This window comes from Massilia sp. 01N410 (assembly GCF_056399665.1).
This window is the reverse complement of the sequence record NZ_JBFTRV010000007.1, coordinates 112175-168347: the sequence shown is the minus strand read 5'-3', so window position 1 is coordinate 168347 and position 56173 is coordinate 112175. Positions and strand designations below refer to the sequence as shown.

General features: G+C 66.2%; 51 protein-coding genes (2 of these 51 cut by a window edge). 20 read left to right on the top strand and 31 right to left on the bottom strand.

Translation table 11 applies throughout. The annotated features are described in order from the left end of the window. Together AC1DOP_RS12030 and AC1DOP_RS12025 are read right to left on the bottom strand one after the other, a co-directional pair. Window positions 1-205: the 5' portion of a cation:proton antiporter gene (locus AC1DOP_RS12030; RefSeq protein ID WP_477251340.1), read on the bottom strand. Its footprint begins 977 nt before the window's first position; 205 of the gene's 1182 nt are visible here — the first part of the coding sequence; the start codon lies at window positions 203-205; its stop codon lies off the left edge, out of view. 213 nt (window positions 206-418) lie between these two features. Then, a complete protein-coding gene (locus tag AC1DOP_RS12025) occupies window positions 419-1834 on the bottom strand; it encodes a metallophosphoesterase (RefSeq protein WP_477251338.1) in 1416 nt (471 codons plus the stop codon). 187 nt (window positions 1835-2021) lie between these two features. Here AC1DOP_RS12025 and AC1DOP_RS12020 point away from each other — a divergent pair, with 187 nt between their 5' ends. The 6 genes from AC1DOP_RS12020 (at window position 2022) to AC1DOP_RS11995 (ending at window position 7661) form a co-directional block, all read left to right on the top strand. Further along, complete coding sequence (locus AC1DOP_RS12020) at window positions 2022-4469, top strand: TonB-dependent receptor plug domain-containing protein (RefSeq protein ID WP_477251336.1); 2448 nt, start codon at window positions 2022-2024, stop codon at window positions 4467-4469. A 123-nt stretch (window positions 4470-4592) separates the two neighbouring features. After that, window positions 4593-5135 (top strand): gamma carbonic anhydrase family protein, encoded by a 543-nt coding sequence (locus tag AC1DOP_RS12015; protein ID WP_477251334.1) that lies wholly within the window; start codon window positions 4593-4595, stop codon window positions 5133-5135. Between the two features lies 1 nt (window position 5136). Then, the gene (locus AC1DOP_RS12010) at window positions 5137-5769 is read left to right on the top strand and encodes a helix-turn-helix transcriptional regulator (protein WP_442121432.1); all 633 of its coding nucleotides are present in this window, start codon (window positions 5137-5139) and stop codon (window positions 5767-5769) included. Further along, window positions 5766-6326 (top strand): HAD family hydrolase, encoded by a 561-nt coding sequence (locus tag AC1DOP_RS12005; RefSeq protein WP_477251331.1) that lies wholly within the window; start codon window positions 5766-5768, stop codon window positions 6324-6326. The genes AC1DOP_RS12010 and AC1DOP_RS12005 overlap by 4 nt, the downstream gene beginning before the upstream one ends. Then, complete coding sequence (locus AC1DOP_RS12000) at window positions 6319-6837, top strand: YbaK/prolyl-tRNA synthetase associated domain-containing protein (RefSeq protein ID WP_477251329.1); 519 nt, start codon at window positions 6319-6321, stop codon at window positions 6835-6837. The genes AC1DOP_RS12005 and AC1DOP_RS12000 overlap by 8 nt, the downstream gene beginning before the upstream one ends. A 107-nt stretch (window positions 6838-6944) precedes the next feature. Continuing rightward, on the top strand, window positions 6945-7661 hold the full coding sequence (locus tag AC1DOP_RS11995; protein WP_477251327.1) for a hypothetical protein: 717 nt from the start codon (window positions 6945-6947) through the stop codon (window positions 7659-7661). A 60-nt stretch (window positions 7662-7721) separates the two neighbouring features. Here AC1DOP_RS11995 and AC1DOP_RS11990 read toward each other — a convergent pair whose 3' ends face one another. From AC1DOP_RS11990 to cyoA, 7 genes are read right to left on the bottom strand one after another with little or no spacing between them, the layout of a single operon-like run. Continuing rightward, the gene (locus AC1DOP_RS11990) at window positions 7722-8282 is read right to left on the bottom strand and encodes a response regulator transcription factor (protein ID WP_442121436.1); all 561 of its coding nucleotides are present in this window, start codon (window positions 8280-8282) and stop codon (window positions 7722-7724) included. A gap of 19 nt (window positions 8283-8301) precedes the next feature. Then, complete coding sequence (locus AC1DOP_RS11985; protein WP_477251325.1) at window positions 8302-9609, bottom strand: ATP-binding protein; 1308 nt, start codon at window positions 9607-9609, stop codon at window positions 8302-8304. Next, a complete protein-coding gene (locus AC1DOP_RS11980) occupies window positions 9593-10444 on the bottom strand; it encodes an SURF1 family protein (protein WP_477251323.1) in 852 nt (283 codons plus the stop codon). Before AC1DOP_RS11980 ends, AC1DOP_RS11985 begins: the two co-directional genes overlap by 17 nt. Window positions 10445-10451: 7 nt before the next feature. Next, the gene (gene cyoD / locus AC1DOP_RS11975) at window positions 10452-10877 is read right to left on the bottom strand and encodes a cytochrome o ubiquinol oxidase subunit IV (RefSeq protein ID WP_442121439.1); all 426 of its coding nucleotides are present in this window, start codon (window positions 10875-10877) and stop codon (window positions 10452-10454) included. Next, window positions 10874-11509: a cytochrome o ubiquinol oxidase subunit III gene (gene cyoC, locus AC1DOP_RS11970; RefSeq protein ID WP_442121440.1), complete on the bottom strand. Its 636-nt coding sequence runs from the start codon at window positions 11507-11509 to the stop codon at window positions 10874-10876. The genes cyoD and cyoC overlap by 4 nt, the downstream gene beginning before the upstream one ends. After that, window positions 11502-13505 (bottom strand): cytochrome o ubiquinol oxidase subunit I, encoded by a 2004-nt coding sequence (gene cyoB / locus AC1DOP_RS11965; protein ID WP_442121441.1) that lies wholly within the window; start codon window positions 13503-13505, stop codon window positions 11502-11504. The genes cyoC and cyoB overlap by 8 nt, the downstream gene beginning before the upstream one ends. 3 nt (window positions 13506-13508) lie before the next feature. Further along, window positions 13509-14534: a ubiquinol oxidase subunit II gene (gene cyoA, locus AC1DOP_RS11960; RefSeq protein WP_442121442.1), complete on the bottom strand. Its 1026-nt coding sequence runs from the start codon at window positions 14532-14534 to the stop codon at window positions 13509-13511. A 165-nt stretch (window positions 14535-14699) separates the two neighbouring features. On the opposite strand from cyoA, the gene AC1DOP_RS11955 reads away from it, so the two are divergent. Beyond that, entirely contained in the window at window positions 14700-16046 is a 1347-nt protein-coding gene (locus AC1DOP_RS11955) for an MFS transporter (RefSeq protein ID WP_442121443.1), read from the top strand. 162 nt (window positions 16047-16208) lie between these two features. After that, window positions 16209-17804, top strand: a complete 1596-nt coding sequence (locus AC1DOP_RS11950) for an EAL domain-containing protein (protein WP_477251320.1) — start codon at window positions 16209-16211, stop codon at window positions 17802-17804. A gap of 15 nt (window positions 17805-17819) precedes the next feature. Here AC1DOP_RS11950 and AC1DOP_RS11945 read toward each other — a convergent pair whose 3' ends face one another. After that, the gene (locus AC1DOP_RS11945) at window positions 17820-18707 is read right to left on the bottom strand and encodes a ZIP family metal transporter (RefSeq protein WP_477251318.1); all 888 of its coding nucleotides are present in this window, start codon (window positions 18705-18707) and stop codon (window positions 17820-17822) included. A gap of 76 nt (window positions 18708-18783) precedes the next feature. Continuing rightward, window positions 18784-18972 (bottom strand): hypothetical protein, encoded by a 189-nt coding sequence (locus AC1DOP_RS11940; protein ID WP_442121446.1) that lies wholly within the window; start codon window positions 18970-18972, stop codon window positions 18784-18786. Window positions 18973-19192: 220 nt separating this feature from the next. Here AC1DOP_RS11940 and AC1DOP_RS11935 point away from each other — a divergent pair, with 220 nt between their 5' ends. Together AC1DOP_RS11935 and AC1DOP_RS11930 are read left to right on the top strand one after the other, a co-directional pair. Continuing rightward, window positions 19193-19693 carry an arsinothricin resistance N-acetyltransferase ArsN1 family B gene (locus tag AC1DOP_RS11935; RefSeq protein ID WP_477251315.1) on the top strand — a complete coding sequence of 167 codons (501 nt, stop codon included), beginning with the start codon at window positions 19193-19195 and terminating at the stop codon, window positions 19691-19693. A gap of 150 nt (window positions 19694-19843) precedes the next feature. Continuing rightward, the gene (locus AC1DOP_RS11930) at window positions 19844-20422 is read left to right on the top strand and encodes a hemerythrin domain-containing protein (RefSeq protein WP_442121448.1); all 579 of its coding nucleotides are present in this window, start codon (window positions 19844-19846) and stop codon (window positions 20420-20422) included. A 147-nt stretch (window positions 20423-20569) separates the two neighbouring features. Here the strand turns inward: AC1DOP_RS11930 and AC1DOP_RS11925 are convergent, their stop codons facing one another. The 7 genes from AC1DOP_RS11925 to AC1DOP_RS11895 all read right to left on the bottom strand — a co-directional run bounded on the left by AC1DOP_RS11925 (window position 20570) and on the right by AC1DOP_RS11895 (window position 29196). Continuing rightward, window positions 20570-22954, bottom strand: a complete 2385-nt coding sequence (locus AC1DOP_RS11925) for a sensor domain-containing protein (RefSeq protein ID WP_477251313.1) — start codon at window positions 22952-22954, stop codon at window positions 20570-20572. A gap of 84 nt (window positions 22955-23038) precedes the next feature. Then, window positions 23039-23779, bottom strand: a complete 741-nt coding sequence (locus tag AC1DOP_RS11920) for an LrgB family protein (protein ID WP_477251311.1) — start codon at window positions 23777-23779, stop codon at window positions 23039-23041. After that, a complete protein-coding gene (locus tag AC1DOP_RS11915; protein WP_442121451.1) occupies window positions 23772-24131 on the bottom strand; it encodes a CidA/LrgA family protein in 360 nt (119 codons plus the stop codon). Before AC1DOP_RS11915 ends, AC1DOP_RS11920 begins: the two co-directional genes overlap by 8 nt. Window positions 24132-24181: 50 nt before the next feature. Further along, window positions 24182-26125: a methyl-accepting chemotaxis protein gene (locus tag AC1DOP_RS11910; RefSeq protein ID WP_477251308.1), complete on the bottom strand. Its 1944-nt coding sequence runs from the start codon at window positions 26123-26125 to the stop codon at window positions 24182-24184. Between the two features lie 9 nt (window positions 26126-26134). After that, window positions 26135-26926, bottom strand: coding sequence for a TorF family putative porin (locus AC1DOP_RS11905; RefSeq protein ID WP_442121453.1), 792 nt, complete (start codon window positions 26924-26926; stop codon window positions 26135-26137). A gap of 247 nt (window positions 26927-27173) precedes the next feature. After that, entirely contained in the window at window positions 27174-28253 is a 1080-nt protein-coding gene (gene hppD / locus AC1DOP_RS11900; RefSeq protein WP_442121454.1) for a 4-hydroxyphenylpyruvate dioxygenase, read from the bottom strand. A 37-nt stretch (window positions 28254-28290) separates the two neighbouring features. Then, a complete protein-coding gene (locus AC1DOP_RS11895) occupies window positions 28291-29196 on the bottom strand; it encodes a LysR family transcriptional regulator (protein ID WP_477251306.1) in 906 nt (301 codons plus the stop codon). Between the two features lie 142 nt (window positions 29197-29338). Here AC1DOP_RS11895 and hmgA point away from each other — a divergent pair, with 142 nt between their 5' ends. Then, a complete protein-coding gene (gene hmgA / locus AC1DOP_RS11890) occupies window positions 29339-30619 on the top strand; it encodes a homogentisate 1,2-dioxygenase (RefSeq protein WP_477251518.1) in 1281 nt (426 codons plus the stop codon). A 27-nt stretch (window positions 30620-30646) separates the two neighbouring features. Here the strand turns inward: hmgA and AC1DOP_RS11885 are convergent, their stop codons facing one another. Next, window positions 30647-31180, bottom strand: coding sequence for a hypothetical protein (locus AC1DOP_RS11885; RefSeq protein WP_477251304.1), 534 nt, complete (start codon window positions 31178-31180; stop codon window positions 30647-30649). 166 nt (window positions 31181-31346) lie between these two features. On the opposite strand from AC1DOP_RS11885, the gene AC1DOP_RS11880 reads away from it, so the two are divergent. The 5 genes from AC1DOP_RS11880 to AC1DOP_RS11860 all read left to right on the top strand — a co-directional run bounded on the left by AC1DOP_RS11880 (window position 31347) and on the right by AC1DOP_RS11860 (window position 35898). Further along, complete coding sequence (locus tag AC1DOP_RS11880; protein ID WP_442121457.1) at window positions 31347-32654, top strand: hemolysin family protein; 1308 nt, start codon at window positions 31347-31349, stop codon at window positions 32652-32654. Window positions 32655-32699: 45 nt separating this feature from the next. Next, window positions 32700-33131: a YeeE/YedE family protein gene (locus AC1DOP_RS11875; RefSeq protein ID WP_442121458.1), complete on the top strand. Its 432-nt coding sequence runs from the start codon at window positions 32700-32702 to the stop codon at window positions 33129-33131. 2 nt (window positions 33132-33133) lie between these two features. Next, complete coding sequence (locus AC1DOP_RS11870) at window positions 33134-33595, top strand: DUF6691 family protein (RefSeq protein WP_477251301.1); 462 nt, start codon at window positions 33134-33136, stop codon at window positions 33593-33595. Next, entirely contained in the window at window positions 33592-35121 is a 1530-nt protein-coding gene (locus AC1DOP_RS11865; RefSeq protein ID WP_477251299.1) for an FAD-dependent monooxygenase, read from the top strand. Before AC1DOP_RS11870 ends, AC1DOP_RS11865 begins: the two co-directional genes overlap by 4 nt. 81 nt (window positions 35122-35202) lie before the next feature. Further along, a complete protein-coding gene (locus AC1DOP_RS11860) occupies window positions 35203-35898 on the top strand; it encodes an MBL fold metallo-hydrolase (RefSeq protein ID WP_442121461.1) in 696 nt (231 codons plus the stop codon). Between the two features lies 1 nt (window position 35899). On the opposite strand, the gene AC1DOP_RS11855 is transcribed toward AC1DOP_RS11860, so the two are convergent. Next, complete coding sequence (locus AC1DOP_RS11855) at window positions 35900-38257, bottom strand: TonB-dependent receptor domain-containing protein (RefSeq protein ID WP_477251296.1); 2358 nt, start codon at window positions 38255-38257, stop codon at window positions 35900-35902. A 230-nt stretch (window positions 38258-38487) separates the two neighbouring features. Here AC1DOP_RS11855 and AC1DOP_RS11850 point away from each other — a divergent pair, with 230 nt between their 5' ends. Beyond that, entirely contained in the window at window positions 38488-39849 is a 1362-nt protein-coding gene (locus AC1DOP_RS11850; protein WP_477251294.1) for an amino acid permease, read from the top strand. 114 nt (window positions 39850-39963) lie between these two features. On the opposite strand, the gene AC1DOP_RS11845 is transcribed toward AC1DOP_RS11850, so the two are convergent. The 5 genes from AC1DOP_RS11845 to AC1DOP_RS11825 all read right to left on the bottom strand — a co-directional run bounded on the left by AC1DOP_RS11845 (window position 39964) and on the right by AC1DOP_RS11825 (window position 45991). Beyond that, on the bottom strand, window positions 39964-41031 hold the full coding sequence (locus tag AC1DOP_RS11845) for a porin (RefSeq protein ID WP_442121464.1): 1068 nt from the start codon (window positions 41029-41031) through the stop codon (window positions 39964-39966). A gap of 25 nt (window positions 41032-41056) precedes the next feature. Continuing rightward, window positions 41057-42367, bottom strand: a complete 1311-nt coding sequence (locus AC1DOP_RS11840) for an MFS transporter (RefSeq protein WP_442121465.1) — start codon at window positions 42365-42367, stop codon at window positions 41057-41059. A gap of 154 nt (window positions 42368-42521) precedes the next feature. Continuing rightward, window positions 42522-43385, bottom strand: coding sequence for a class II aldolase/adducin family protein (locus AC1DOP_RS11835; protein WP_442121466.1), 864 nt, complete (start codon window positions 43383-43385; stop codon window positions 42522-42524). Between the two features lie 56 nt (window positions 43386-43441). Beyond that, window positions 43442-44437: a PDR/VanB family oxidoreductase gene (locus AC1DOP_RS11830; RefSeq protein WP_442121467.1), complete on the bottom strand. Its 996-nt coding sequence runs from the start codon at window positions 44435-44437 to the stop codon at window positions 43442-43444. An 18-nt stretch (window positions 44438-44455) separates the two neighbouring features. After that, entirely contained in the window at window positions 44456-45991 is a 1536-nt protein-coding gene (locus AC1DOP_RS11825; RefSeq protein WP_477251291.1) for a Rieske 2Fe-2S domain-containing protein, read from the bottom strand. 288 nt (window positions 45992-46279) lie between these two features. Here AC1DOP_RS11825 and AC1DOP_RS11820 point away from each other — a divergent pair, with 288 nt between their 5' ends. Both AC1DOP_RS11820 and AC1DOP_RS11815 read left to right on the top strand, forming a co-directional pair. Then, complete coding sequence (locus AC1DOP_RS11820; RefSeq protein WP_442121469.1) at window positions 46280-46954, top strand: GntR family transcriptional regulator; 675 nt, start codon at window positions 46280-46282, stop codon at window positions 46952-46954. Beyond that, window positions 46951-47988, top strand: coding sequence for a lysozyme inhibitor LprI family protein (locus AC1DOP_RS11815; protein WP_477251289.1), 1038 nt, complete (start codon window positions 46951-46953; stop codon window positions 47986-47988). The genes AC1DOP_RS11820 and AC1DOP_RS11815 overlap by 4 nt, the downstream gene beginning before the upstream one ends. A 119-nt stretch (window positions 47989-48107) precedes the next feature. On the opposite strand, the gene AC1DOP_RS11810 is transcribed toward AC1DOP_RS11815, so the two are convergent. The 5 genes from AC1DOP_RS11810 to AC1DOP_RS11790 all read right to left on the bottom strand — a co-directional run bounded on the left by AC1DOP_RS11810 (window position 48108) and on the right by AC1DOP_RS11790 (window position 54846). After that, complete coding sequence (locus AC1DOP_RS11810) at window positions 48108-48776, bottom strand: TonB family protein (protein WP_477251287.1); 669 nt, start codon at window positions 48774-48776, stop codon at window positions 48108-48110. Between the two features lie 86 nt (window positions 48777-48862). Beyond that, a complete protein-coding gene (locus AC1DOP_RS11805) occupies window positions 48863-49435 on the bottom strand; it encodes a flavin reductase family protein (protein WP_477251285.1) in 573 nt (190 codons plus the stop codon). A 34-nt stretch (window positions 49436-49469) separates the two neighbouring features. After that, window positions 49470-51428, bottom strand: a complete 1959-nt coding sequence (locus AC1DOP_RS11800) for a CocE/NonD family hydrolase (RefSeq protein WP_477251283.1) — start codon at window positions 51426-51428, stop codon at window positions 49470-49472. A gap of 72 nt (window positions 51429-51500) precedes the next feature. Further along, complete coding sequence (locus AC1DOP_RS11795; RefSeq protein ID WP_477251281.1) at window positions 51501-52397, bottom strand: PLP-dependent cysteine synthase family protein; 897 nt, start codon at window positions 52395-52397, stop codon at window positions 51501-51503. A gap of 103 nt (window positions 52398-52500) precedes the next feature. After that, window positions 52501-54846, bottom strand: a complete 2346-nt coding sequence (locus tag AC1DOP_RS11790) for a hybrid sensor histidine kinase/response regulator (protein ID WP_477251279.1) — start codon at window positions 54844-54846, stop codon at window positions 52501-52503. 144 nt (window positions 54847-54990) lie between these two features. Here AC1DOP_RS11790 and AC1DOP_RS11785 point away from each other — a divergent pair, with 144 nt between their 5' ends. Then, on the top strand, window positions 54991-55380 hold the full coding sequence (locus AC1DOP_RS11785; protein ID WP_477251277.1) for a cupin domain-containing protein: 390 nt from the start codon (window positions 54991-54993) through the stop codon (window positions 55378-55380). Between the two features lie 24 nt (window positions 55381-55404). Here AC1DOP_RS11785 and AC1DOP_RS11780 read toward each other — a convergent pair whose 3' ends face one another. Next, window positions 55405-56173: the 3' portion of a hypothetical protein gene (locus AC1DOP_RS11780; RefSeq protein WP_477251275.1), read on the bottom strand. It continues 137 nt past the right edge of the window; the window shows 769 of its 906 coding nt (coding positions 138-906); its start codon lies beyond the right edge, outside the window; it ends in the stop codon at window positions 55405-55407.

Below are 56173 nucleotides of genomic sequence, written 5' to 3'. Positions count from 1 at the left end.
CCAGGCTGGCGAACAGCAGATAGGGAGAATGGTCGATCGGACCTTGTACTTCGAGCGCCAGGTTACCGGCAAGGAAACCGGCCAGGCCGTAGATGCTGATGCGGGGGATGCCGGTCCAGCGGTGCGCCAGTTCGCCCGCCATCCAGGACACCACCAGGGCCAGGGGCCAGGCCAGCTGGGCGGCGGCGGAAATCAACTCGTTCATATACCCTCCTCCGTCGGTACGGTGGAGCGGGCAACCAGGGAAAAAAAGCTCCCGGACCAGCCGGGAGCTGAAGAGATACAAAGTATCCTCATCGCTGATCACGAAGACGGGCCGGCTCAGCGCCGACCGCCCCGCTCACACTCCAATTGTGACATAAATTATGTGTTGCAGGCAATCACATTTGAGCAAATACATCTTGCATTACAGAAAAGCTCAGTGTTGTACCATGCGCGGCACCTGCGGCAGCGCACAGTGCGAACGGCGTCCCTCGACGCTGCAGGTATTCCGTTCCTTGCCGTCGCGGTCGTGGATCACCACCGACCAGCGCGCCGGGCCCGTCCTTTCCATGGTCATGAAGCCGAAGCCGTCGATCCAGGAACTCATGGACTCGACGATGGCCCCCGGCGCCGGGGTGGTGCCCGGCGCGACCCTGACCGGCAGCGGCACGATGTCCTCGGCGGTGCCGGCGAAGCCGCTGACGAACTGGGTTGGATGATCGGACGAGAAGCTGACCTGCTCCCACAGGTGGACGTGGCCCGACAGCAGGACGTCGACATTGGCCGGCAAGAGCCGCGGCTGGACGGCGCCGAAGGCCTGGATCAGGCCGGCGTCGCCGCCGAACAGGCTGATCGCGCCGGTCTTCTTGTCCTCGGTGGCGCCGAAGCCGTACAGCGGGTGGTGGTCGACCGCGATGGTGTGGCGGGCTTTCGACGACAGCGCCTCGATCTTGCGGTAGGTGTCGGAATATTTCTCGATCCGGACGTCGCCGGGCTTGAAGCCTTTATAGCTCGTATTCGCGCTGTCGAACACCAGCAGCTGGGCGTCGCCGCCGAGCGGCACGGTGTAGGGGTCGGTATAGTCGCCGGTCTCGTCCCTGGCCGGGTCGTCGCAGCTCGATTCCGGGCGCAGTGGGCGCGGATCGAGGAAGCGCCACCAGCCCTGGCCGCCACGCGCACAGTTCTCGTGGTTGCCGCGCGCGACCACCCAGGGCGCCGCCTTCAGCAGGGTCGTCGCCGGGGCGAAGAAGTCGGCCTTCCACGCATCCCAGCCATAGCCGAAGGGACTGCCGGCGCAGCCCGGGCGGTCGGCCGGACAAGGATCTTCGCGGTAATGAAAATCGCCGACGTGGATCACCAGGTCCGGCTTCCAGGCGGCCGCGCTGGCGGCGACCCTGGCGAAGGGGAAGGCTTCCGGATCGTTACAGTCCTGGAACTCCTTGCCCTTCAGGCGGCAGCCGGTGTCGCCGATCACCACGATGCGTTTCGGTTCAGGCACCGGCAGCGGCAGCGCGCGGCCGGCCACCAGCACGCTGCGTGCACCCGCCGGCAGCGGCGTTTCGCAGCTCTGCACCGGCGACGACACGGCCACAGGGCGATCCTTCGCCTCGCCGGCCTGGGGCCGCGGCGGAACCGGCGACAGGGGCGAGCGCACCGCCATCGGTGCGGATTTGCCGTCGATCTCGATGGCCGGGCAGCTGGCCGCCGTGGTGATGGCGCGGGCCGTCGCCATGCCCTCGTCGCCGAGGATCACGAAGGCGGATTCCACTCGTTCGCCGGCCGGCTGCATGCCGGCGCAACCGGCCAGTATGGCCGCACTCAGGGCAGCCAGGGGAAAGCGTTGAAATGACATGGGCGTTCGGTAAACGGAAAATTGACAATTTACCACACCCACCATGCATAAGATTTCCTAATGCAACCTGGCGCTTATCCCATCTGAGTATAAGCATAATCCGAAACGTTATTGGTCAGCCAATTTTCAGCCTGTTAAGCTCCCCACCCTCCCAGCCTTTGTGCTGTGCAACATTAATGAGAAGAACATGAGCGTCAAATATTCCCGTTCGAACCCCGCGCGCGCCCTGCTCGCCCTGGGCCTGATCGCCTCCGCCCTGCCCGCCGCCCGCGCCCAGGACGGCGCCGCCGCCAATACCGGCAACACCGCCGCCGATGCCGGCGGCCAGATGCAATCGGTGGTCGTCACCGGCACCCGCTCGCTGAACCGCCGCACGCTCGAGACCGAATCGCCGGTCGACGTCATCGGCAGCAAGGAACTCTTGAGCACCGGCTCGAGCGAGCTGGCCACCGTGCTGTCGCGCCTGCTGCCGTCGATGAACTTCCCCCACCCGACCGGCGCCGACGCCAGCGACGCCGTGCGCCCGGCCCAGCTGCGCGGCCTGTCACCGGACCAGACCCTGGTGCTGGTGAACGGCAAGCGCCGGCATACCTCGGCCGTTGTGAACGTCAACGGCACCCTGGGCCGCGGCTCGGCCCCGGTCGACCTGAACGCCATCCCGCTGGCCGCGATCGACCACATCGAAGTGCTGCGCGACGGCGCCGCCGCGCAATACGGCTCGGACGCCATCGCCGGCGTCGTCAACATCATCCTCAAGAAGGGCGCCGACGGCGGCGATGCCGAGATCCAGTACGGCGAATACGACAAGGGCGACGGCGAACAGACCACGGTGCGCGGCTCGACCGGCTTCAGGCTGGGCGACAAAGGCTGGGTGCGCGTAGCCCTGGAAGCCGCCAACCGCAACCCGACCAACCGCGCTTTCGCCGACCCGCGCCCCGAGGCCGGTCCGCGCCAGGGCACCATCACCCAGCGCTACGGCGATCCGGACAGCCGTCCGCGCACCCTGTTCGTCAACAGCCAGTACGCCATCAACGACGACATCGACTGGTACGCCTTCGCCAACTACGGCGAGCGCAAGACCTCGTCGGCCGCCACCTGGCGCACCGCCTACACCACGCCGTTCAACGCCGCCAGACCGGTGCAGCGTTCGGCGCTCTACCCGGAAGGCTTCCTGCCGCTGGAAGACAGCAAGTCGACCGACTCCTCGGTCGTGACCGGCCTGCGCGGCGAGCTGGCAGGCTGGCGCTGGGATGCGAGCCTGAACTACGGCCGCAACCGCTTCAGCCTGGACGTCGACAACACCACCAACCTGAGCGCCGGCTTCCCGAATCCCTCGCAGACCAGCTTCTACGCCGGCAAACTGAGCTCGACCCAGGAACTGTTCAACCTGGACGTCGCGCGCGACATTCCGGTATCAATGATGACCGGTCCGCTGACCGTGGCGCTGGGCCTTGAAGCCCGCCACGAATCGTATGAGATCGGCGCCGGCGAGCCGAATTCCTACTTCGGCGGCGGCGCCCAGGGCTTCTCCGGTTTCCGCCCCGAGAACGCCGGCAAGAACAGCCGCAACAACCAGTCGCTCTACCTGAACCTGGAAGGCGACATCACCAAGAAGCTGTCCGGCTCCCTGGCCGTACGCCACGAGCGCTACAGCGACTTCGGCAACACGACCTCGGGCAAGGCCTCGGCGCGTTACGCCTTCACGCCGGCATTCGCGCTGCGCGGCACGGTGTCGAACGGCTTCCGCGCACCCTCGCTGGCCCAGGAGTACTACACCATCACGACCACCAACTTCCTGGTGATCAACGGCCAGAACACGCCGATCGAAACCGGCACCTTCCCGGTCAACAGCGCCGCCGCCCAGGCCCTCGGCGCCCAGCCGCTGAAGCCCGAGCGCGCCCGCAACCTGAGCTTCGGCGCCCAGTGGCAGCCGATTCGCAACTGGACCACCACCGTCGACCTCTACCGCATCGACATCGACGACCGCATCATCTTCTCGTCGAACCTGCAGCTTTCCAGCGCCGCGGCCGCCGGCCTCAACACGGCGCTGCAGAACCGCGGCATCTTCGTCGGCGCGGCGCGCTATTTCACCAACGCCGTCGACACCCGCACCAAGGGCGTGGACCTGGTCAGCACCTACCGCATGAACCTGGCCCAGGGCGCGCGCGCCGACTTCACCCTGGCCTACAACCACAACGACAACGAAGTCCGCCACGTGGCCGCCACCCCGGCCGTGCTGGCCAACGCCAACCTGGTGCTGGCCGACCGCCAGACCGTGAATCGTCTCACGGTGGGTTCGCCGAAGGACAAGCTGACCCTGGCGGGCGATTACACCCGCGGCCAATGGAGCGGCCACGCCAACGTGACGCGTTACGGAAAATTCACCGTCCCGCAGAACAATGTGGCGCTGGACCAGACCTACGATCCGCAATGGGTGCTGGACGTCTCGGCTTCCGTGCGCGTGGCCAGCAACTGGCGCGTGACTCTGGGCATCGACAACCTGACCAACCGCTATCCGGCGCAAGTGACGGCTAGCGGCAACCTGAACGTGAACGGCACCCAGCCCTACAGCGTGTGGGCGCCGAACGGTTTCAATGGCCGCTTCTTCTACGGCAAGGTGGGATATACCTGGTAAGGTTTGCTGGTTTCAGCTTGCGAACGGCGGACTCCGGTCTGCCGTTTTTCATTCCGGCTTGCGGTATAAGGCGACATTTGGCAAAATGTCCGGACTTAGACATTTATTCCAGCCAGCCCGGACATGCCACTCTCGAACTACCTCGACGCCTTCCCCGCCCTCGACGAGCGCGCCTACGTCCACCCATCCGCCCAGGTGATCGGCAATGTCCGGCTCGGCGCGGATTCCTCGGTATGGTGCAACACCGTGCTGCGGGGCGACGTCAACGACATCGTGATCGGCCGCTGCAGCAACGTCCAGGACTTCGCGATGGGCCACGTGTCGCACCGGTCGACCATGAAGCCTGACGGCTCGCCGCTCGTCATCGGCGACTACGTCACCGTGGGCCACTCGGTGATCCTGCACGGCTGCCGGATCGGCAACGAATGCCTGATCGGCATGGGCAGCATCGTGATGGACGACGTGGTGGTGCAGGACCATGTGATGATCGGCGCCGGCAGCCTGGTGGCGCCGAACAAAATACTGGAAAGTGGATTCCTGTATATTGGACGACCGGCCGTCAAGGTCCGCGCCCTGACCGAGGCCGAGATCGCCTACCTGCGCTACTCGGCCGAGCATTATGTGCGCGTCAAGGACAACTACCTCAACGGCCCGGACCGTGCCTGAGATGCCCAAGCCATCCGAGACCCAGGCCTCGCTGATCGAACAGGTCCGGCAGATTGCCGCCGGCCTCGCCCAGACCTTCGCGCCCTTCTGCGAGGTGGTCGTGCACGACCTGCGCGATCCCCAGCATGCCGTGCTCGCCATCCACAACAACCTGTCCGGCCGCGCCGCCAGCGACCCCGCCACGGAGCTGGGCCTGGCGCGCATTGCCGACCCGGACTATCCGCAGATCCTGGCGAATTACACCAACCAGTTCGCCGACGGCCGCCCCGCCAAGAGCACCTCGATCGGCATCAGGGACGCCGATGGCCGCTACGTTGCGGCCCTCTGCCTGAACGTCGACCTGACCCTGTTCCGCTCGATGCGGAACGCGCTCGAACAGTTCACCGCCACCGATGCCTCGCCGCTGCAGGAATCCCTCGACCCGGCCAACGCCGAGGCGATCCGGCGCCGCATCGACCAGTACGCGGCCAGCCTGGCATCGTCGCCTCAGCTCCTGAAGGCCGACGAGCGCCGCGCGCTGATGCGCGAGCTGAAGGCCGGCGGCTTCCTCGAGATCCGGCGCGCCATGGAGATCGCCGCTACCCACCTGGGCATCTCGCGCGCCACCGCCTACAACGACATCAGCAGGCAATGATCAAGGCAATCCTGTGGGACAACGACGGCGTCCTGTGCGACACCGAGCGCCTGTTCTTCGAAGCGAACCGCCGCGTCCTCGAGGCCCACGGCCTGGCCCTCACCCACGCGCAATACGTGGCCTGGTACCTCGAACAGAACCACGGCGCCTGGCACGTGCTGCGCGCCCGCGGCTACGACGACAGAAGGATCGCGGAAGTCCGCACCGCCCGCGACGACTGCTACGCGCAACTGCTGTCGGATGCGCCGGGCCTGTGCTTCGAGGGCGTCGAAGCGATGCTGGCGCGCCTGGCGCGGCGCGTACCGATGTGCATCGTGACCGCCTCGTTTGCAGAACACGTCGAACTCGCCCACCGCGCCGGCAAGGCCCTCGACCACATCGGCCACATCGTCGCCCGCGCGGACGGCCAGCGGCCCAAGCCGCATCCGGACGCCTACCTGCATGCGCTGGACAAGCTTGGCCTGGCTCGCATCGCGAACTCGAGGCCGAACTGGCGCGTGAACTCGATGCGCTCCTCCCCTCCGAACCACTCTTTCAAACGGCATCCGCATGACTGAATTATCGACACCGCCCGGCGTCGGCCCCACGCCCGTCTTCCTCAAACTGGTCGCGCTGCTCGACGCCGGCGCGGCCGGCTACCGGGTCATCGAGCACCCGGCCGCCGGCAAGTCCGAAGAAGTCGCCCGCATCCGCGGCACGGAGGTCGGCCAGGGCGCCAAGGCCATGGCCTGCAAGCTGCAGATACCGGATGCGCCGGCGAAGCACGTGCTGGCGGTGCTGGCCGCCGACCGCCAGCTCGACCTGGCCGCCCTCGCCGCGCACTTCGGCGCCAGGCGCGCCAGCCTGATGAGCCCGAGGGAAATCGCCGCCATGACCGGCTGCGTCCTCGGCGCGATTCCGCCCTTCTCCTTCCACTCCGAGCTGCAGCTGGTGGCGGATCCCGATCTGTTCGAACGCTATCGCGAGATCGCCTTCAACGCCGGCCGGCTGGATGCCTCGATGGTCCTCGACGCCGGCGATTACCTGCGCATCGCGCGGCCGGAGCTGGTGCGGATCCGCCAGCTCTGAGCCCGGCAACAAGCGGCCCCACGCGTGGGGGAAGCGGCGTCCGGTGCATTGTCATGCGTACCGACGGGCGATATCGTGCAGCCATCGCAGCTCCCGAATATCGGACAATGAACGAGGACACCATGACCCGCACCGCTTCCCGGATCGCCGCAATGCTTACCGCAGGCGCCTGCCTGCTCTCGATGAACGCCGCCCACGCCCAGCTGTCCGCCCTCGGCGGCCTGGCCGGCAGCATCGGCGGCATGCTGGCCGGCGGCGCGAATCCGCTGGCCGGCGCCGACGCCTACGACGTCGACGGCTTCGTGCGCAAGAGCGCCGAATTGTCGGAGATCGCCGGCCGTTCGGTCACCGCGATCAACGCCGCCTTCGCCAGCGAAGAACAACTGAGCGCCAAGCGCGCCGCCCTGGCCGCGATAGCGCAGCTGGCCGACCCGAAGGAACGCGCGGCCCGCTACAGCGCCCTGTACGATGCGGAAGCCAGCGAGACCAAGCGCCTGATCGATTCCGGCGACATGGAAAAGCGCATGGCCGCGCTGGACGGCGAAAAAAAGAAACTGATCGGCCAGGCCCTGCTGAATTTCGCGATCGGCGCCCTGCAGGCCGCCGACCTGGGCCGCCAGGGCAAGGCGATGGCGTCCCAGGCCGGCATGAACCCGATGGAGCTGGTGCGGATGGCGCCGGTGAAGGATGCGATTCCGATGCTGGCCAAGGTGGCCTTCGACGTGTCCGGCTTCATGGGGACGGTGGTAAAGCTGGCGCGCGGTGCGGATATCGCGGTGCCCAAGGTAGGGGCGGATAGCAAGGCGGTGGTGTTGAACGTCTAGTTCGTCGCGCCGGGCATTGCCCGACCCGACTTCCCGCGAAAGCGGGAACGACGGGACACACTATTTGACCCGCTGCTTCTCCAGCTTCCGCGCCAGCGTCCGCCGGTGCATCCCCAGCCGCCGGGCCGCCTCGGAGATATTGAAATCGGTCTCGGCCAGCACCGCGTGAATGTGCTCCCACTCCAGGGTCTTGATCGAGGTCGAGCGCTTGGTCAGCTCCAGCTCCGTATTCCCGGCCACGTGGCCGAAGGCCGCTTCGATGTCGTCCGTATTGGACGGCTTGGCCAGGTACTGGCTGGCCCCAAGCTTGATCGCCTCGACCGCGGTACCGATGCTGGCGAAGCCGGTCAGGACCACGATCAGCATCTCGTCGTCATGGGCATGCAGCATCTGCACACAGGCCAGGCCGGAGCTGTTGCCCTTCAGCTTCAGGTCAACCACCGCATAGCCGGGGCTGTGCTCCTTCAGCAGCGCCTCGGCCTCCTCCAGGCCCGGCGCGTGCAGCACCCGGTAGCCGCGCCGCTCGAAGGAGCGGCCGAGGGTGCGCGCGAAGGCGTCGTCGTCCTCGATGATCAGCAGCAGGCGGTCTTCGATATCTTCAAGTTCTTCGATACTGGACATGTTCGTGTTCTTGTCGTCTTCACTCGTTGGCGAGGGCGATCGCCTTCAACGGCAGCGTCAGCGTAACCTTGGCCCCGCCCTCCGTCCGGTTGGTCACCGCCACCGTGCCGCCCAGGGTACGCGCCACGTTCACCACCAGGAACAGGCCCAGGCCGCCGCCCGGCCGGCCCTTGGTGGAATGATAGGGCTTGCCGTAGTTGACCAGCATGGCCGGCGTGAAGCCCGGCCCCCGGTCCAGCACCGACAGCACCAGGATGCCGTTCTCGACCTCGGCTTCCAGCTGCACCCAGTCGGGCGAGGCTTCCAGCGCGTTGTCGAGCACATTGTCGATCATCTGCTTGAGGGCTTCGTCGAAGGCCACCGGCAGGTCCTGCTCGATGCGGTTCACGTAGTCGAAGGCGCGTACCGGGCGGCTGTCCTGCCAGTCCTCGACCAGGTCGTCGAGGAAGTCGCGGATCGTGGTGCGGATCGCCGATTCGCCGCGCGCTTCCCCTGCCGACAATAATATCCCGCTGACGATGGATTTGCAGCGCTTGAGCTGGGTTTGCATCTCGTCGATCTCGGCCAGCAGGTCCGGATTCGACTTGAACTCGCGCATGCGCTTCCAGTCGCCGAGGATCACCGACAGGGTCGCCAGCGGGGTGCCGAGTTCGTGGGCCGCGCCCGAGGCCAGCAGACCCATGCGCACGATGTGCTCTTCCTCGGCGGCGCGCTGGTTCAGCGCCGCCAGCTGGGCCGCCTTGCCGCGCAGGGTGTTGCTGATGCGCGAGATGAAGACCACCAGCAGCGCGGCGTTCAGCACGAAGCAGATCAGCATGCCCTGTACGTACAGGCTGGAGATGCCGCGGGCGTGGTCGAAGGGCAGCGCCAGCGGCTTGGCGAAGATGGATAGTCCGGCCAGGCACAGCAACGTGATGCCGACGATGGTCCAGGTCGACCAGGCTTCCAGCAGCACCGCCGACAGGATCACCTGCAGCAGGTACAGGAAGGCGAAGGGATTGGTGGTGCCGCCCGACAGGTAGAGCTGCATGGTCAGGCTGGCGACGTCGACCAGCAGGGCCAGGAACAGCTCGTTGTTGGTGACGGGACGGTGTTCGTGCCAGCGCAGGTGGCTGGCGACGTTGAAGGCGATCAGGCAGGCCAGCACTTCGAGCATCTGCACCAGCGGCAGCTTGACGTCGAAGATCAGGATCGCGCCCGCGATCGTGGTGATCTGGCCGATGACGGCGATCCAGCGCAGCTCGATCAGCTGCAGCATGTTCTTGTGGCCGGCGACGTATTCGACGTCGGCGGCGGTGTTCTTCAGTAGCTCAGTGGTCGTCGTCATCATTCCCGGTCTTGCCCGATCGCGATCCGGCGCCGCGCGTGGTGTACCACCATGCGCCCGCCACCATCAAGGCCAGAGCATACCAAGTGAGGGCATAGACCAGGTGGCTGTTGTGGAAACCGACGACCGTGAGGCCGCCCTGCGGCTGGTCGGGCGAGCCGGGCGGGTTCTGGCCGGCGGCGGCGTCGATGAAGAACGGCGCCGTGAGCGAGCTGGGAAGGCCGCGGGCGGCCGCGATCCGGGCCACGTCGCGCGAGTACCAGCGGTTGGCGGCGGCATCGTTGGAGCGGGTGAAGGCACCGCCCTTCTCGCTGATGCGCAGCAGGCCGACCAGCTGGACCGCGCCGCCGGCATTGGTGGCGCAGGGATAGCCCTCGGATTTGCGCGGCGCGTAGCGGGTGCGCGCGCCGGGTTCGGCGGGAATGAAGCCGCGGTTGACGAGGATGACGTGGCCGTCCGCGGTGCACAGAGGCGTCAGCAGCCAATAGCCGCTGCCCTGCTCGGTGAGCGCCTGGACCGGCGTCGTGTATTCGTAGAGATAGGTGCCGGCGACCTGTACCCGGCGGTATTCGTCGGAGCCGGCGGTGATGCCTTCCCAGCGCGCGCTTGGCGGCGGCGCCACCGGGGCGGCGTGCACGCGTGCGTTCACGCGGGCGATCAGGTCCAGTTTCCATTGCAGGCGGTAGACCTGCCAGGTGCCCAGACCTGCAAACAGCACGATCAGCAGCAGCGCCAGGATTCCCAGGATGATGCGCGGGGCCTTCCGGGCGGTACCGGCCGCCGGAGCGCCAGGCGCCGGATGGCCGGACCCCGCTGACTGATCGTTTACTTGCATCTACTGCTTATTGCATGTCGTGCATGCCGTGCACGGCGGAGCCATCGTTGCCCATGTTCGGCATCATGTTGGCGTTCATGTGGTACATGACCCAGATCGAACCGGTCAGCACGATGAACAGCAGGATGACGGTGAGCAGCATCGCCATCATGTTCCAGCCGCCCTCGGACTTCGAGTTCATGTGCAGGAAGTAGATCATGTGCACGACCAGCTGGACCCCGGCGAAGGCCAGGATCACGGCCTTGGTGGTGCCGGGCGCCAGCTGGTGGGTCATCACCAGCCAGAACGGGATCGCGGTCAGGATCACCGACAGGATGAAACCGATCGAGTAATCCTTCAGGCTGCCGTGGGCTTCCATGTGGTCGTGGTGGTCGATGCCGTGGCCGTGCGCGTGGTCGTCATGGCCGTGAGCGTGGGTGTGGTGATCGCTCATGGCAGAACTCCCATCAGGTAGACAAAGGTGAATACGCCGATCCAGACGACGTCCAGGAAGTGCCAGAACATCGACAGGCAGGCGAGACGGCGGTAGTTGGCACCGGTGATGCCGTGCTTGCCGACCTGGACCATCAGCGTGACCAGCCACACGATACCGAAGGTCACGTGCAGGCCGTGGGTGCCGACCAGCGAGAAGAACGCGGTCAGGAAGCCCGAACGCCACGGGCCGAAGCCCTCGTGGATCAGGTGCGAGAACTCGTACAGTTCCAGGCCCAGGAAGCAGGCGCCCAGCACGCCGGTGATGGCCAGCCAGAGCTGGGTCTTGCCCAGGTCTTTCTTCTGCGCGGCCAGCATCGCGAAGCCGTAGGTGATCGACGAGAACAGCAGGAAGGCCGTGTTGATGGCCACCAGCGGCAGCTCGAAGATCTCGGCGCCCGACGGGCCGCCCGCGTAGTTGCGGCCCAGGACTGCATAGGTCGCGAACAGGCAGGCGAAGATGAGGCAGTCGCTCATCAGGTAGATCCAGAAACCGAGCAGGGTGCCGTTTTCCGGGTGATGCTCGCGCACGTAGTAGCGCGAGCTGATGTCGGCGCCGGTGGCGCTGACGGTGTTGGTATTAATGTCAGACATGGGCTTCCAGCAGTCGGGTATGGGCTTCTTCCGTACGTGCCACTTCTTCCGCGGGGATGTAGTAGTCACGCTTGTAGTTGAACGTGTGGTAGATGGTCACGGCGATCGTCGCAACGAAGGACAGTGCCACCAGCAGCCACATGTGCCAGATGATGCCGAAACCGAGCACGAAGGTGATCATCGGGATCACCGGACCTGCCCAGGTGTTGGCCGGCATGTGGATCGGCACGAAGCCGTTCAGCGGGCGCTTGTAGCCGGCTTTCTTCATGTCGGCCCAGGTGTCGTTGTCATGCACGACCGGGGTGAACGCGAAGTTGTAGGCCGGCGGCGGCGACGAGGTGGCCCATTCCAGGGTACGGCCGTCCCACGGGTCGCCGGTCACGTCGCGCAGCTTCTTGCGGTCGCGGACCGAAACGAAGACTTGCATCAGCAGGCAGGCGATACCGGCGGCGATCATCAGGGTGCCCAGCAGCGAAACCTGGAACAGCCAGTGGATCGACGGATCGTCGAAGTGGCTCACGCGGCGGGTCACGCCCATGAAGCCCAGGATGTACGGCGGGGTGAAGGCGACCCAGAAGCCGATCGACCACAGCCAGAAGGAGCGCACGCCCCAGGTACGGTCCAGCTTGTAGCCGAACATCTTCGGCCACCAGTAGTTCACGCCGGCGAACAGGCCGAACAGCACACCGCCGATGATGACGTTGTGGAAGTGGGCGATCAGGAACAGCGAGTTGTGCAGCACGAAGTCGGCCGGCGGGACCGCCAGCATCACGCCGGTCATGCCGCCGATGGTGAAGGTGATCATGAAGGACACGGTCCACATCATCGGCAGTTCATAGCGGATGCGGCCCTTGTACATGGTGAACAGCCAGTTGAACAGCTTGGCGCCGGTCGGGATCGAGATGATCATCGTGGTGATGCCGAAGAACGAGTTCACGCTCGCGCCCGAGCCCATCGTGAAGAAGTGGTGCAGCCACACGAGGTAGGACAGGACCATGATCACGCAGGTCGCGTACACCATCGAGGTGTAGCCGAACAGGCGCTTGTTGCAGAAGGTCGCGACGACTTCCGAGAAGATGCCGAAGGCCGGCAGGATCAGGATGTACACCTCCGGGTGGCCCCAGATCCAGATCAGGTTCACGTACATCATGGCGTTGCCGCCCAGTTCGTTCGTGAAGAAGTGGGTGTCGAACAGACGGTCCAGGCCCAGCATCGCCAGGGTGGCGGTCAGGATCGGGAAGGCCATCACGATCAGGATGTTGGTGCACAGTGCGGTCCAGGTGAACACCGGCATCTTCATCAGTTCCATGCCGGGGGCGCGCATCTTGACGATGGTGACCACCAGGTTGATACCGGACAGCAGCGTACCCACACCCGCGATCTGCAGGGACCAGATGTAGTAGTCGACCCCGACGTCGGGGCTGGCCAGGATGCCGGACAGCGGCGGATAGGCCAGCCAGCCGGTGCGGGCGAATTCGCCGACGAACAGCGAGGCCATCACCAGCACGGCGCCCATGGTGGTCATCCAGAACGAGAAGTTGTTCAGGAACGGGAAGGCGACGTCGCGCGCGCCGATCTGCAGCGGCACCACGTAGTTCATCAGGCCCGTCACCAGCGGCATCGCCACGAAGAAGATCATGATCACGCCGTGGGCGGTGAAGACCTGGTCGTAGTGGTGCGGCGGCAGGAAGCCGTGCGAATCGCCGAACGAGAACGCCTGCTGGGCGCGCATCATCAGCGCGTCGGCAAAGCCGCGCAGGAACATGATCAGACCGAGGATCATGTACATGATGCCGATCTTCTTGTGGTCGATACTGGTGAACCACTCGCTCCAGAGATAGCCCCACAGCTTGAATTTGGTGATCGCTCCCAGGACGACGATGCCGCCCAGGATCACCGCGATAAAGGTAGCGATCAGGATCGGCTCGTGGTAGGGAATCGCTTCCCAGCTGAGCCGACCGAAGATCAACTTCGCTAAGTCAAATTGCTCGTGCATGATTTACTTCTTCTTCACAGATTCATCGGGCGTGGTGCAGACTTCGCCGTTGTTGGCCTGGGCCAGGCGGGTCGCTGCCGCGTGTTGGGGCATCCGGTTCATCGCCATCTCGCGCGCCTTGCGGGCGTCGTCCATCATCATCTTGTCCATGCAGACGGCGCCGTCGGCGACGCAGCGGTTCAGGATGCGATAGTAGAGGTCGTCATCGACGCCGCCATAGTGGCGGACCGGATCCTTGATGCTCGGCTTCTCCAGCACCAGGTAGTTGGTGCGGTCGAGCTTGGCGGTGCCGGTGCTCTTGACCTGCTGGACCCAGGCGTCGAAATCGGCCTGCGGCACGCCGCGGTAGCCGAACTTCATGTCCGAATAGCCGGCGCCGCTGTAGTTGGACGAGATGCCGACCGACTGCACCGGCTTGTTCTGCACCGCATTCAGCGCGGTCTCCATGCCCGGCATCGCGTAGATCATGCCGGCCAGTTCGGGAACGTAGAACGCATTCATGACCGAGGTCGCGCTGATCTTGAAGCGCACCGGCACGTCGACAGGGACCACCAGTTCGTTCACGGTGGCGATGCCCTGCTCCGGATAGATGAACAGCCACTTCCAGTCCATGGCGACGGCCTGCACCACGAGCGGCTTGGCGGTTGCGGGGATCGGGCGGCCTTCGGCAAGGCGGTCGAGCGGACGGTAGGGGTCGAGCTTGTGGGTGTAGATCCAGGTCACCAGGCCCAGCACGATGATGATCAGGAGCGGTGCGCCCCAGATCACCAGTTCGAGCTTGGTCGAGTGGTCCCAGTCCGGCAGGTACTCGGCTTCGGTATTGCTGGCGCGGTATTTACGGGCGAACCAGACAACGAGGATCAGCACCGGTACGATAATCAACAACATCAGGACCACCGAGACGATGATCAGATGCGCCTGCTGCTTTGCTATGTCACCGGACGGGTTCATCACCACCGTATTGCAGCCGGCAAGGGCCGCCAGCAGTGGTGTGAGAAGCAATCCGCGACTTACGGTCTTAGGAATCATGCTTGTGTTTTACGTTACATGGGAAAGATAACATGCTAATGTAACGCCAACGGTGCACGTTTGGCGATTGGACGTTTTGTCCCACCCTTCGCGCTTTTGTTGTCGACGTTTCATCCTGAAGGGGCCCAGGCCCAAAAGTGTCATCGAGACCAAAGGAGACGAAATATGCAGCAGAACACCACGACGTACGGCGACGCAGCCGCCGCTCCGATCACCGCGCCAAACAGCGGTGCCCGTAACATCAATTCCCGCGATACGGCCATCGCCCCGGGTGACATCGCCGTCGGCGTGGTCATCGGGCGAGCCTCGGAATACTTCGACTTCTTCGTCTACGCGATCGCTTCCGCGCTCGTATTCCCGGCGGTGTTCTTCCCGTTTGCCGACCGCCTCGAGGGAACCCTGTACTCCTTCGCCATCTTCGCCCTTGCGTATATTGCGAGGCCGATCGGCACCGTCATCTTCATGGCCATCCAGCGCCACTTCAGCCGCGAAATCAAACTGACCATCGCCCTGTTCATGCTCGGTACGGCCACCGTCGCCGTCTCCGCCCTGCCGACCTACTCGCGCTGGGGCGAATGGGCCATCATTTCGCTCGCCATCCTGCGCCTGGGCCAGGGTTTCGCGCTCGGCGGGACCTGGGACGGCCTGCCTTCGCTGCTCGCGCTGAACGCTCCTGAACACAAGCGTGGATGGTACGCGATGTTGGGACAACTTGGCGCACCGGTCGGATTCATCATCGCAGCCGGCATATTTTCCTACCTGATGGCCGAGCTGTCGCAGGACGATTTCCTGGTCTGGGGCTGGCGCTTTCCCTTCTATGTAGCCTTCGCGATCAACGTGGTCGCGCTGTTCGCCCGCCTGCGCCTGGTCTCGACCCCGGACTACACCCACCTGCTGGACGAGCACCAGCTGGACCCGGTGCCGGTGCGCGAAGTGGTCGGCAAGCAGGGCGGCACCATCGTGCTGGGCGCCCTCGCCGCCCTGGCCAGCTATGCGCTGTTCCATGTGGTGACCGTGTTCCCGCTGTCCTGGCTCCAGCTCTACGACACCCGCTCGATGGCGGAATTCCTGCAGATCCAGATGTGGGGCGGCGGACTGGCCATCGTCGGCGTGCTGGCCTCGGGCCTGATCGCCGATAAATTCGGGCGCCGCAATACCCTGGGCACCCTGGCCGCGCTGATCGCCCTGTTCGCCGGTTTCGTGCCGACCCTGATGGACGGCGGCGTGGCCGGCCAGAACACCTTCATCCTGATCGGTTTCCTGCTGCTGGGCATGTCCTACGGCCAGGCCGCCGGCGCCGTCACCTCCAACTTCCTGGCCGAGTACCGCTACACCGGCGCCGCCCTGACCTCCGACCTCGCCTGGCTGGTGGGCGCCGCCTTCGCGCCGCTGGTCGCACTGGGCCTGGCCGCCAACTACGGCCTCGGCTTCGTCAGCCTCTACCTGCTGTCGGGCGCGGTCGCATCGCTGGCGGCGCTGAGCGTGAACCGCGCGCTGGAGATCCGGAACTGAAGCTAGAGTAAACAGCAGCAGAGCTTCTGCCCCGGCGCCGACCGGGGCATTTTTTTGCGCGCTGCGGATTTTCTCTCCCCGCTATAATCGGACGGTACGGGCCTCTCCAGCCCGGCAGCGCCGGTACCGGTGCCAGCGCCGCACCCCGGGGAGGGGATGATCATGCGCAGACGGTTCACGTTCGCTCTCACGCTGCTGCTGGCGCTGGCGGTGATGTTCCTGCCGCCCTGGCTGGCCCTGCAGGAGGCGCAGCGCCAGGCCTTCGATGCCGAATCCTCCCTCACCCTCGCCTACGCCCACGACGTCCTGCACCGCACCGACGAGACCGCGCGCCAGGCGCTGGCCGCCATCAAGGTGCTGGTCAACTCCGGCCTCGATCCCTGCTCCAGCGGCGCACGCGCCCTGATGCGCGAGATCGACCTGACCTCGACCTACCTGCAGGCGATCGGCTACGTGCGCAACGGCGAGCTGGCCTGCTCGTCCATGACCGGGCCGCCGGTCCCGCTCGGCCCCGTGGCCTTCCAGACCTCCACCGGGTTCGACCTCTATCTCGACATCCCGATCCGCACCACCTACGGCCACCCGCTGATGGCGATTTCGCGCGACCACTACGCCGCCCTCATCCACCGCGACCTGCCGCTCGACATCTGGACCAACACGCCCGGGGTGTCGCTGGCCTCGGTTCACCTCGAACGCCGCCGCGCCAGCCTGCAGCACGGCTACATCGATCCGGCCTGGATCGACCGTCTCGGCAACAACGGCAGCGTGACCTTCAACGACGGCCACCACCTCGTGACCATCGCCCGCTCGCACAGCTTCCTCACCGCCGCCATCGTCGCCATCCCCATCGCCAACATGCAGGCCCGCTACGCCGAGATCGCCGGGCGCCTGGTGCCGGCCGGCGTGTTCGTCGGCCTGGCCGGCGCCGCCGCGGTGCTGCTGCTGGCGCGCCAGCAGATGTCGCTGATCGCCGCCCTCCGCACCGGCCTGCGGCGCGGCCAGTTCTATATGGAGTACCAGCCGCTGATCGAATTGCGCAGCGGCGCCTGCGTGGGCGTCGAGGCGCTGCTGCGCTGGCGCGACGGCGCCGGCGAGCTGGTGCCGCCCGAGGTCTTCATCCCGGTGGCCGAATCGGCGGGCGTGATCGGCAAGCTGACCGAGCGCGTGCTGGAACTGGTCTGCCACGACGCCGGGCAGTTCCTGGCCGGCCATCCGGGCTTCCACGTGGCGATCAACCTGTCGCCGGCGGATCTGCAGTCGACCGTCATCGTCGGCCTGCTGGACAAGCTGATGTCGCGCTGCGGCGCCGGGCCGAGCAACCTGATCGTCGAGATCACCGAACGCGGATTCGTGCACCGGGATTCGGCGCGCGAAGTGATCGCCGCCCTGCACGCGCGCGGAATCGAGGTGGCGATCGACGATTTCGGCACCGGCTATTCGAGCCTGTCCTACCTGGAGTCGCTCGACCTCGACTTCCTGAAGATCGACCGCTCCTTCATCGAATCGATCGGCACCGCGGCGCCGACCAGCCAGGTGGTCAGCCACATCATCGGGATGGCGCACAACCTTGAGCTGAGGATGATCGCCGAAGGGGTCGAGAACCACGAGCAGGCCACCTTCCTGCGCGTGCGCGGCGTGAACTTCGCGCAGGGCTGGCTGTTCGGCCGGCCCGGCAGCTTCGAGCATGCGGCCGACCTGCACCGCGCGGCGCTGGCGGCGCGGCAGTTGCGAACCTTGCCGCAGCCGGACGACGCCTGAGCCGAGTCCTTGCGCTCAGCCCAGCGCCGTATCCAGCACCGTCATCAGGATGAAGCCGAGGATCAGCGCCACGCTGGCCCAGGTGCCGTGGCCGTTCCGGTGCGACTCCGGCACCACGTCGTTGGCGATCACGAACAGCATCGCGCCGGCCGCCGCCGCCAGGGCGAAGGGCAGCAGCCCGGCCGCGACGCCGATCAGGGCCACGCCGGCCACCGCCGCCACCGGCTCGATCAGGCCGGAGGCCACGCCCAGCGCGGTGGAAAGCCCGCGGCCGTAGCCGACGGTGCGCAGGGCCAGTGCCACCACCAGGCCTTCGGGCACGTCCTGGATCGAGATGCCGGTGGCGAGCGAATTCGCCTTGCCGATGTCGACGCCGCCATAGGCCACGCCGATCGCCAGCCCTTCCGGCATATTGTGCAGGGCCACCGCCCAGACGAAGAGCCAGGCGCGCTTGAGGGAGTGGGCGCTGCGGTCGCCGGCCGGCTGCAGGATGTTGTCGGTGGTGATCACGCGGTCCAGCACCAGCAGCAGGCCGGCGCCCATCAGCACGCCGGCGCCGACGCTCAGGCTGGCGCCCCAGTTGCCGGCGCCGCCGGCCTTGGCCGCGGCCAGTGCCGGGATCATCAGGGAAAACGAGGTGGCGCCGAGCATCACGCCGGCGCCGAAACCGAGGAAGCAGTCGTAGGTCCGCTTCGAAAAATTCTGCGACAGCAGCACCGGCAGGGTGCCGAGCGCGGTCGCGGCAGCCGCCGTTCCGCCGCCGATCAACGCCGCCCGCAGGTTCGGGGTGGACTCGAGCATCTGCCGCAACAGGTTCGAGAACAGCAGCACGCAGCCCAGGCTGCAGATCAGGAAGCCAAGCGCTTTGCGCGGCTTCAGGGCGCGTACGACATGCGTATTCATGGAGGTCCTTGATACCGCAAGACGACGCACGGTGCCAGCCGTGCGGCGCCGGATTCCCCTTGGGAGCCGGGAAGACTTACTTGCCCTTCACCGTCTTGCCGTCGGCCAGGGTCTGCTTGCCCATGCCCAGTTCGGCGCCGGTCGGCGGATCGATGGCCGGATCCGACCTGGTGCGCTCGGTCATCGCCTTGAGGATGTCGATGTCCTTGGCCGACAGCTTGACCTCGGCCTCGCCGCTGCAGCCGTCCGATTGGGTTGGTGGCATGATCCATGATCGCAGGCTTGCAGTAACCGGGAATCGGCGTGTCCGCCGTGCTTGTGTAGGACTCGGAGCGACAAGCTGTTGATGTAATCCAATAGCAATGTAATAATTCAATTTATCCAGGCAATAGTTTAGATCTATCGCCGCGATCGCTTTCTTTGCTAGGACTCCTTGGCACCCTATAGAAAAACCCAATCCGCTTCATAGGCTTCGACTATCCACCATGCATACGACAAGCACCCTGCGCGACGCCCTCCCCGCCGATGCCGCCGCCATCGCGGCCATCTACAACCATTACGTCGAAACCACCGTCATTTCGATGGAGAACGATCCGATCGACACGGCCGAGATGGCGCGCCGCATCGCCGCGATCCAGGACGCCGCCCTCCCCTGGATCGTGCTGGTCGAAGACGGCCGCGTGTGCGCCTACGCCTACGCGAGCATGTGGCGGGCCCGGCCCGGCTACCGGCACGCGGTGGAGTCCAGCGTGTATGTCGATCCCGAGCTGCGCGGGCGCGGCCACGGCCGGGCCCTCTACCGCGCCCTGCTGGCGCGCCTGCAGGGACGCTTCCACACCGTCATCGGCGGCATCGCCCTGCCGAACGCCGCCAGCATCGCCCTGCACGAGCGCATGGGTTTCCGCCAGGTCGCCTGCTTCCATGAAGTCGGCCACAAGTTCGGGGCCTGGGTCGACGTCGGCTACTGGCAGTTGAGCCTGCAGTAATATTGCAGCGCCGAGTGACGGCCTGGACGGGCCGGAACCTGCGCCCTGCGCTGACATCCGCCCGCGTCGCGCTCCTACGCGGCAGCCATGGCGCGCACTCTAAGATTCATCCATCCGACGACAAATCGCATCTCAATCGAGGAGAAGATGATGTTTTCTCTGAACAAACTCAGCCCTTCCATCACCGACATGATCCGTTTCGATCACTCGCACGTGATGGTGACCTTCCACCAGTACACCAGGGACAAGCGCCCGAGCGTCAAGAAGGCGCTGGCCGAAACCATCTGCGACGCCCTTGAGATCCACGCCACCCTGGAAGAGGAAATCTTCTACCCGGTGATGCGCGCGCGCGCCGCCGACCAGAAAGTCATGGAAAAGAGCGAGCCGGAGCATATGGAAATGCGCCGCATCATCGATGAGCTGCGCCGCACCGATCCGCGCGACACCCGCCACGACGAGCTGCTGTTCGAGCTGATGCGCGACGTCCAGCACCACGTGGCCGACGAGGAAACCGTGCTGCTGCCGGAAGCCGAACAGACCCTCAGCAAGGAACGCCTGTCGGAACTGGGCAGCGAGATGACCAAGCGGCGCCTGCAGCTGGTCACGCCGAAGGCCGGCAGGATCGCCAGGAACACCGCGGTCGGCTTCTCCGGCAGCACCGCCGCCATCGTCATGGGCGTGGCCGGAGCCCTGTTCGCGGCCCGCGCCATCACCCGCAAGCCGGCCTGAGGGCAGGCCAGGTACACCGCCCCACCTGGCGGACTCTCCGTTTTTCGCAGCGGCAACGCCGTTGCGCTCCCCCGGCAGCGGCCTGACCGCTGCTGCCAAGCCCGCCGCCCGTCAACGCGGCGGGCGCCCGCTCCCCTCGAATTCCCATCACGCGTGCAAGCGAACGCCGCGGCTCAGCATGTCCGCCAGCGCCGCCTGCGACAGCGCCGGGCTGAAATAGAAGCCCTGCATCTGGTCGCAATCGTGGTCGCGCAGGAAGGCCAGCTGTTCGCGGGTCTCGACGCCTTCGGCGATCACCTTCAGTTGTAGGCTGTGGCCCAGCGCGATGATGGCGCGCGTGATCACGCCGTGGCCGTCGTCGATGCCGCCGCCGAGGAAGGAGCGGTCGATCTTGATGTGGTCGACGGGGAAGGCCTGCAGCTGGCTCAGGCTCGAATAGCCGGTGCCGAAATCGTCGATCGACAGCCGCACGCCGAGCGCCTTCAGCCGCGCCAGCACTTCCTTCGCCTCGTCGGGACGGTCCATCAGCAGGCTTTCCGTCACCTCCAGCTCCAGGCAGGACGGCGACACCTGGTGCCGCTCCAGGCTTTCCATCACGCGCTCGATGAACTGGCGGTGGCGCAGCTGGCGCAGCGACAGGTTCACGGAGATGACGAAATCGTGTTCGCCCAGGTCGCCGATGGCCCGCAGCGCGCCGCAGGCTTCCTCGATCACCCATTCGCCCAGCGGCACGATCAGCCCGGTCTGCTCGGCCACGGGGATGAAGCTGTCCGGTCCGATCAGCCCGCGCTCCGGATGGTTCCAGCGCAACAGCGCCTCGGCGCCCACCATGCGGCCGCTGCGCAGGTCGACCTTGGGCTGGTAGCCCAGCACCATTTCGTGGTTGCCGATCGCGCGGCCCAGGCTGGCCTCCAGCAGCAGGTGCTGGTGCACCAGGCGGTTCAATTCGGCCGAATAAAACTGGCAGTTGTTCTTGCCCAGGCTCTTGGCGTGGTACATGGCGGCGTCGGCGGCGCGCATCACCTTGTCGACCGTGCTGCCGTCGCGCGGGAACAGGGCCACGCCGATGCTGGTGCTGGGCACGATCTCCTTGCCGCCCACCAGCACCGGGCTGCCGACGCTGCGGCGGATCCGCTCCACCAGGTCGGCCACCTGCTCCGCGCCGCCCTGGTCGTTGATCACGAGGACGAACTCGTCGCCGCCGACCCGCGCCACCGTGTCCTCCTCGCGCATATTGGCGCGCAGGCGCCCGGCGGTCTCGATCAGGACGGCGTCGCCGATGTCGTGGCCGAGGTTGTCGTTGATGTACTTGAAGTTGTCGAGGTCGAGAAAGGCCAGCGCGCCGACCATGCGGTTGCGCGCGGCGAACTGGATCGCCAGCTTCAGCCGCTCCTGCAGCAGGGTTCGGTTGGCCAGGCCGGTCAGCGGATCGTGGTGGGCCAGGTGGTGCAGGCGGCGTTCGTAGTGGCGCGCCTCGGTGATGTCGTTGATGACGGCGACGAAGTGGGTGACCTCGCCGTCGGCATTGCGCACCGGGTCGATGCGCAGCTCGTTCCAGAACAGCTGGCCGTTCTTCCTGGCGTTGCGCAGCACCGCGTGCACACTTTCGCGACGCTGCAGGGCTTCGTGGATGCGCCGGTGCTCGTCGACGTCGCAGCCCTCGATGCGCATGAAGCGCGGATCGCGGCCCTTGATCTCGCCCAGCGTATAGCCGGTAACGCGCTCGAAGGCCGGGTTGACGTACTCGATGCGGTTCTCGCTGCCTTCGCAGCAAGTGATGCAGATGGCGTTCACGCTGGCGTAGATGGCGCGCTCGCGCACCTTCAGCACGTGCTCGGCGCGCTTGCGCGCGGTGATGTCCAGGCCGGTGCCAAACACGCAGGGCAGGCTGCCCAGGCTGGTACGGCAGCACTGGAACAGGAAACTGGTACGCTTGCCGTGCTTGCCGATCAGTTCCGCCTCATGCCAGGAACTCCCGGCGTCGAAGGCGTCCAGGATCTTCTGCACGATCTCGGCGCGGCAGGCCGGCTCGAAAAAGTACTTGACCTCGACCGTCGGCAGCTCCTCGCTCTCCATTTCCAGGGCCTGCTCGAGCTGGTGGTTCCACAGCAGCAGGCGACCGCTCTGGTCGATCACGTAGAACACACAGGGCAGGCCTTCGATGATGTCGTTGACCGGCAGGTCCTGGATCAGGGAGTAGCGCGACGGCGCGGTGGCGCCGCGCGGCACCACGATGATGCTGTAGCTGCCCGGTTGTTCGGGATCGAGGGATTGCGGCGCCACCGTCACGCGCACCGGCAGGCGGCGGCCGTCGGCGCAGACGAGATTGCCGACACTGTCGATATCGACGCGGGCCTGGACCGACAATGCGTGGCCGCCGGCATCGTCGAACTCGATCAGCTGGTCGAGGGTACGGCCATGCATCTCCACGGCCGAATAACCGGCCAGCTTTTCGCAAGCCCGGTTCCAGCTCATGATCGTGCCGTGTACATCGGCGACGAAGACGGCAAGCGGCAATGGTGAGAGGTTCAATATGTCCTCCTGGAACAGCCAGGCTGGAATCATCATACGCCGCCGCAGCGCCGGCGGCGCGCGATACACGTTCAGGATCCAGGCTCAATGCCCCATCCAGCCCAGCAGCGCCGGCACCAGCCAGGGCGCCACCAGCGCGGTCAGCACGCCGTTCAGTCCCATGCCCAGGCCCGCATAGGCGCCCATCTCGGGGCTGACCTGGAAGGCGCGCGCGGTACCGATGCCGTGCGCCGCCACGCCCAGCGCCAGGCCGCGCGCCGCATGCGATTCGACCCGCAGGGCGTTCATCAGGAAGCGCCCGCTGATGGCGCCGAAGATCCCGGTGCCGATCACCAGCACCGCGGTCAGCGCGGGAATGCCGCCCAGGCGTTCCGACACCGCCATCGCGATCGGCGTGGTGGCCGACTTGGGCGCGATGGTGCGCGCCAGCTCTGGCGAAGCGCCCAGCAGCAGCGCCACCAGCACCGCGCTGGCGATTGCCGTGACGCAGCCGCACAGCAGCGCGCACACCAGCGGCAGCAGGCTGCGGCGCAGCCGCGGCACCTGGCGCGCCAGCGGCACCGCCAGCGCCACCGTGGCCGGGCCGAGCAGGAAGTGCACGAACTGGGCGCCGGCAAAGTAGCGCTGGTAGGACATGCCGCTGGCCACCAGCAGCAGGCTGATGATGGCGATCGAGATCGCCACCGGATTCGCCAGCGGAGAGAAACCGCAGCGCGCGAACACCCATTGCGCGAACACGTAGGCGCACAGGGTCAGGGTGAGGCCCAGCAGCGGCGAGGCGGACAGGTAGACCCAGAAGTGGGTCAGTTCCTCGAAATTAAACATCGGCGCCGTCCTCCTTCGGGCGCGGCATCAGGACCTTCAGCACCAGCGCCGTCACCGCCAGCGTGGCCAGGGTGCTGACCACCACCGAGGCGCCGATCGCCAGCCACTGCCCGCTCCCGCTCGACGCCGCGACCACGATACCGACCCCGGCCGGCACGAACAGCAGCGACAGGTGGCGCAGCAGCTCGTTGGCGCCGGCCTCCACCACGTCCTGCAGACGGGGCAAGGCGACCAGGGCGGCCAGCAGCAGCAGCATGCCGGTCACCGGCCCGGGGACGGGCCAGCCGAACAGGAACACCAGGCCTTCGCCCAGGCATTGGAACACCAGCAGAACGGCAAATGCGGACAGCAAGGCTTCCTCCCGAATCTCATCGATTCGGCGAGGATAGCAGTTATCGGCGCTCAGGCGCGGGCTTCGATCCGGAACTTGCCGACCAGTCCGACCAGCAGCGATGCCTGGTCCTGCAAGCTGGCCGCAGCGGCGGCGGCCTGCTCGACCAGGGCGGCGTTCTGCTGGGTCGCGCCGTCCATCTGCACGATCGCCGCATTGACCTGGGCAATGCCGTTGCTCTGTTCCGCGCTGGCGGCGCTGATCTCGGCGACGATCGCGCTGACCCGGCGCACGCTGTCCACCACCTGCTCCATGGTCATGCCGGCTTCGCCCACCAGGGTGGCGCCGGTGCCGACCTTGGCCGCCGAATCCCCGATCAGGCCCTTGATTTCCTTCGCCGCCGCGGCCGAGCGCTGGGCCAGGTTGCGCACTTCGGAGGCCACCACGGCAAAGCCGCGGCCCTGCTCGCCGGCGCGCGCCGCTTCGACGGCGGCGTTGAGCGCCAGGATATTGGTCTGGAAGGCGATGCCGTCGATCACCGAGATGATCTCGACGATGCGTCCGGAGGCCGCGCTGATCGCATCCATGGTCTCGACCACGCGCGCGACCGCCGCGCCCCCGCTGGCGGCGGTGTCGGCGGCGGCCTGGGCCAGCCGGCGCGCTTCCTGGGCGTTGTCGGCGTTCTGCTTCACGGTCGAGGTCAGCTCCTCCATCGAGGCCGCGGTTTCCTCCAGAGCGCTGGCCTGTTGTTCGGTCCTGTCCGACAGGTCGGCATTGCCCTGCCTGATCTCGTGGCTGGCCGAAGCCACATTGTCCGAGCTGTGGCGCACCTGGGCCAGCACGTCCTGGATCCTGGCCACGAAGCCGTTGAAGCCGGCGGCGATGGCCGCCAGCTCGTCCCTGCCCTTCACCTCGAGGCGCACCGTGAGGTCGGCATTGCCGCTCGCGAGGCCACTCATGGTGCTTCCCAGCACGCGCAGCGGCCGGGTCAGGCGGTTCAGGACCGCGATCATCACCGCGGCGGCCAGCGCGGCGGACAGCAGCGCGGCGACCAGGGTCTCCTGCAGCAGCCTGCGGGCGTCGGCCGTGGCCACGCTCTGCGGGAACACCAGCTGCACCGACCAGGGTGCGATGTCGGCGTGCAGGCGCAGCGGCTGCAGCAGGTGCACCATGCCGGCGGCGTCGACGAATTCATAGGCCTTGCCGTCGCGGACCGCCGCCAGGCCGGCCGCGGGAATATCGGCCGCCTTCTTGCCGTTGCGCGCCGCGTCCGGATGGCTGGCGTAGAGGCCGCCGTTCGACACCAGCGACAGGCTGCCGCCGCTGATGGCTTTCATGCCGCCGAGGATGTCGCCCAGGCGGGTCAGCATGAAATCCGCGCTGACGGTACCCTTGAACTGGCCGTCGATCAGGATCGGCGCCACCAGCGACGCCATCTGCACCTGCTTGCCGCCGACCGGATAGGCATAGGGCTCCGTGAAGAACAGGCGCCGCGACCGCTTCGGCACGTCGTACCAGTCATTGGCGCCGGGTGCGTCCGAGAACACGATCGGCTCGACGTGCACGCCGCCGCCGCTGCGGGTGTAGTAAGGCATGTAGCGGCCGCTGGCATCGTACTCGGGCTGCTTGCCGGCGTACTCTTCATCCTTGCCGTCCAGCGCGCCGGGCTCCCAGGTGACGGCGGCGCCGATCAGGTCCTCGGAACCGAGCAGGGTGGCTTTCGTCATTTCGCCGATCTGCGGCCGCGCCAGGGTCATGCCGGCGCCGCGGGTCGCACGCATCGCGGCGGCCAGGTTGGCGACCGCGCTGAGATTGGCGCCGATGCGCGCTTGCACCGCTTCGGCGGCTTCGCGCGCCGCGGTACGGGCCAGCTGCATGCTGGCGGCTTCCGCGCTGCGGCTGCCGCGCACGCCGATCAAGGTGGCGGTGACGGCCAGGCTGAGGATCACCAGCACGGTTGCGGTGAGGCAAATCCGTGCGTTCAGCGACAGGGAGGACAGGACTTTGTAGGACATGCGGCTGACTCAGAAAGTACGGGTGAGGGAGAGGACCAGGGCGCGGCGGGCCACGTTCGCAAACGCGGGGCGGCCGTCGGCGCGCGGGACGCCGGTGGTATAGCGGTCGTAGACGCCGGCGCCGCCGAAGGCACGGGTGTAGTTCAGCGCGGCGACCCAGCCGCCCTCGAACTTCTTGCTGAGGCCGGCGCGCAGGTCGCGCCAGTCCCAGATCCCGTTGCCGGCTCCCGCCACCCGGCCATCGCCGGCATGCAGTTGCAGCGCCAGCGCATGGCCGAGCTCATGATTGGCGCCGACGTCCAGGTAGCCGGTGCCGCGCGCATCCTGGATGCCGAAGAAATCGCGGCTGAAGGTGTAGTTGTACTTGGCGTACAGGGATTTCCAGCTCAGGCCGGCCTGCACTTCGCCGTAGTCGTAGCTGGTCCCGGTGGCCGAGACGCGCGCGCCCGGGTACTTGTACCAGGTGAGCGTGGCGTTGTAGCCGAGCGGACCGATGGTGCCCGCATAGCCGGCGTAGAGGTCGACTTCCATCGATCCGTTTTCGACGAAGCGCTCGTCGATGCTCGAGGCCCAGACGCCGGCGTTCCAGCCGCGCGAACCCGCATAGTCGAACCCGGCCTGGACGGCGGGACGGCCCCAGGACTGGCGGATGCCGCGCGAGACATACTGGGAGACCACGCCCAGGTTGGCGCTGAACGGCGATGCTTCTTCGGAGGCGGTGGAATAGTCGCCGGCGCTGCAGTGGCCGGCAACGAGGAAGCCGGCGAGCAGCGGAAGGGTGGAACGTGGAGAGAGTCGCATGACGGCTGGGAAAATTGATGCCATGCGGAAATTCTAGGTGGTGCACGTGAGAATGTGCGTATTTTCCCACGGGAAAATACGTATTTCGCGTGGGAATGCGACGTGCTTACAACACTTCCTGTCTCAGACGATAGCGAACTGGAAAGTTATTTCGTCCTGCCCGCCGCCCATCGCTTCGTCGCCCCGCGACTATCGCGTCGTCGTCCCCGCGAAAGCGGGGACCCGACGAAAAGCGAACGCTCGAATCTTACGCCGCGGTCTTCAGCGCCCCGCGCTTCAACTGGTCCCGCTCCATCGACTCGAACAGCGCCTTGAAATTACCCTCCCCAAAGCCCTCGTCGCCCTTGCGCTGGATGAACTCGAAGAACACCGGACCCAGCTGGTTTTCCGAGAAGATCTGCAGCAGCAGGCGCTTCGAATCGCCCTCGACCTTGCCGTCGACCAGCAGGCCGCGCGCCTTCAGGGCGCCAACGTCTTCGCCGTGGCCCGGCAGGCGGGCTTCCAGCATCTCGTAATAGGTTTCCGGCGGCGCGGTCATCAGGGGGATGCCGGCGGCGCGCAGGCCGTCGACGGTCTCGAAGATGTTCTCGGTCAGCAGCGCGATGTGCTGGATGCCTTCGCCGTTGAACTTGAGCAGGTATTCCTCGATCTGGCCGCCGCCGGCCTGCGATTCCTCGTTCAGCGGAATCCGGATCATGCCGTCCGGCGCCGTCATCGCCTTCGAGGTCAGGCCGGTGTATTCGCCCTGGATGTCGAAGTAGCGGATCTCGCGGAAGTTGAACAGCTTCTCGTAGAAGCCGGCCCAGTAGGTCATGCGGCCCCGGTAGACGTTGTGGGTCAGGTGGTCGATGATCTTCAGTCCATGACCCTGCGGATGGCGGTCGACGCCGTCGATGAATTCGAAGTCGATGTCATAGATCGACTTGCCGTCCTCGAAACGGTCGATCAGATACAGCGGCGCGCCGCCGATGCCCTTGATGGCCGGCAGGCGCAGTTCCATCGGGCCGGTCGGGATCTCCATCGGGATCGCGCCCAGTTCCAGCGCGCGCGCATAGGCTTTGTGGGAATCCTTGACGCGGAAGGCCATGCCGCAGGCCGACGGGCCGTGCTCGGCGGCAAAGTAGGCGGCCGCGCTCTTCGGCTCGTTGTTGACGATGAAGTTGATGTCGCCCTGGCGGTACAGCACCACGTCCTTCGAACGGTGCACGGCCACCTTGGTGAAGCCCAGCTTCTCGAAGATCGGCTCGAGCAGGCCCGGGGTCGGGGAAGCGAATTCGACGAATTCAAAGCCCATCAGGCCCATCGGATTCTCAAACAGGTCAGCCATTGTCATGTCCTCTATTCATTAAGCGTTTTTATCGGTACTACTCTGCGAACACGTCCGCAATCAGGCCCCGCAGCCACTGGATGCCGGGATCGTGGTTGAAGCGCCGGTGCCAGAAGACGTTGGTTTGCAAGGTCGGCAAGGCAAGCGGCGGTTCGATCCACTTCAATCCGAATGGCGCCGCGGCACTCTCCGCCAGCTTCTGCGGCACCGTCACCACCAGGTCGGAGGTGGCCACGATATACGGTACCGCGGTGAAATGCGGCACCCGGAACCTCGCCTGCGTCCCCACCCCGGCCTTTTCCAGCAGGACGTTGATCCGGTCGTAGGGGCTCTGGGCCGCATCCACGATCAGGTGCGTCGCCTGCACGAAGCGCGCCAGGTCCACGCTGCCGGTCGCCAGCGGATGCCCCTTGCGGAACATGCTGACGAAAGGCTGCCGGAACAGCTGGCGCTGGTAGAGCGCTTCCGACACCTCCTCGAAGGCGCCGATCGCCAGGTCCACCCTGCCCGTCTCCATGTCGTCCTTCAGCGTGAGCGGGTTGGCGCGCTTCGAGGCGACCTCCACGTTCGGCGCCAGCGCGCGGCAGCGTTCGACCAGCACCGGCATGAAGTACACCTCGCCGACGTCGGTCATGGCAAGCGTGAAGCGGCGCGTACTCGTACCCGGCTCGAAGCGGCTGCGCTGGCTCAGCGCCAGCGCCACCTGGGCCATCGCGGCGCCGATCGGCTCGGCCATCTGCTGCGCCAGCGGGGTCGGCTGCATGCCGTGCGCGGTCCGCACGAACAATTCGTCGCCGAAGGTGCGGCGCAGGCGCGCCAGCGCATTGCTGACGGCGGACTGGGTCAGGCCGAGGCGGCGCGCCGCACCCGAAATCTGGCGCTCGCGGTAAACCTCCTGAAACACGGACAACAGGTTCAGGTCGATGCTAGACGGTTCGATCATGCGCTCGATAGTGTTATTGACGGGGTAAATAGTCTACATTTTTATATTCACCTCGTAAAATTCGCAAGTCTCCTCTACAGTGACGAAAAAGCCACGTCATATGCCATAGATCGTCCAGGAGAAAATCTTGACCCACGGATACATGAGCGGATTCGGCAACGAATTCGCCACCGAAGCCCTGCCGGGCGCCCTGCCCGCCCACCGCAATTCCCCGCAGCGCGTGGCCTATGGCCTGTACGCCGAACAACTCTCCGGTACCGCCTTCACCGCCCCGCGCGGCCACAACCGCCGCAGCTGGCTGTACCGGATCCGTCCGGCCGCCATGCACGGCGCCTTCGTCCCGGTCGAGCAGACCCGCATCGCGGCCGGCTTCGACGGCCTGGCGCCCTCGCCCAACCAGATGCGCTGGAGCCCGCTGCCGATTCCCGATGCCCCCACCGACTTCATCGACGGCTGGGTGACCATGGCCGGCAACGGTTCGCCGGGCGCGATGGCCGGCTGCGCGATCCACCTGTACGCCGCCAACCAGCCGATGACGGGACGCTATTTCTACAGCGCCGATGGCGAACTGCTGATCGTGCCCCAGCAGGGCCGGCTGTCAATCGCCACCGAGCTGGGCCTGCTGGAAGTCGAGCCGCAGCAGATCGCCGTGATTCCGCGCGGCATGCGCTTCACGGTCGCCCTGCCGGACGGCGCGGCGCGCGGCTATATCTGCGAGAACTTCGGCGCCCTGCTGCGCCTGCCGGACATGGGGCCGATCGGCTCGAACGGCCTGGCGAATCCGCGCGACTTCCTGTCGCCGGTGGCGCGTCATGAGGATGTGGAAGGAGATTTCGAACTGGTGGCGAAATTCGGCGGCAAGCTCTGGGCGGCGCCGATCGGGCATTCGCCGCTGGACGTGGTGGCCTGGCACGGCAACTACGCACCCTACAAGTACGACCTGCGCCACTTCAACACCATCGGCTCGATCAGCTACGACCACCCGGATCCGTCGATCTTCCTGGTGCTGCATTCGCCGACCAGCACGCCCGGCGTCGACGACCTCGATTTCGTGATCTTCCCGCCGCGCTGGCTGGTCGGCGAGGATACCTTCCGCCCGCCCTGGTTCCACCGCAATGTGGCGAGCGAGTTCATGGGCCTGATCCACGGCGCCTACGACGCCAAGGCCGAGGGCTTCGTGCCGGGCGGCGCCAGCCTGCACAACTGCATGAGCGGCCACGGGCCGGACGCCGCGACTTTCGACAAGGCCAGCAGCGCCGACACCTCGAAGCCGCACAAGGTGACCGACACGATGGCCTTCATGTTCGAGACCCGCACGCCGATCGTGGCGACGGCCCAGGCCCTGAAATCGCCGCAGTTGCAGGCGAATTACCAGGACTGCTGGGCGGGTATCGGCAAGCATTTCGATCCGGCCCGCCCTTGATGCAATCGCCGGCCGGAAGGCGCTGTCCTATTCGGACTTCGCTTCCGGCCGATGCCGGGCCTCACAAGCGCTGAGGTCATTCGCTGTTTCCTTCAGCGAGCGCACCACACCCTTCTCGACGACCAGCTCCTGGCTCACGGCATAAATGGACTGGCTGCCTGCATGGCATCGGTAGTCCAATACCGTCTTGAAGGTGCCGCTCAGCCATTCCGCGAAGGCCGGGCTTTTCATGTCGGGATAGATTTCCTGCAGAGGGATGTCGCCGCTGCATTTCATGAGGCCGGTCATCCACAGCTTCCCGCCTTCCAGCCTGAACCGCCCGACGGGGCCGCCAATGGCGGAGCATCCGAATTCTTTGCGACGGATTTTCCATATACGCTCGTTGTCGGGCAGCTCGACCCAGCAACAGCTCGACGGAAAAATACGGCCGCTACGTGCGCCATCGGCATACTGGTCGATCAGGGGCTCGGTTGCCGAGCCGGGGCCTGCCGCCATCAAGGCCAGGACCAGGAAGAGGATTCTTCGTACCTGCTTGCAGAAATGAGGAAAGGTCATCTTCATCCGGTCGAGCTCCGTTCCAGGCGCGGCGAACGTCAAGTGTACGGGTATTATTGCTCTTATTGCAAAGAAAGCCGTTTCTCATCCATTCTTGCCCTCGGCGAATCGTGCGACCGTTGGCGCGCGATTGCTGCCGTGCGATGATAAGGTGACAACCCACGGAATCCGCATGGCCGACATCATCATCATCCTCGTCCTCATTCTGCTCAACGGCATCTTCGCGATGTCGGAACTGGCGGTGGTCTCGGCCAAGCGCATGCGCCTCGAGAAGATGGCCGCCGAAGGCAATGCGGGCGCCCCGGCCGCGATCAGGCTGTCGGAAGATCCCAGCCGCTTCCTCTCCACCGTCCAGGTCGGCATCACCCTGATCGGCATCTTCAATGGCGCCTTCGGCGAAGCCTCGCTGGTGGCGCGCCTGATTCCCTCCTTGACCGACATCGGCATCCCGGAAACGTATGCGCGCCCGGCGGCGCTGACCGTGGTCGTGGTCGGCATCACCTTCGCCTCGATCGTGCTGGGCGAGCTGGTGCCCAAGCGCATCGCCATCCTCTACCCGGAATTGCTGGCCAGCCGTATCGCGCGGCCGATGAAGGCGCTGTCGCGCCTGATGCATCCCTTCGTGCAATTGCTGTCGCTGACGACCGACTTCATCATGCGGCTGCTCGGCATGCGCCACCACAAGGACGAGACCCCGACCGAGGAAGAAGTCACCGGCATGATCCGCGAGAGCACCGATGCCGGCGTCTTCGAGCGCGCCGAGTACGACATCGCCGCGCGCGCCCTGCGCCTGGACGACTGGCATCTGCGGGCGCTGATGACGCCGCGCGTCGATCTCGAATACCTCGACCTCGCCAACCCGCTGGAAGTCAACCTGGTCCACATCGCCGACCGTCCCTACGCCCGCTTTCCGGTCTACCGCGGCGACCGCTCCCAGGTGCTGGGCATCGTCAACGCGCGCGACCTGTTCCGCCAGGCCATCCGCAAGGGCTCGCTCCAGGAAATCGACATCGAGGCCGAGCTCGACGCCCCGCTCTACGTGCCGGAATCGGTCAGCGCCATCGACCTGCTCGAACAGCTGAAGAAGAACCATGCGGAACTCGCGATGGTCGTCGACGAGTACGGCGAGATCCAGGGCATGATCACCCTCACCGACGTGATGGGCGCCCTGGTGGGCGAAGTGCCTGCGGTCGAGGACGAGGAAGCCCCGGACGCCGTGCAGCGCGAAGACGGCAGCTGGTTCATGGACGGCGGCATGGTGCTGGACCGCTTCCGCTACCTGACCGGGGCCCAGTTCAGATTCCCGGACGAGGGCTCGGACGCCTATCACACGCTGGCCGGCTTCATCCTCTACCAGCTCGGCTACATCCCGAAGCCCGGCGAGCGCCTGGACTGGGGCGGCTGGCTGTTCGAAGTCGCGGACATGGACGGCAACCGCATCGACCGCCTGCTGGTGATGCCCGCCGCAAGCCTTCCTTGACAGCGTCGGCATACCTGCCAGAATTCAGCTGAGGGGAGGAACGACATGGTCATCGACAGCATCCACTTCACCCCGCTGGCCTCGTTCGGCGGCGGCCTGCTGATCGGGCTCGGCGCCGCCGTGCTGCTGCTGGCCAACGGACGCGTGGCCGGCGTCAGCGGCATCGCCGGCGGCTTGCTGCGTCCGGCGCGCGGCGACATCGGCTGGCGCCTCGCATTCCTGCTCGGCCTGCTGGCCGCGCCGCTCGGCTGGCTGGCGCTGCAGGCGATGCCGCCGGCCCAGATCGACCACACGCCGGCGCTGCTGGCCGTGTCCGGCCTGCTGGTGGGGCTCGGCACGCGCTTCGGCTCGGGCTGCACCAGCGGCCACGGCGTGTGCGGCATCGCCCGCCTGTCGCCGCGCTCGATCGTCGCCACCATCTGTTTCGTGGCGGCAGGTTTCGTCACCGTTTACGTGATGCGTCACGTGCTGGGCTAATCATGCCGACCGTCACCGCCTTCATTGCCGGCCTGCTGTTCGGCTCCGGCCTGATCCTGTCGGGAATGAGCAACCCCGCCAAGGTGCTGGCCTTCCTCGACCTGGCCGGCCGCTGGGATCCTTCGCTGCTGTTCGTGATGCTGGGCGCGATCCTGGTGGCGGCGGTCGCCTTCCGCGCCGGCGGCGAACGCGCCCGCACCGTGTTCGGCGCCACCATCCACCTGCCCGGCGCCCGCCACATCGACGCCAGGCTGATACTCGGCAGCGTGGTGTTCGGCGTCGGCTGGGGCCTGGTCGGCTACTGTCCCGGTCCCGCGCTCACCAGCCTGGGCGTCGGCGGCTGGCCGACCCTGCTGTTCGTGGCCGCCATGATCGCCGGGATGGCCGTGTTCGAAGTCAGCGAACGAATCAACGCCCGGCGCACCTCGGGCGGACCTCCCCAACCCGCAACGGAGACTCCATGAAGCAACGCGAAGACGTCCTGATCGCCGGCGCCGGCCCCACCGGCCTGGTGCTGGCCCTGTGGCTGGCGCGCCAGGGAGTGAAGGTGCGCATCGTCGACAAGACCGCCGGCCCCGGCACCACCTCGCGCGCGGTGGTGGTCCATGCGCGGACCTTGGAGCTCTACCGTGAGCTCGGCATGGCCGGCGAGGTGATCGCGTCCGGCATGGTCAATCCAGGCATCAACCTCTGGGTGCGCGGCAAGCGGCGCGCCCACATCACCTTCATCGACGCCGGCACCGACCTCACGCCCTACCCCTTCATCCTGGTCTTTCCCCAGGACCGGCACGAGCGCCTCCTGATCGCCCACCTGGAGCAGATGGACGTGAAGGTCGAGCGCGAGACCGAGCTGCTGGGCTTCGAGCAGCACGACGACCACGTGCAGGTGCGCCTGCGCGGCCCCGCCGGCGAGGAGACCTGCGAGGCGCGCTACCTGGCCGGCTGCGACGGCGCGCGCTCGCCGGTGCGGCACCAGCTCGGCGCCCACTTCGAAGGCGGCACCTACGACCAGCTGTTCTACGTCGCCGACGTGGTCGCGTGCGGTCCGCCGGCGGACGGCCAGATCCACGTCTCGCTGGACGATGCCGACTTCCTGGCGCTGTTCTCGTACACCAAGGACGGCCTGGCGCGCCTGATCGGCAGCATCCGCGAAGACCGCGTCGCGCCGGACCGCGAGCTGACGTTCGACGACGTCAGCGAGCGCGCGATCCGCGGCCTGGGTGTCGAGGTCAAACAGGTGAACTGGTTCTCGACCTACAAGGTGCACCACCGCCTGACCGAGCACTTCCGCCACGGACGCGTGTTCCTGCTGGGCGACGCCGCCCACATCCACAGCCCGGCCGGCGGCCAGGGCATGAACACCGGCATCGGCGACGCCATCAATCTGGCCTGGAAGCTGAATGCGGTCCTCCACGGCGACGCCGCCGACCGCCTGCTCGACAGCTACGACAGCGAACGCCTGGCCTTCGCGCGCACCCTGGTCGAGACCACCGACCGCGTCTTCACCTTCGTCTCCGCCGAGGGCGGCTTCGCGAACTTCGTCCGCACCCGCATCGCCCCGCTGTTCGTCAGCGCGGCCTACAAGGTGGAAGGGGTGCGGGAGTTCATGTTCCGGCTGGTGTCCCAGTGCATGCTGAACTACCACGGCAGCCCGCTCAGCAGCGGCTCGGCCGGCAAGGTCAAGGGCGGCGACCGCCTGCCCTGGGCCCACGGCGCCGCGCTCGACAACTACGCGCCGACCGGCACCGTGGACTGGCAGGTGCATGTGTATGGCCGGGCGTCCGATGCGCTGTCAAGCTGGTGCCACCACGTCGGCCTGGCGCTGCACGTGTTCGACTGGGAGCGGGCGCATGAGCACGCCGGACTGGCGCGGGATGCGGCTTATCTCTTGCGGCCGGACGGGTATGTGGCGCTGGCGGATCCGCAGGCGCGGCCGGAGGGGATTCGGCATTATTTTCGGGAGATCGGGTATCAGCGGTTCACGGGGTAGAGGCGGCCGAGGGTCCGGAAACTTGCCGCTCCGACAGCAACATGGCACACTGCGGCATCCACCTTCTTGTATAGACATGGCATGAATCCGATCCAACTGTTCGACCCCGTCTCGTCCACCTTCACCTACATCATCGCCGGTCCCGACGACAAGGAAGCGGTGATCATCGATCCGGTCGACCAGCACTGTGAGCGCGACCTGGCCCATGTCGAAAGGCTCGGCCTGCGCCTGGCCTACGTCCTGGAGACCCACGTCCATGCCGACCACGTGACCTCGGCGGGCCGCCTGCACGCGCTGACCGGGGCCAAGACCGCCGTACCGAGCGGCTGCGGCGTCCCGACGGCGGAATTGCAGCTGCGCGACGGCGACACCATCCGCTTCGGCAGGATTGAAACGATTTCGGTGATCCACACGCCCGGCCACACGGCGGGCAGCATGTGCTATGTCTGGCGGGGGAGTGTGTTCACCGGCGACACCCTGCTGATCAACGGCTGCGGGCGCACCGATTTCCAGGGTGGCAGCGCGGAGGCGCTGTACGACAGCGTCACCGGCAAGCTGTTCGGCCTGCCCGACGAGACCAGGGTCTGGCCGGGCCACGACTACAAGGGGCAGTCGGTGTCCACCATCGGCTGGGAGAAAAGGAACAACGCGCGCCTGGCCGGACGCTCGCGCGAGGATTTCGTGCAGCTGATGGGGCAGCTGAACCTGCCCAAGCCGAAGCTGATCGACGTCGCCGTGCCGGCAAACCGCAACCTCGGCCTGCCGCACAGCGTCTGAATCACATACCCGGGCCGCCGCCGCCCGGGCCGCTGCCGCCGAAGCCGCCCGGGCCGCCATGCCGGCCTTCGCCCTCCGGACCACCGCGCTCCCGGCGCTGACCACCGCCCTGCACGCCGCCGAAGCGGTAGGACAGGCCGATGAAGGCCATGCGGCCATCGTAGCGCGTGATCGAGTGCTGCTTCAGGTAGGTGGTATCGGTAATGGTTTCCATCTTCTGCGAACGGAAGACGTCGCGCACATCGAAGACCAGCGACAGCTGCGGCGTCAGGCTGCGCTTGTAGGTGAAGTTGAGCGTCGCCGACGGCTCGCGGTAGCCGGTACCGGCCAGGGTCTTGCCCTGGGCGCTGATCATGAACTGCAGCATGTCCTGCGGCGTCATCTGGTAGTTCAGGCGGCCGCGCGCGGTCAGCGAGGTCGCCGATCGCGTGTACTCGGCACCCGTGATGTCGATCTGCTGCTGCTCGGTGTAGGCCAGGTTGCCGCTGGTGTTGATCGTCAGTTGCGGCGTGAGCTTGCCGCTCAAGGTGAACTCCAGGCCGCCGGCGCGGTTATGGCCGCCGTTCTCCAGCGTCGTCAAGAGCACGGTATCGTTGACCGCCACCTGGCGGCTGCGGATCATGTCGCGGTCGGCGCGGTAATAGGCGCGCAGGTTGGCGTTCAGCTGGCCGGCCTTGGTCTCGTAGCCGATCTCGAAGGAATCGGTCTGCACCGGTTTCAATTTCGGGTTACCGCTCGACTCGTTCAACTCGTCCTGGTAGACGACGAAGGGATTGAGCTGCTGGCCGGTGGCGCGGCGGATCCGGTGGGCGTAGGCAAAACGCAGATTGGTCGTCTCGTTCAGCTTGTAGGTTGCGAAGGCGCTCGGAATCCAGTTCAGGTAGCTGTTGGTGGCACTCAGCCCGGTCGTGATCTCGTCCAGGTCCATGTGCGTGTGCTCGGCGCGCAGGCCGACCAGCGCGCCCCAGCGTTCGTTCACCTTCCACTGGTAGGAGCCGTACAGGGCGGCGTCGCGCTCGTCGACCTCGAAGGCGTTGGTGCGGCGGCCGTTCGCCACCGCCGCGCCGCTCAAGGGATCGAAGTCGAAGTAGCGGGTATCGAACTGGCTGTCGGTGTCGATGATCTTGTATCCCAGCTTGACGATGGCGCCGCTCTCGAGCGGGGTCTCGTAGTCGCCGGTGTAGTCGACGATCCTGACCTTGTTGGCGACGTCCTGCAGGCTGCTGGTATCGGTTCCCGAGAACGGCTGGCCCGGGTCGATCGGGCGCGGCGGCGCGATCAGGTACTGGTTCGCGTAACGCGAGTCATTACTGTTGTCGCTGTCCGACACGCGCAGGTCCATGCGGAACAGCTCGCCGATCTTCTCGCCCTTGTGGTCCCAACGGGCGCCCCATGTCGAGTTGGTATTCTCGCCGGTGCGCCTGGTCGTGCGGAAGTAGTCGCTGTACGGCGCGCCATCGTTGGCCAGCGTGTAGTGGCTCTGGTTCAGGTTGTCGTTGTTGCGCTTCATGTAGCCGGCGTTGGCTTCCAGCGTATCGTCCTGGCCCAGGTTATAGGTCAGCTGGCCGCGCGCCCCCGCCATGTCGTTCAGGCCCGTGCTGGAGGAGGTCTGGATCGTGTGCTGGTCGGCGCCGGTGCGCGGATCGATGCGGTCACGCTCGGTGTCGCCGGTCGAATTGCGGCCGTCGTGGCGGAAGTTGACACCGCCCTGCATGCCCCACCGTCCGCTGTTGTAGCCGCCACTGACCTGGCCGTTGTAGCGCCCCGCCGTCCCATAGTTGACGTTGGCCACGCCCTGTCCGCCGGGACGGCGCGAACGCTTCATCACCAGGTTCAGGATCGGGCCGCCGCCGCCCTCGTTGCCGAATTCCGCGCCGGGATTGTTGATGACCTCGATCGAGTCGATGTCCTCGGCCGGCATGGCCTGCAGCATCGAGCCGCGCCCTTCTCCCTGCAGCATTGCCGAAGGCTTGCCGTCGACCAGGATCTGCACATTGGTATTGCCGCGCAGGGACACGGTGCCGTCCGGATCCACGCCGACCGAGGGCACATTGCCAAGCGCATCGGCGGCGCTGCCGTTCGAGCTGCTGGCGTCGCTCTTGACGTCGTAGACCTGGCGGTCGATGCGGTTGGTCTGGCGTTCGCCGACCACGTTCACGGACTGGACCTTGCCGCCGGGCGCGGCCTGGCCGCTGGTGGCGCCGCTCGATGCCGGTGCCGCGGCCGGCGCGCCGCCCGTCGTCTGGGCGATGGCCGGATGCAGGACGGCCAGGTCGCACAAGGCCAGGCCGATTGCCAGGTAATGGGCGCGGCGCCGCCGGGACGCACCGCCGCCAAGCTTGCGTTGGGAGTGGTTCATTTGATTGTTGTAGGCGTTGAACGAGTCTCAAAAGCGCCGACCGGACGCAATGCCGGCCGAACGAAGCGTGCAGGATACCTGAACAGCAGCGAAAGTTGCCGAGACTTACAACTCTTTGCACATGTCAATACGTGAGTGCGCGGAGCTCGGCCGGCGATATTCTCCCCCGCACGGCGGGCATCGATTATCATTCCTGTCTTTCAGGCAAGACAACCCAAGGCGGGAACCCGATGGCGCTCCACGAAAACCACCTCAAACGCGGCCTCAAGAGCCGGCACATCCAGCTGATCGCCCTCGGCGGCGCGATCGGTACCGGCCTCTTCCTCGGCGTCGCGCAGACGGTCAGCATGGCCGGCCCCTCGATCCTGCTGGGCTATGCGGTGGCCGGCCTGATCGCCTTCCTGATCATGCGCCAGCTCAGCGAGATGATGGTCGACGAACCGGTGGCCGGCTCGTTCAGCCACTTCGCCGACAAATACTGCGGCCGCTTCGCCGGCTTCCTGACCGGCTGGAATTACTGGGTGCTGTACGTGCTGGTCAGCATGGCAGAGCTGTCCGCGGTCGGCATCTACGTGCAGTACTGGTTCCCGGAGATCCCGACCTGGGTCTCGGCCCTCGGCTGCTTCGTGTTCGCCAACGCCATCAGCATGTTCAATGTGCGCGCCTTCGGCGAGACCGAATTCTGGTTCGCGGTCATCAAGGTGGTCGCCATCGTCGCCATGATCCTGTATGGCATCTTCCTGCTGTTCTCCGGCGGCGCCGGTCCGCAGGCGGGCGTGGCCAACCTGTGGCAGCACGGCGGCTTCTTCGCCCACGGTATCGAAGGCCTGGTGATGTCGATGGCGGTGCTGATGTTCTCCTTCGGCGGCCTGGAAGTCATCGGCATCACGGCGGCCGAGGCCGACAACCCGTCGAAGTCGATCCCGAAAGCCACCAACCAGGCGCTGTGGCGCATCCTGGTGTTCTACGTCGGCTCGCTGGCCGTGCTGCTCTCGCTGTATCCCTGGAACCAGATCAAGCCCGGCGCCAGCCCCTTCGTCCTGATCTTCAAGGCGCTGGACGCCGGCGCGGTCGCCCACGTGCTGAACCTGGTGGTGCTGACGGCCGCCGTCTCGGTCTATAACAGCTGCGTGTATTCGAACAGCCGCATGCTGTACGGCCTCGCCACCCAGGGCCACGCCCCGCGCGCGCTGCTGAAGGTGAACGAGCGCGGCGTGCCGCTGGTGTCGCTGGGCGTGTCGGCGGTGGCGACCGTCATCTGCGTGGCGGTCAACTATGCGCTGCCGGGCAAGGCGCTGGGCATGCTGATGGGCCTGGCCGTGGCGGGAATGATGATCAACTGGGCGATGATCAGCTGGAGTCATCTGCGTTTCCGTCAGGCCAAGGCGGCCCAGGGTGCCAAGCCCGTATTCGCCAGCCCCTTCTATCCGGTGACGAACTGGTTGTGCCTGGCGTTCCTGGCCGGGATCCTGGTGATCATGTATATGACGCCGGAGATGCGGGTGTCGGTTTGGTTGATTCCGGTTTGGCTGGTGGTGCTGGGTGTCGGCTACCGGATGCGGATGCGGACCCGCGACACGGCGGCGGCCTGAATGGACGAAGGCCTGCTTCCGAGCAGGCCGCCCGCACGCGCTTGAAGCCATGACGCCGTAGCCGCAAATAAAAAAGCGGCGCCTCGGCGCCGCTCCCGTCAGCACGTCATCCGATCAGAACGCGTGCCGCAACCCGATCATCGCGGACTTATCCCCGGTCCCCGACTCGATCGCACTACCCACCGTATAGCTCGCACCATTCCGGTTATTGATCTTCGAGATCGCCATATTGATGTCGGTCCGCTTCGACAAGGTATAGCGGTAGCCGATCGCAAGCTGCGAGGCATCCTGGTTGAAGGCCGTACGGTCATCCTTGTAGATGTACGAGGCCAGCAGGGCGTGGACGCCACCGATGGGCACCGTCAAACCCACCATCGCATCGCGGCTGTCGGTCGAGGCGATCGCCGGCCGGCCGAAGGGATTCGCCGTGTTGCGCAGCACCGAGCTGTTCAGGCCGCGGTTCCAGTCGTACAGCCCGTGCAGCCTGACCACGCCGAAGTCGTAGACGGCGGCGATCGTCGTGTTCTTGGCGTTCTCGGTACCGTGCAGGGTCGCGCTATCGTTGTTGCGGTTGTGGTAGCCGAGCCGCACCTGCAGCGGGCCGTTGGCCCAGGCCAGCGATCCGCCCAGCTGGCGGCCGGAGGCGCTGCTGCCGCTGACCTCGCCCGGCGCCGCCACCAGTTCCACGGTCACGCCGTTGGCGGTCGGCGAGATGTACTTGACCGTATTATCCATGCGGCTGAAGGAATTGCCGCTGGTGCCGAGCAGGTTCTTGGTATCGCCAACCCAGCCCGAACCGAAGGGATCGGCAAACACCTGCACCAGGTAGTGTGGCGTGTATTGCCGGCCGAGCAGCACGCTGCCGAAGCCGCCCTGCAAACCGACATAGATCTGGCGTCCGAACAGGAGGCCGCCCTGGCCCGATGCACCGGTGTCGGGCTGGAAGCCGCTCTCCATCAGGAACAGCGCCTTCAGGCCGTTGCCGAGGTCCTCGGTGCCCTTGAAGCCGAGCCGCGAGCCGCCGGTGGTGCCGCCGGTGATCTTGGTCATCGAGCCGGCGGTGCCGCCGCTTTCGCGTACCACCGCCGTGTCGAGCATGCCGTAAATGGTGACGTTACTCTGGGCGCCAGCCAACTGCGATGCTGACGCCAGCAAGGCAGATACGATCAGTTTCTTCCTCATCCGTTGTCTCCGTTTTTTGTCCGCATTATCTTGGGTTGACCGCCTTTGCAGGCAATGCAAAGGTTAGCACACAGCCAACTAATAGACAGACAGCAATCGCGATCACGCCCGCATTGGTGCTGTTTGTCATGGTTTTCACCACACCCAGCATGTAGGGCGCGATCATGCCGGACACGCTGCCGACCGAATTCGCCAGCGCGATGCCGGCAGCGGCAGCCGCACCTGTCAATACGGCCGGAGGCAGCAGCCAGAACTGCGAGATCGTGGTGATGATGCCCATGGTTGCCAGGGTCAGCGCCAGCATGGCGATGGCCGTGTTGTCGGCATAGGCCGCGCTCCAGGTCAGGCCAACGGCGCCGGCGACGCCAGCCAGCGCCAGGTGCCAGCGGCGCTCGCGCCGGATGTCGGAGCTGCGACCGACCAGGATCATGGTGACGGTGGCCGCGGCATAGGGAATGCAGGTGAGCATGCCGATGTCGAAGGGACTGGAGACGCCGCTGGCCTTGATGATGGTCGGCAGCCAGAAACTGATGCCGTACAGGCCCATGGTGTAGAACAGGTAGATGCCGCTCAGCAGCCAGACACGCGGGTTCACCAGGCCGTCGCGCAGCTTGTGCAGGTGGCCGCCCTGCTTGTCCTGGGCGAGGTCGTGCTCGATCAGCGACTTCTCGCTGTCGTCCAGCCATTTGGCGTCGGCGACCTTGTCGTCGAGGTAGAACCAGGCCATGCAGCCGAGGATGATGGTCGGGATGGCCTCCAGCACGAACACCCATTGCCAGGCGTGGTGCCCGCCGACATTGTCCATCGTGCCCATGATCAGGCCGGACAGCGGTCCGCCGATCACGCCCGACATCGGGATGCCGGTCATGAACAGCGCCGTGACCTTGCCGCGGCGGCTGGCCGGGAACCAGTAGGTGAGGTACAGCAGGATGGCGGGGAAGAAGCCGGCTTCGGCGACGCCCAGCAGGAAGCGCAGCGCGTAGAAGCTGGCCGGCGACTTCACGAACATCATGGCCGCCGAGATCACGCCCCAGGTCACCATGATGCGGGTGATCCACTTGCGGGCGCCCACCTTCAGCATGACGATATTACTCGGGACTTCGAACATCAGGTAGCCGGCAAAGAACACGCCGGCGCCCATCCCGTAGACGGCCTCTGACAGGCCGAGGTCGGACATCATTTGCAGCTTCGCGAAGCCGACGTTTACGCGATCGAGATAGGCGAACACGTAGCATAGAAACAGAAAAGGCAGCAGGCGCCAGGCGACCTTCGAATATGCCCTGGACGCTTCGTCGATCGTGGACGTGCCTACTGCCACCTTGGTTGAGCTCAGCATTGTTTTGTCTCCAGATATGGTTATGGAACGTGCCCGGTATGGCGGCATCTCGTGGATGCCGCTTCCGTGGTCTATCGTCCGCGGTGTCACCGCCCGTGGTCGGCGGTTTGAAACAATGGAGCAGCGGGATAGCTAACTGAACATCAGTCAAACCTCAGTTAAACATATCGGGCTGCGTTTTTGCCAATTGGTCAAAAATCGGCTGGAAGTGCAGCCAGCCGATGTATTCGCTGCCAACGTGCTCGCGGCTGTAGCGCGAGCGGTCCGGCGGCACCATCACCGGCTTGATGCCGGTCGCTTCGATCATCAGCTGCTGCTGGCAGCAGCGCTCCAGCGCGATGAACCAGAAGGCGGCCGCTTCGATGCTGTGGCGGCTCGCCGTCAGCAGGCCGTGGTTCTGGTGGATCGCCGCCTTCACGCCCTTGAACCAGTCGCACACCGACAGCCCCGCCTTTTCCTCAACCGCCACCTGGCCCGCCTCTTCGCGGATCACGACGTGGTCTTCGAAGAAGGCGGCGGCGTCCTGGCTGATCGGATCGAGCTCGCGGCCCAGCGATGCAAAAGCGGTGCCGTAGACGGTGTGCGCATGGCACATCGCGACGATGTCCGGGTGCGCTTCATGCACCGCGGCGTGCAGCACGAAGCCGGCGCGGTTGATCGCATACTCGCCCTCGACCACGCGGCCCTGGTGGTCGGCCAGGATCAGGTTCGACACCTTCACCTGCGAGAAATGGACGCACATCGGGTTGGTCCAGTACAGCTCCGGATGCTCGGGGTCGCGCACCGTCAGGTGGCCGGCGAAGCCATAGTCGAAGCCGTGCTGGGCGAAGGCGCGGCAGGCCGCGACCAGGCGCTCCTTGCGGTGGCGGCGTTCGTCGGCCGGATCGCCGAAGGCCGGGATCTCGGGGTAGATGACGTCGCTCTGCCGCGGATGGTAGATCGATCGCAGCGCGTCCTTCTGCGACTGCGCGATGCGCTCCGCCTCGACGGGGGCGAACTGTTTTACTTTGTCCAGCATGTTGTCTCCTTGAGTATCAACTTGGGTTCCCGCCTTCGCGGGAACGACGGTGGCGTTTAGAGGTCCAGTACCAGCACGGGGCTGGTGGCGCGCGACACGCAGGCCGTCAGGAACTGGCCGTGTTCGTCGTCGCCGAGGATGTAGTCGCGGTGGTCGACCTCGCCCTCGATATAGCGGATCTTGCAGGTCGCGCACAGGCCGGCCTGGCAGGAAGTCTCGATGCGGATGCCGTTCTGTTCCAGCACGTCGGCGATGCTGCGGTCGGCCGGCACTTCGAGCAGGGCGCCGCTGCTGGCGATCCTCACCATGAAGGCGCCGGGCGCCAGTGCCCCGGTGTCGGGCGCGGGCTCGGGCGCCTTGAAGTGCTCGCAGTGGACGGTGCCGGCCGGCCAGTGGCCGGACGCTTCCGCACAGGCTTTCATGAAGCCGGCCGGGCCGCAGTAGAACAGGTGGGCGCCCTCTTCCGGCTCGCGCAACAGCGCGCCGATATCGAGGCCGTCGGCCGGATTGCCGTGGTCGAAGTGGTGCACCAGCTTGCCGTGTTCCCAGGCGATACCGAGTTCTTCCCTGAACGCGGCGCAGCCGGGATTGCGGGCGCAGTAGTGCAGCTCGAAGGGGATGCCGGCATGGTCGAGCGCATGCGCCATCGACTTCAGCGGGGTCACGCCGATGCCGCCTGCCAGCAGGATCACCTTCTTCGCCTGCGGCACCAGTTCGAAGTTGTTGCGCGGTGCGCTGACCGTGGCCAGGTCCTGCACCCGCAGCGCGTCATGCAGGGCCTTCGAACCGCCACGTCCCTTCTCGTCGCGCAGGACCGCGATCACGTAGCGGTGGCGCTCGGCCGGCGGATTGCACAGCGAGTACTGGCGCGTCATCCCGTTCGGAAGATGGACGTCGATGTGTGCGCCGGCGCTGAAGGACGGCAGCTCCTCGCCCTGCGGGTGCACCAGTTCGTACGAATTGATGCCGCTCGCCTCGAAGCGGATTTGCTTCACCAGCAGCGACAGCTTGCTCCTGTCGCGGCTGATGATATGGGTCTGGGTCATTTCCATGTCGGGTCTCCCGCGGGATTACTGCCTGGTCGACTGTTCCAGCTCGTCGAACTTCTGGCGCACGAAGGCCGCGCGTTCGTCGCCCTTCATGTTTTCGCTTTGCGTGAGGATGGCGACGATCTGGCGCGTCACATGGCGGCGGCGCGCCACCTCTTCCTTGACGGTTCCGCCTTCCGGCACCTCCAGCACATTGCCCGAGCAGTAGCTGTTCGGCGCGGCCGCGTTATCGCGCAGCCACTGCGCGAATTCCCGCGGACCGGCGGCCGGGTTGCTGCCGCGGACGGCGTCGCGCAGCATCTTCCGGAACAGGAACACGCCGGCGTCGAACTTGGTCGGGTTCTCCAGCGCGTGCACCGCGATCGGGCGCTGGCTGATGATGGCTTCGTAGTCGCCCGGCGCGTACTGGCACTCCTTGTAGTTGTGGCGTGCGCGGTGGTCCGAGGGGATCGGCGGCATGTCTTCGAGCTTGTACTTGCCGAAGCGTTCGGGACGGCGCATCGCCACCTGGCCTTCGAGGAAGTCGATGGTCTCGTAGCCGACCATCTCCTTGTTGCCGATGCCGCGGGTGTCGATACCGGGGCCCATCACGCGCCAGCCGATCATCTTCGAATTGACGTCGTCGACCGGCACGGTCCAGCGGATGATGTGGAAGCGCGAGAACAGCTTCTTGTTCGAGCCGTCTTCCGAGGTGTAGGCGTGCAGGCTGAGGTTGGGCAGTACCTGGTGCTGGACGCGCACGAAGAGCTTGTCCTTGTTCACGCGGCGGGCGCCGGCGCAGGCCAGGCCGCGGCCGCCGTGCACGGGGATGAACTGCATGTCCGGCGCGACTTCCATCGAGGCGGCGCCGACTTCGTCGAAGGTCGTGCCCTGGTACTGCTTGTTGACGACGTTCTTGGCGGAGTGCAGCGCGGTCGGGTGGAAGTTGTCGGCGGCGTTGTCCTGCACCTGCAGCCAGTTACAGTGCTGGAAGTTACTGTAGGGGACCAGTTCATCGCCCTCGGCCACCGTGAAGTTACCCTCCCACTCGGGGAAAGGCGGTTCGTCTTCCGGCGGGCCCATATAGGCGAACACCAGGCCGTGGCGCTCGAAGGCCTTGTACGCGCCTTGCTTGATGGAGCAGGCGTACTTCTCGGCTTCCTTCTCCTCGCCATTCGGGAACGGCACGTGCAGGCAGGTCCCGTCGACGTCGAACACCATGCCGTGGTAGCAGCACATGATGCCCTTTTCCTGGATCGCGCCATATTCCAGCGAGGCGCCACGGTGCACGCAATGGGCATGCAGCAGGCCGACGCGGCCGGAGCCGTCGCGGAAGGCGACCAGCTCTTCGCCGAGGATCTTCAGGAAGTGCGGGGTATCGGTCAGTTCCATCGACATGCAGACCGGATGCCAGAAGCGGCGCATGTACTCGCCCATCGGCGTGCCGGGGCCGACTTCGGTCAGCTCCGGATCGTGGCCCGGCACTTTATTGGTGTGGTAGCCGCCGTACGGGATCAGTTTCTTCGCAACCGCTTGGGTCTGGGCTGCGGCTTCGGCGGTCTTGTCGCGGGTGTTCATTGTGTGTCTCCTCTGGCTCGATGGTGGCTGCGTCCCGGAGGCGCATCCGTGTTCCGTATTCTGTATACAAAGCATACAGGCAAAAAATTTTTGTCGCTCGCACAGTTTGCGGCCGGGAATCTTTCTTACGATTCCGCCCACTCTGTGTTCTGTATACAGAATACATTGTTCGCTTCCGTGGATCGCTTGTCAACCGATTTTTTGTATCGCGCGCTCCTGCTCCGGTGACTCGGCTTAATAAATTGACTTCGGGTCAACTGGACGTATACTGAATACAAAGGTGAACCCATGCTCAAACAACTATCGAAAATTCAGGTACGTCCGGACCTCGTCGACCAGGTCTATCAAACACTGCTCGACGCCATCAGCGACGGCTCGCTGCCGCCCGGCGCCCGCATCACCCAGGAAGAAATCGCCGAGCAGATGGACGTCTCGCGCTCGCCCGTGCTGCAGGCCCTGCGCCTGCTGAAGAAGGACGGTCTGGTGAAGGATGCGCCGGGACGCGGCGTGCTGGTGGCGGAACTGGATCCGCAATGGATCGGCAACCTCTACCAGGTGCGCGGCGCCCTCGACACCCTGGCGGCGCGCCTGGCCGCCGAACGCAGGGCCGCCATCGACCCGCAGATCATCGCCAACGGCCGCAAGGCTTCGCGCGGCAAGGACGTGAAAGCGATGATCGACGCCGACATCGCCTTCCACACGGCGATCTACCAGGCCTCGGGCAATCCGCTGATCTTCGAGACGACCCAGTTCCACTGGGTGCACCTGCGGCGCGTGATGGGGGCGGTGCTGCAGTCGGCGATGCAGCGCGAATCGATCTGGGACGAGCACGAGGCGATGGCGCAGGCGATCGCGGCCGGCGACGTCGCGCGGGCGGTCGAGATGTCCGACCATCATGCGACCGAGGCGCGGCTGAATCTGGTGGCGCGGCTGAATGAAGTTCTGAGCCATCGGGTAGCATGAGACGCCTTGCCTTGGCCTGGGCGGCGATGGCGCTGGCCGCATCGGCTGCGGTGCTGGCTGCCGGCCCCTATCCGAACACCGCCAACTTCGGGGTGCCGTTTTCAAAGGATGAGGACTGGTACAAGCAGTGCATGCGGGTCGAACGACTGCAGCCGGCGCCTGCGCCTGCACAAGTCAGGGCGGCGCAGGACTGCGACGCCATCGACCTCTATGACCGCAAGCGCAGCCAGGCCAGCACGTCGCAGGCCGAATGGGATCAGGTCCGCGCCTGCGCGCTGGCGAAGAACGACAACGGCGTGCTGATGATGCTGTATGCGAACGGCTACGGGGTGGCGCGCGATATGGACCGTGCGATTCATCACGCCTGCATCGTCGACTACATCGCAAAGGCCGAGATGACGTCGCGCGTCGCCCATCTCGCCGGCGCGCAGGCACAGGACAAACCCATCGATGTCTGCGACGACATCACCAGCGGCTATATGGGCGCCGTCTGCGCGCAGCGGCGGGAAACGCAGAACGGTCGGACGCGCAATTCCCGCCTGGAGCGAATGGAACGCGCGCTTCCTGCCGCAAGCCGCGCAGCATTCTCGAAGCTTCGCCAGGCGGCGGAGCGCTACGCCAGCGAAGCCGGCAGCGGCGAGAACGACGCCCGCGGCACGGCTGCAGCGGACTTCGCGTTCCAGCGCCAGGCCAAGCTGCGCGAACAAGCCATGCAAGCCATGCTCGACACAGTCGCCGGAAAGCTGCCGCCGGCGTCGGCCGAGGACTTCGCGCAATGGGACCGCCAGCTGAACGAGGCCTATGGCAGGGTCATGGCGATTCCGTCGACCCAGGACGGCCATCCCGGCCGCATCGGCGACTCGACCATCGAACACGCCGACGTGCGCAAGGACCAGCGCCTCTGGCTGGCCTACCGCGACGCCTTCCTCGCCTTCCGCGCCAGCCTGCCTTCGGGTCCAGGCGCGGACGCGATCAGGACCTTGCTGACCTCGCAGCGGACGGCCGAGCTGCGCGCACTCGAGAGCTATCGCTAGCGCGGGCGGGCGTCGACGCTCAGGGTCGACAGGGAGGAATCGACCGGCATCGCCGGCACGTGGACGCCGGGGTCGCCCGGAACGTGGCCGCCCGCCACGTCATGGGTCCTGAAGCACCCTCAGTGTGCATCGCCCAGCACGCGCAAGTGGTCGATCGCGACGACGTTGCCCTGCGCGGCGGCCTCGGCGTACAGGCGGTGCGCTTCGGCGAGATCCCTGGGAACCTGCTTTCCGGACTCGTACTTGGAAGCCAGCGCGATCTGCGCCATGGGCTGCCCGGCTTCGGCCGCGCTGATCACCAGCTTCAGGCCCGCCGCCTGCTCGGCCTCGGTCCTGCTTGGCCCGCTCAGCAGCGCGCCAAGCGCATAGCGCGCTTCCAGGTTGCCGTCGAGAGCGGCTTGCTGGAGCCCCTTCCACAGCTTGCCGCTCGACGGCTCCATCGTCCACACATACTGGACCTGCCCCCACATCGTCACCGGCCGGTCGTTGAGCATGCCTGGCGTATGGGGACATTTCCTGAAGGCGGTCTGCGCGGCCTGGTCGAGGTCGGCCGAACCGCTGGACAACAGGATTGTAGAGTCGAGCACGGCGCCGCTTTCATCCACCTGGACGCCGACGATGACCAGGCCTTCCTCGCCCCTTCGCAAGGCCGGCTTTGGGTAGCCGGGAAACTTGCAGCGCGCCGCGTCGATCGAGGGCAGCTTGAACCGGGTTTCCTCGGCAAGCGCGGATCCTCCCGTATGAGACAGTGCCGCGGCGAGAATGAGAGTCGAGATGATCCGCTTCATGGGCGCGCCCGATACGAAAGTGATTGGAATGACAATCTTAGGGTATTGTCATCACGGCCACAAGCCTTGATGGCGCCGGCGCGCAATCAGCCCATGTCGTCCCCGGCAAAGAACGGCGCCCCGATCTCGAAGAAGTGGCCGCCCGCCACGTAATGAATGCTGCGCATGCCGCCCTCTTCCATCTTCCAGTGCGCGCCGTCGAACACGGCGGGATCGGCCCAGGCGGCCACGACTTCGCCGAGGAAGAGATCGTAGGCCTGCTGGATGTGCGGCTCCGGAATCAGCCGGCACTCCAGCCAGCCCAGGCAGCCTTCGACCAGCGGCGCGGCTACTTTCGATCCCGCGGCGGTGGCAATGCCGTGCGCAGCGAACTTGTCGACCTCGGCGCCGGTCTCGTTGCCGACATCGACGGTCAGGCGCGCCTGCGCCCGCGACGGAATGTTCAGCACGAACTCGCCCGAGGCCTCGATCAGCCCGCGGGTAAAGGTCGACTTGTCGATCACCACCGCCACCTTGGGCGGATCGAAGTCGAGCGGCATCGACCACGCCGCCGACATGATGTTGGACCGCCCGCCGTGGTGGCTGGTGACGATCACGGTCGGGCCGTGGTTCATCAGGCGGTAGGCTTTGCTTAGCTCGACTGGTACGCGGTCGCTCATCCTGCTGCTCCTTTCGAACGGCCGCGCACGCGCATCAATGCCCCGGCATTACCATCAGCTGCAGTCCCGAAGGCGTCTGCGCCGCATGGTAGACACGCTGGGTCGCGGCCTTGAAGTCTTCCGGCCTGGCCTTCGGAATCGAGGTGAAGGTCTGCGGGTTCAGGTCGATCAGCGGGAACCAGGAACTCTGCACCTGCACCATGATGCGGTGGCCGCGCCGGAAGGTGTGGTTGACGTCGCCCAGATGGTAGCTGATTGCCTCGATCTTGCCCGGCACGAAAGGCTCCGGTTTCTCGAAGCTGTTGCGGAATTTGCCGCGCAGCGGGTTGCCGCGCACCAGTTGCTGGAAGCCGGCCAGGCTGGTCTCGGGCGCGCCGACGTCCTTGCCGCGTGGGCCGCGTTCGCCGGACGGGTACTCGTTCGGATACACATCGATCAGCTTGACGACCCAGTCGGCGTCCGTGCCGGTGGTCGAGACGAACAGCTTGGGCGTGACCGGTCCGGCGATGGTGACGTCCTCTTCCAGTACGTCCGACTGGTAGGTCAGCACGTCCGGACGGGTGGCGGCAAAGCGCTGGTCGGACACCATGTATTCCTGCGGCACCCCTAGCGAGGGGTAGCCGATGTAGGGCACCGGCTTCTTCGGATCCGATACGTACTCGTCATAGTCGGCGCCGGCGGCGGGCTGGGTCCAGCTCAGCTTCCCGCCCGGTGCCAGGTAGAGCATGCGGGCCTTGGCCGGCGCCGGCGGCCAGGCCGTGTACTGGCGCCAGACGTTGGAGCCGGTCTCGAACACGGTCACCTCGGCGATCGGCCGGGCCGGCTTCACGCCCTTCAGGTGCTGTTCGAAGAAGGGGAACTGGATCTGGGTGCGGAAGTATTCGCCGGTCTTGCTGTCGAAGCGCACGTGGCCCAGTTGCTGGCCGTCGTAGCGCGCCCAGCCGCCGTGCACCCACGGGCCCATCACCAGGCCGCTGAAGGTGGTCGGGTTGAACTTCTTGACCGCTTGGTAGGTCGTGAACGGGCCTTGCGGGTCTTCGGCGTCGAACCAGCCGCCGACGCTCAGCACCGCCGCCTTGACGCCCTTCAGGTGGCGCGAGATGTCGCGGGTCTGCCAGAACTGGTCGTAGGTGTCGTGCTCGATGGTCGGCGCCAGGTAGGCGCGCTGGCCGTCGGTCAAGGTCGCCAGGATGTTCGGCATGGTCAGGTGGCGCAGGTAGAAGTCGTAGGCGTCGGAGGCGCCATAGTCGAAGCGCTCGCGGCTCTTCGGGCCGGTGGTCGGGTTTTTCTGCTCGACGAAGTTGGCGTAGAAGCCGAAGTTCGCCGCCAGCATGAATGCGCCGCCGTGATAGGAGTCGTCGCCCATGTAGAGGTCCGTCACCGGCGCCTGCGGCGAGGCCGCCTTGATCGACGGGTGGGAATCGATGATGCTGGCCGAGGTGTAGAAGCCCGGGTAGCTGATGCCGTAGATGCCGGCCTTGCCGTTGTTGTTGGGGACGTGCTTGAGCAGCCATTCCATGGTGTCATACATGTCCTGGCTTTCCTGGCCCTCGCCGGCGGCGCGCTGCGCCTTCAGGTGCGGGGTCATCTCCTGCCACTTGCCCTCGGACATATACCGGCCGCGCACGTCCTGCTTGACGAAGATGTAGCCGGCATCCTCGAATTCCTTCGACGGGCCGATCGAAGTCGGATACCAGTCCTCGCCGTAGCGCAGCTCACCGTCGGCGTACACGCCGGCGCTGTATGGCGTGCGGTTGATCAGGAAGGGATAGCTCTTCGAGCCGTCCTTCGGCACGTAGACTACGGTGAACAGCCTGGTGCCGTCCCGCATCGGGATCCGGTACTCGTACTTGGTGTAGCTGGCGCGCAGGTCGCGCTGGACGGCGGGCGCATCGGCGGCCACGGCATTGGCGGCGAAAGCCGAGGCGGAGGCTGCGCCCGCGAATGCGAAGGCCAGCGACAGTGCGAGGATGGAAACAGGACGGCGGCTCATGATTTCCTGATCGGAAAGATAAAGCCGCCAGTATATGTTCAACAAGTAAGATTTGTCATGCCTGACGGTCCGCTAAAAGTACTTCGACAGGTAGAAGGCGCCCGAGTCCGGGAAGACAGTGGCAATACGCAAGCCCTGCACATGCGGCAGCAGGCCGGCGATGCCGGCGGCCACGCAGCCGCTCGATCCACCTGCCAGGATGCCCTCCTCGCTGGCCAGGCGCCGGCACCAGGCCAGCGCGTCCTCGTCCGCCACCTGCACCACGTCGTCGACCACCGCCGGGTCGAAGCTGCGCGAAGGCTGGCGCTTGCCGACGCCTTCGATCCGCGTCTCGAGGGTCCCCTGGACAGGCTCGTCGGTCACCAGCTTGCGGTAGGACGAGTGCAGGGGCTCGACGCCGATCACGCGCACCCGTGCGTCGCACTCCTTCAGGTAGCGGCCGATGCCGGAGATGGTGCCGCCCGAGCCCACGCCGCAGACGAAGACGTCGATCTCGCCGGCCAGCTGGCGCCACAGTTCGGGGCCGGTGTCGCGGTAATGCGCTTCGCGGTTGAGCGGCGTGCAGTACTGGTCGAGGTAATGGGCTTCGTTGTCGCGGGCCAGGTCTTCGGCGCAAGCATGGTAGTCGTCCGGCGCACAAGCGTGGACGGTGGCGCCGTAGGCGGCGATGCGCCTGAGCTTTTCGGTACTGGTGGTGTCCGGCACCGTGACGTCGCAGCGCAGGCCCAGCACGGCGCTGGCCATGGCGAGGGCGGCGCCGGTATTGCCGGACGAGCTCTCGACCACGTGGCGGGTGCCCGCCGGCATATGGCGCAGCATGTAGCGCACCATGCGGTCCTTGATGCTGCCGCCCGGGTTCATGTACTCGAGCTTGGCCACCACGTTCGCCTCCGGAAACACCCGGCCAAGCCTGACGACCGGGGTCTCGCCGATCGCGTCCATCACGGAATTTCTGACCTGGGATTGCACGCCTTCTCCTCCTTATAATTGCTATGGAGCAAGGCTAGCATGAAGAGTTTTTACGTGGCGCAAGATTGCAAACAATCGTGCGCCACGTGTCACAGTCTGGGGATCACAGCCTTCGCGCGGCGACGGCGGCGATCACGGCCTGCTTGAGCTGCAGGTCCGTGAACGGCTTGGTCAGCACGCGCGCCGCCAGGTCGGAGGCGCCCGCCACCAGGCTGCCGTAGCCGGACGCGAACACCAGCGCCACACCCGGATGGTCGGCGACGATCCGGCGCGCCAGGGTCAGGCCGTCCTGGTCGGGCAGGCTGTAGTCGACCACGGCGACGTCGAAGCGCTCGCGCGCCAGGATCGCGATCGCGGCGGCGGCCGTCGGCGCTTCGGCGACGCGGTAGCCGGCAGTGCCCAGGATGTCGCGGTACAGTTCCCTGGCCTGGGCATCGTCTTCGATCAGCAGCACGCGCAGGCCGTCCGGGTGGACGACGCGGCCCGGCTGGGCCGGGGGCTCCGGCGCCGCGGCGGCCTGCTGGCCCTGGCCGCCCAGCATCTGGCGCACCTTGGCGGCCAGCTTCTCGCGGCGATAGGGTTTGCTGAGGAGTTCCACACCGGCGTCGAGGCGGCCACCATGGATGATGGCGTTCTGGGTGTAGCCGGAGGTGTACAGCACCTTCAGGTTGGGCAACAGGCTTCTCGCCTGGCGCGCCATCTCGGTGCTCTTGATCTTGCCCGGCATGACGACGTCGGTGAACAGCAGGTCGCAGCGCACGCCGGCGCGCAGCACGGCCAGCGCCATCTCGGCGTTATCGGCGCGCAGCACCTGGTAGCCGAGTTCGGACAGGATGCCGACCACGGTGGCCTGCACGTTCAGGTCGTCCTCGACCACCAGGATGGTCTCCGTGCCGCCGCGCATGTCGCCGCCGCCGACCTGTTCCGGCAGCGTCTGCTCGGCTTCCAGCGAACGCGGGAAATAAGCCTTGATCGTGGTGCCGTGGCCGACTTCACTGTAGATGCGGAAGTGGCCGCCGCTCTGCTTGACGAAGCCGAAGGCCATCGACAAGCCGAGGCCGGTGCCCTGTCCCTCGCCCTTGGTGGTGAAGAAGGGTTCGACGGCGCGCGCCAGCACCTCGGGCGTCATGCCGCTACCCGTGTCGCTGATCGCCAGCAGCACGTACTGCCCCGAAGGCACCTCATGGGCCGCGCTCACATAGGTATCGTCGAGCATGGTATTGGACAGCTCGATAGTGAGCTTGCCGCCGTTCGGCATCGCATCGCGCGCGTTGATCGCCAGGTTCAGCACCACGTTCTCGAGCTGGTGCGGGTCGACCAGGGTATTCCACAGCGAGGCCGACACCGCCATCTCCACCTCGACGGTCTCGCCGACGGCGCGCTGCACCAGGTCCTCCATGCCGCGCACCACGCGGCCGGCGTTCAGCACCACCGGCTGCAGCGGCTGGCGCCGCGCGAAGGCCAGCAGCTGTGCCGCCAGCTTGCCGCCGCGGTCCACCGCCGACAAGGCCATGTTCAGGTGGCGCTGCGCGGCCGGGATGCCCGCCACGGTGCCGCTCAAGAGCTGCAGGCTGCCGCCGATGACTTGCAGGATGTTGTTGAAGTCGTGGGCCACGCCGCCGGTCAGCTTGCCGACCGCCTCCAGGCGCTGCCCATGCTGCAGGGCCTGGCGCGCCTCCTCCAACTGGGTGCGCTGGGTGATGTCGCGGGTAATCTTGGCAAAGCCGACCAGCTTGCCCTCGGGATCGTGGATGGCATCGATCACCACGCTGGCGCGGAAGGCGGAGCCATCCTTGCGCACCCGCAGGCCTTCGGCTTCGAAGCGGCCGTCCGCGCGCACCTGGGCCAGCACCTGTTCGGGCTTGCCGTTGCGGCGATCTTCCTCCGTGTAGAAACGGCTGAAGTGGCTGCCGACGATTTCATCGGCCGCATAACCTTTGATCTTGCGCGCGCCGGCATTCCAGGTCGTCACCACACCTTCCGGGCTGAGCATGTAGATGGCGTAGTCGACCACGCTGTCGACCAGCAGCTTGAACTGCTCCTCGGTGCGGCGCAGCGCATCGCGGGCCAGCTTCCTGTCGGTGATGTCGCGCGTGATCTTGGCAAAGCCGAACAGTTCGCCGTGGTCGTCGTGGATCGCGTCGATCACGACCGAGGCCCAGAAGCGGCTGCCGTCCTTGCGCACGCGCCAGCCTTCGGCCTCGAAGCGTCCCGACTCCAGCGCGGTCTTCAGGGCCCGCTCGGGCACGCCCGCAGCACGGTCGGCTTCCGTGTAGAAGCGCGAGAAGTGCTGACCGAGGATCTCCTGTTCCTCGTAACCCTTGAAGCGGCGGGCGCCGGCGTTCCAGCTGGCCACCGTACCGTCCGGGTTGAGCATGTAGATCGCGTAGTCCGCCACCCGCTCGATGAGAAGCTGGGCACGGCGCTGGGCATTGAGGTCGCTCGACATGAAATTATGGAAACTTTAAATTCCCGAGTATAACAGTGGGGTAGCCGCCTGCGCGGAATCCCGCCGTCTTATACAATCGATATTGGGCAGCAGCTGTCGAACGCAAGAGGCAGCTGCCGAAACTGAGTCAACAGGAGAACAAGCATGTCGGGTTACAGCATCAATATCGAAGAAAAAACCCTCGCAGGTAACAACTTCCGCGAGGTCCTGTACACGACCCCGCGCAGCCAGCTGGTCATCATGACCCTGCAGGCCGGCGAAGAGATCGGCATGGAACACCACACCGGCCACGACCAGTTCATCCGCGTCGAAGCCGGCACCGGTGTCGCCATCCTGGACGGCGAAGAGCACAAGCTGGAAGACGGCGTGGCCGTGGTGGTGCCGGCCGGTACCGAGCACAACGTGATCAACACCTCGAAGACCGAGCCGATGCGCCTTTACACCCTGTACACGCCGCCGGAGCACCCGGACGGCATCGTGCACGCCACCAAGGCCGAGGCCGACGAGTACGAGAAACACCACCACGAAGAGTGATGCCGCCCGCCGCGGCCTCAGGCCTCAGCCCTTGCAGGCGAAGCCGTAGCGGGTCATTTCGCAACCGCGCTGCAGGCACTGGCGTTCGTCATAGCCGTGGGCGCGGCATTGCATCAGCGTTTCCTCGCGGCGCTGGCGGGCCGAGGGTTCGGCGTCGGCGGCCCTGGCGCTGGCCTCGGCCTTGACGCGCTTGCGGACATGGCTGCGCTGGCGCTTGGGCGGCGGCGCCAGGTCGGCGGGCTGGTCGTCGGCCGGCACGGGCTGGCCTGCGCCGGCGTCGGTCTGCGCCGCTGCCGATCCGCCCACCGCGGTGCTTCGCTCCGCGGTGCTTGCCTCCGCACTGACAGGCGCAGCCAGCGCGGGCGCCGGCGTGACGGGCGCCGCCACCCTTGCCGGCAAGGCCCGCGATGCCTGCGCCGCTTCCAGGCCGGGGGCGGCGGATGCGGGGGCGGGATTCGTGTTCGCCACCACCACCAGCGCGTCTTCGACCTGGCTCTGGTCGTACAGATAGAGGCCGCCGCTGGCCAGCAGTGCGAGCAGCACGCCGGCCGCACCCCAGGCGACGAGGCGCCGCCCCCAGAGACGGCTGCGTTCCGTGCGCCGCTGCTCCTCGGCGTCCAGGGCCAGGCGTTCGGCGAGCCAGCCCGGCACCTGCTCCTCCGTGCTGTCGGCCGGTGCCCACGGTTCGGTCGCCTGCGCCGTCGCCCGCATCGGCGGCGGCCTTGGCGCTGGCGTCGGGATGGGCTCGGCGAAGGCCGGGGGCTGCGGCGCAAATCCCGTTGCCGGGACGGTG

Excerpts from the sequence above, each read along its gene's own strand:
- AC1DOP_RS12025 (WP_477251338.1), bottom strand. The coding sequence starts at position 1,834 with ATGTCATTTCAACGCTTTCCCCTGGCTGCCCTGAGTGCGGCCATACTG.
- AC1DOP_RS12020 (WP_477251336.1), top strand. The coding sequence starts at position 2,022 with ATGAGCGTCAAATATTCCCGTTCGAACCCCGCGCGCGCCCTGCTCGCC.
- AC1DOP_RS12015 (WP_477251334.1), top strand. The coding sequence starts at position 4,593 with ATGCCACTCTCGAACTACCTCGACGCCTTCCCCGCCCTCGACGAGCGC.
- AC1DOP_RS12010 (WP_442121432.1), top strand. The coding sequence starts at position 5,137 with ATGCCCAAGCCATCCGAGACCCAGGCCTCGCTGATCGAACAGGTCCGG.
- AC1DOP_RS12005 (WP_477251331.1), top strand. The coding sequence starts at position 5,766 with ATGATCAAGGCAATCCTGTGGGACAACGACGGCGTCCTGTGCGACACC.
- AC1DOP_RS12000 (WP_477251329.1), top strand. The coding sequence starts at position 6,319 with ATGACTGAATTATCGACACCGCCCGGCGTCGGCCCCACGCCCGTCTTC.
- AC1DOP_RS11995 (WP_477251327.1), top strand. The coding sequence starts at position 6,945 with ATGAACGAGGACACCATGACCCGCACCGCTTCCCGGATCGCCGCAATG.
- AC1DOP_RS11990 (WP_442121436.1), bottom strand. The coding sequence starts at position 8,282 with ATGTCCAGTATCGAAGAACTTGAAGATATCGAAGACCGCCTGCTGCTG.
- AC1DOP_RS11985 (WP_477251325.1), bottom strand. The coding sequence starts at position 9,609 with ATGACGACGACCACTGAGCTACTGAAGAACACCGCCGCCGACGTCGAA.
- AC1DOP_RS11980 (WP_477251323.1), bottom strand. The coding sequence starts at position 10,444 with ATGCAAGTAAACGATCAGTCAGCGGGGTCCGGCCATCCGGCGCCTGGC.
- cyoD (WP_442121439.1), bottom strand. The coding sequence starts at position 10,877 with ATGAGCGATCACCACACCCACGCTCACGGCCATGACGACCACGCGCAC.
- cyoC (WP_442121440.1), bottom strand. The coding sequence starts at position 11,509 with ATGTCTGACATTAATACCAACACCGTCAGCGCCACCGGCGCCGACATC.
- cyoB (WP_442121441.1), bottom strand. The coding sequence starts at position 13,505 with ATGCACGAGCAATTTGACTTAGCGAAGTTGATCTTCGGTCGGCTCAGC.
- cyoA (WP_442121442.1), bottom strand. The coding sequence starts at position 14,534 with ATGATTCCTAAGACCGTAAGTCGCGGATTGCTTCTCACACCACTGCTG.
- AC1DOP_RS11955 (WP_442121443.1), top strand. The coding sequence starts at position 14,700 with ATGCAGCAGAACACCACGACGTACGGCGACGCAGCCGCCGCTCCGATC.
- AC1DOP_RS11950 (WP_477251320.1), top strand. The coding sequence starts at position 16,209 with ATGCGCAGACGGTTCACGTTCGCTCTCACGCTGCTGCTGGCGCTGGCG.
- AC1DOP_RS11945 (WP_477251318.1), bottom strand. The coding sequence starts at position 18,707 with ATGAATACGCATGTCGTACGCGCCCTGAAGCCGCGCAAAGCGCTTGGC.
- AC1DOP_RS11940 (WP_442121446.1), bottom strand. The coding sequence starts at position 18,972 with ATGCCACCAACCCAATCGGACGGCTGCAGCGGCGAGGCCGAGGTCAAG.
- AC1DOP_RS11935 (WP_477251315.1), top strand. The coding sequence starts at position 19,193 with ATGCATACGACAAGCACCCTGCGCGACGCCCTCCCCGCCGATGCCGCC.
- AC1DOP_RS11930 (WP_442121448.1), top strand. The coding sequence starts at position 19,844 with ATGTTTTCTCTGAACAAACTCAGCCCTTCCATCACCGACATGATCCGT.
- AC1DOP_RS11920 (WP_477251311.1), bottom strand. The coding sequence starts at position 23,779 with ATGTTTAATTTCGAGGAACTGACCCACTTCTGGGTCTACCTGTCCGCC.
- AC1DOP_RS11910 (WP_477251308.1), bottom strand. The coding sequence starts at position 26,125 with ATGTCCTACAAAGTCCTGTCCTCCCTGTCGCTGAACGCACGGATTTGC.
- AC1DOP_RS11905 (WP_442121453.1), bottom strand. The coding sequence starts at position 26,926 with ATGCGACTCTCTCCACGTTCCACCCTTCCGCTGCTCGCCGGCTTCCTC.
- hppD (WP_442121454.1), bottom strand. The coding sequence starts at position 28,253 with ATGGCTGACCTGTTTGAGAATCCGATGGGCCTGATGGGCTTTGAATTC.
- AC1DOP_RS11895 (WP_477251306.1), bottom strand. The coding sequence starts at position 29,196 with ATGATCGAACCGTCTAGCATCGACCTGAACCTGTTGTCCGTGTTTCAG.
- hmgA (WP_477251518.1), top strand. The coding sequence starts at position 29,339 with ATGAGCGGATTCGGCAACGAATTCGCCACCGAAGCCCTGCCGGGCGCC.
- AC1DOP_RS11885 (WP_477251304.1), bottom strand. The coding sequence starts at position 31,180 with ATGAAGATGACCTTTCCTCATTTCTGCAAGCAGGTACGAAGAATCCTC.
- AC1DOP_RS11880 (WP_442121457.1), top strand. The coding sequence starts at position 31,347 with ATGGCCGACATCATCATCATCCTCGTCCTCATTCTGCTCAACGGCATC.
- AC1DOP_RS11875 (WP_442121458.1), top strand. The coding sequence starts at position 32,700 with ATGGTCATCGACAGCATCCACTTCACCCCGCTGGCCTCGTTCGGCGGC.
- AC1DOP_RS11870 (WP_477251301.1), top strand. The coding sequence starts at position 33,134 with ATGCCGACCGTCACCGCCTTCATTGCCGGCCTGCTGTTCGGCTCCGGC.
- AC1DOP_RS11865 (WP_477251299.1), top strand. The coding sequence starts at position 33,592 with ATGAAGCAACGCGAAGACGTCCTGATCGCCGGCGCCGGCCCCACCGGC.
- AC1DOP_RS11860 (WP_442121461.1), top strand. The coding sequence starts at position 35,203 with ATGAATCCGATCCAACTGTTCGACCCCGTCTCGTCCACCTTCACCTAC.
- AC1DOP_RS11855 (WP_477251296.1), bottom strand. The coding sequence starts at position 38,257 with ATGAACCACTCCCAACGCAAGCTTGGCGGCGGTGCGTCCCGGCGGCGC.
- AC1DOP_RS11850 (WP_477251294.1), top strand. The coding sequence starts at position 38,488 with ATGGCGCTCCACGAAAACCACCTCAAACGCGGCCTCAAGAGCCGGCAC.
- AC1DOP_RS11845 (WP_442121464.1), bottom strand. The coding sequence starts at position 41,031 with ATGAGGAAGAAACTGATCGTATCTGCCTTGCTGGCGTCAGCATCGCAG.
- AC1DOP_RS11840 (WP_442121465.1), bottom strand. The coding sequence starts at position 42,367 with ATGCTGAGCTCAACCAAGGTGGCAGTAGGCACGTCCACGATCGACGAA.
- AC1DOP_RS11835 (WP_442121466.1), bottom strand. The coding sequence starts at position 43,385 with ATGCTGGACAAAGTAAAACAGTTCGCCCCCGTCGAGGCGGAGCGCATC.
- AC1DOP_RS11830 (WP_442121467.1), bottom strand. The coding sequence starts at position 44,437 with ATGGAAATGACCCAGACCCATATCATCAGCCGCGACAGGAGCAAGCTG.
- AC1DOP_RS11825 (WP_477251291.1), bottom strand. The coding sequence starts at position 45,991 with ATGAACACCCGCGACAAGACCGCCGAAGCCGCAGCCCAGACCCAAGCG.
- AC1DOP_RS11820 (WP_442121469.1), top strand. The coding sequence starts at position 46,280 with ATGCTCAAACAACTATCGAAAATTCAGGTACGTCCGGACCTCGTCGAC.
- AC1DOP_RS11815 (WP_477251289.1), top strand. The coding sequence starts at position 46,951 with ATGAGACGCCTTGCCTTGGCCTGGGCGGCGATGGCGCTGGCCGCATCG.
- AC1DOP_RS11810 (WP_477251287.1), bottom strand. The coding sequence starts at position 48,776 with ATGAAGCGGATCATCTCGACTCTCATTCTCGCCGCGGCACTGTCTCAT.
- AC1DOP_RS11805 (WP_477251285.1), bottom strand. The coding sequence starts at position 49,435 with ATGAGCGACCGCGTACCAGTCGAGCTAAGCAAAGCCTACCGCCTGATG.
- AC1DOP_RS11800 (WP_477251283.1), bottom strand. The coding sequence starts at position 51,428 with ATGAGCCGCCGTCCTGTTTCCATCCTCGCACTGTCGCTGGCCTTCGCA.
- AC1DOP_RS11790 (WP_477251279.1), bottom strand. The coding sequence starts at position 54,846 with ATGTCGAGCGACCTCAATGCCCAGCGCCGTGCCCAGCTTCTCATCGAG.
- AC1DOP_RS11785 (WP_477251277.1), top strand. The coding sequence starts at position 54,991 with ATGTCGGGTTACAGCATCAATATCGAAGAAAAAACCCTCGCAGGTAAC.